Here is a 44,874-nt window from a genome sequence, read left to right on the forward strand (position 1 = left end):
TAATGGTGTTTGTAGGGAGTATATATGCAGTATTTAAGGCAATATCAATAATAATAGCAGCTATGGATGCATGGAAACATATAAGTAGTGTATTAGGTGGTGCATTGAAGATGTCTACATTAACTTGGATTGTATTAGCTATAGCTGCAGTGGTAGCGGCTGGATATGCACTTTATAGAAATTGGGACTTGATAAAAGAAAAAGCTTTTGATTTATGGGAAGGTATAAAGAGCGCATTTTCATCAGTTTCAGATTTTTTTAGTTCTGTATGGGAAGGGATTAAGGATGGATTTTTATTAGTAGTAGATTTTTTCAGTTCTATGTGGGAAAATATTAAGTCAGGATTTAAAGAGTTGATTAACTTTATTATAAAAGGCATTAATAAATGGATTGAAATTCAGCTTATGCCATTTAATCTTTTAATAAAAGCTGCAAATAAAATACCAGGAGTAAACATACCTACGGTAAAATTTGAGATTCCTACAATTCCTGCATATGCAAAAGGAACTTCTTATTCATCTGCTGGATATGCAAGGATACACGAGAAAGGCGGAGAAATAAGAAAACTATCTTCAGGAGAAATGATAATACCTGCTGATAAAAGCGATAGATTATTGAAAAATAAATCTATAGGACAAGATATAAAAGTAGAAGTTAAGATACTAGGAAATGTAATAGGAAATAGACAGTTTATTAATGAAGTAGGCAATGAAGTATATAGAAAAGTATCATTAGCTTATCAAAATGTTTAGGAGGTGGTAGAAAATGGGAAGTAATATAGTATTTAGTGCAAACAATAATGAAGAAGTGATGGTATTACCTGTAGTACCAGAAATAGAGGTGAATAAACCTCAAAATAATGAACAATTTGAAACTTTGAATAATGGAACTATAAATTTAATAGGTGATGAAGGTCTTAGAACATTTTCTATTGCTTCCATATTTCCATCACAAAAGTATTCATGGTTAAAACATGGAAGTGTGGCAGAGCCTTTTAAATATGTAGATTTCTTTAATAAATGGAGAGCAAAGAAAGTACCATTAAGAGTAGTAACAAGCCGACCAGACGGTAGAGAATGGTTTAATATGCCTTGTGTTATTGATAGCTTTACTTTTAAGCAACTAAGGAATGGAGATATAGAATATACATTAGACATGGCAGAATATAGGTTTATTGGGGGTGTATAAATTGGACAATTATACACTCTTTCTTATTAAAGATGATGGAAAACAAAGTAATATAACTAACCTATGTGGCAACTTATCATGGAGGGACAGTATAGATACATTAGGCATGGAACTGAACTTTGATGTGGTTAGAAATATAGAGGATAGATATATGAAAGGTTATGATTTAATTAAAGTAGGGGATAAAATAGTCTTACTTAACAATAATAATGAGATATTCAGAGGAATTATAGTGGATTTGGGCACAGAAAGATATTCTAAATCTATTACAGCCTTTGATTATGCCTTCTATTTAAATCAATCAAAGACCATAATTCAATTTAATAAGGTGAAAGCAAACGAAGCTATTAAACAACTATGTGGTAAATTTAGTGTACCTATAGGTAATATAACTAATATATCTACAGTAATTACTAAGATTTATAAAGATGATACTGTGGCAGACATCGTTAGAGATATATTAGAACAATCTACAAACGAATTAGGAATAAAATATAGGTTGGAAATGAGAGCAGGAAAACTATATATAGAAAAATATACTGATTTAATTATAAAACCTATATTTAAACCTGCCAGTAACCTAGCATCTTTCAATCCTCTTAGTACTATGATCAGCATTAGTAAATCTGAATCCATAGCAGACATGAAAAATAGTATATTAATTTCGAGTAATGACGAAAAAAGCAGTCGAGTAGCTGCTGTAGCTAAGGATGATAAAAATATAGCTCAATTTGGTCTATTGCAGGAAGTTGAAAGTGTAGATGATAAAGATATAGTAAAAGCCAAAGTAATTGCTCAAAACAAACTTAAAGAATTGAATAGAATTGGTGAGGATACATCTATAGAATTATTAGGTGATGATAATGTAAGGGCAGGTAGAATATTAGAAGTGAATAATGATATGTTTAAGTTACAAGGACAATATTTAGTGAAAGATTGTACTCATGCATATCAAAATAGGATTCACAAGATGAGTCTAACTATAGAGAAGGTGGTATAAATGTGGGATATTGGATTAGCTAATATGTTCAAAGAAAGAGATAATATAGATAAAATAGGAAATTGCATTGGTAAAGTTGTAGATATAGAACCTATAAAAATATCTATTTTAAATGGTGATGTGATTTTACAAGAAGAACAATTATATATATGTAATAATTTACTAGATACCTATACTAGAAAATATAAAGAAGAAGGAAATATAAAATTTAGAGATATTAATTGCGGTACAACTAATAATGTTAATGATGGAGGTCAAGGAGCAAGTTCCCATAATCACATAATAGAAAATATATCTATAAAAACGGAATATAATTCTGAGGGGACTATAGTATTTACAGATACATTAAAAGTTGGGGATGAAATATTAATAGTTCCATCAGAGTCTGAACAGATTTTTTTTATAGTAGACAAAGTTCAAAAGGTAGGTGGTTAAATTGTTACCTCAACTAAATTTAGATAATTTTGTACAGGAAGTAGAAGTGAAAGAAAATAAAAAACAAGGTAAGGCTTTTTTGTTTGATTTTAAACAAGGAGACTTCCTAATTAAAGATGGTAGGTTGATAGAAGTAGATGGAGTCGAAGCTATAAAAGTATGGATTGAAAAAATCTTAAGAACAGAGAAGTTTAAGTTTAAAATATATGAAGAAGATGGGATTGATGAATATGGTATAACCATAAAGAGATTGATACAAGGTAAGAAAGTACCTCAGTTCTTCTTACAATCTGAACTTAGAAGAGAAATAGAAGAAACTTTACAGAAACATATTGAGATTGATAGAATAGATAACTTTAGAACAGCTCAAGACCAGACAACTTTAATTATCTATTTTACTGTTATATTAAAAAGTGGGGAAATCTTCAATCAGGAGGTGAGTTTCTAATTGGAAAATTCTAAAGAAATACACGATAGGATGTTAAAAAATATAAGCGATAAATATGATAAGACCAAAGGGTCTTTTTTTTATGATTCTACTAAACCGGCTGCAATTGAATTTGAACGAAAAAATAAAGAAATAAAAGAAGTTGCAGATAAACTAGATGTAGAAAACTTAGAAGGTTATGAATTAGAGAGATTTATATATCAAAGAATAGGAATACAAAGGAAGCAAGCTACAAAGGCAACTATAACAGTAACGATTGTAGGGCAAGAAGGTGCTAAAATATCCAAAGGTGATTTAGTTGGAGCTGATACAGTAAACTTTATATCATTAGATGACAAGACTATAGATAATACAGGGCAGATGATAGTAAATGTTCAATGTGAAGAATTTGGTTCTATAGGAAATGTACCAGTTGGAGCTATAAAATACTTCCCTATATCAATAGCAGGATTAACAAGTGTAATTAATGCTGAACCAGTTAAAAATGGTTATGATGCTGAAAGTGACAAGAGTCTTATTGATAGATATTATGAGAGAATAAGAACACCTGCTACAAGTGGAAATAAGTATCACTATCAAAATTGGGCAAAAGAAGTTACTGGAGTAGGTGATGCTAGAGTGTTTCCATTATGGCAAGGGGATAATACAGTGAAAGTAATAATAATAGATAGCAATAAGCAACCTGCTGGCAAAGAATTAATCGATAAAGTACAGGAGTATATTGATCCTCAAATAACTGGACTAGGTGAGGGACAGGCGCCTATAGGTGCTTTTTGTACTGTAGTATCTGCTATAAGTAAAGATATTAATATATCAGTTGTAGTTACTAGAGATGAAAATTATTCATTAGAACAGATTAAGTTAAAAGTTGAAGAAAATATACGAGATTATCTAAAATCCATTGCATTTAAAGAGGATATAGTTAGCTATGCGAAAATAGGAGCAATAATATTAAATTGTGATGGTGTGTTAGATTATACAAATCTCAAGATTAATAACAATACTTCTAATATAAATGTAAAAGATGAAGAAATAGCATCATTAAATGAGGTGGTAATAAGTGAGTAGATTATTAGAATTATTACCTTTATATGAGAAAACCTCAAAGGTATTTCAGGAAATCATGAAAGCCGAACAGATTGAATTTGATAAATTAGAACTAAACATAGAAGATTTAGGAAATCAATTAAGTATTGATACTGCTACATGGGGATTAGCTATTTATGAAAAAGAACTAGGAATCAAAACCAATCTAAATAAACCTTTAGAAGAAAGAAGAAGTATAATAAAGTCCAAATGGAGAGGTATTGGAAAAGTTGATTCTAAAATGATTAAAGCTATAGTTGAATCTTATACAAGAAGTAAAGTAGATGTAGTATTTGATGGAAGAATTAAAATAAAATTTACTAATGAAGGAACTATGACTTTAAATATTGGAGATATGTTTAAGGGAATAGAAGAAGTTAAACCTGCACATTTGGATTATGATGTTGCTTTGAATTACAAGCAAAAAGGAAGCCAAGTCTATATAGCAAGTATTGTTTTGAGTGGCGAAGAAATAACGGTATATCCATATTCCATAAAAGAAATCGAGAGTAGAGGCAAAGTTTATATAGCAACAGGAATAAATATAGGGCTAGAAGATATTTATGTTTATCCAAGAAAGGGAGTGATCTAATGGCAGAACAATTTTATACAATACTAACTCAATTAGGTAAAGCTAAAATAGCAAATGCAAGTATGTTAGGTAATAAAGTAAATTTTACAGATTTTGCATTAGGAGATGGTGGAGGTAAATACTACAATCCTACTGAAAATCAAATTGAATTAAAAAATGAGGTTTGGAGAGGGAAAATTGGACAAATAGTCGTAGACGAGAAAAATTCAAACTGGATAATAATGGAAACAATTATTCCTGCTGATCAAGGCGGATTTATGATTAGAGAAGCTGGTATATTTGATGATGAAGGTAGTCTATTGGCAGTAGGAAAATATCCTGAAACATACAAACCATTAATAACAGATGGTGGTGCAAAAGATTTATATATAAGAATGATTTTAGAAGTAGCAAACACTTCTATAGTGAATTTAAAAGTAGATCCTACTGTGATATTAGCAACTAAGAAAGACATAGATGAAGTTAAAAAAGAAGTCGCGGAAAATACTAATAGAATTACTAATTTAATTGATGATTTAGATAAACATAAAACCAAGAATATAACATCTCACAATGTAGCTAGAGGTATTTATACTTTTGCAGGTAATGGAAAAGAAGTTACTATTCCTCATGGATTAAAAGTAAAGCCTATATCTGCTTATGCATTTCCTGCAATTAATCCAGAAGGATATTTGGGGGAGATATGGATTAGAATAGATGAAACGAATTTATATGTAGGAAATTCAGGTAGTTTTACTGGAGCTATGTCATGGATTGCTATAGGGTAAAAGGAGGAGGTTTATAATGGATAAGAAAACTTACTTGCCTACTTCGGCAAGTTTTTTAGTAACTGAAGATTGTAATTTAAGATGTATTTATTGTTTTGAAAAGCATAATAAGAATAAGATGACGAAAGAAGTTGCACGAAAGGGATTAGAGTATTTATGTCAAAATGCACTAAAAAATGGTGATGATGGATTTCATGCTATGATATTTGGTGGAGAGCCTCTTTTAATGCCTGATATCGTAGAAGAGATACTTAGCTATGGTCTAGAGCTGGCTAAAAGAGCAGGGATATATTTTACTGCGAGTATGGTTACAAATGCAACTATACTTACAACTGATATAAAAAGAATATTAAATACTTATAAAAATAAGGTGAATTTAAGTGTTCAATTATCTATAGATGGTATTAAGAAGGTTCATGACCAATATAGAATAACTAGAGATGGTAAACCTACATTCGATATTATAGAGAAAAATATTCCTGAATGGAAGGCCTTATTTGCTGATAACATGGATAGATTAAGTGTTCATGGATGTAGTAATCACGATACCTTACCTTATTTATATGAGAACTATATTTTTTTCAGACAAGAATGGGACATACCTCGAATTTGGTTTATGCCTATTCATACTGAGAAGTGGACTGAGAAGGATATCAATATATATGAAGACCAATTAAGTAGGATTGCTGAATATATTTTAGAACACTGTAAAAATGATAATAAAATAGATGAAGTTTTAAACTATGCGCCTATAGATAAATGCCTCCGTAAAGATATGTTTAGTAATGCACCATGTGGTGCGGGAAAGCATTTTATTACTATAACTGCAACGGGGGAACTATTTCCATGTCATCATCTTTACTTTAATGACCTTAAGAAAAGAAGTAAAATAGGGGATTTGGATATTGGAATAGATGAAGCAAAAAGAAGAATTTGGGTAGATTATGATAATTCTGATTTGTCTTGTAATAAATTAGATCCAAAATGTGATGCATATCAATGCTATAGATGTATTGCAGAAGCGTATGTACAAAATGGAAGCATCCTTAGTATTGTTGATTGTGGCGGACCAAGATGTAAGATGTCTAAAATAGAAAGAAAAATACAATTGAGAATAAGGAAGGAGTTAAATAAAATGGGATTGCTAAATTCTAACATGGAAATTAACTGTGTAAAAGGTAATAACTCTGATAACCCAGATTGTTTGTGTGACAGTAGAGGTATTAGTAATAATCCAAGTAAAAAATCATATCGTGCATCAAAAACTGAAGTTAATATATGTAATTGTGAAAGCAATGATTATACAGAAATATTTGCTACTGCATTAAAAATTTTAATAGATAAAGTTGATAAGATAGATAAAGGTCAAGAATATCTGTTGGAAAAGTTGTTAAAGTAAGGTGGTGGTTAGATTGGAACTAAGTTTAAGAGAATTGAAAGAATATTTAATTGCTAAGGAAGGATATGAAGTAACCCCACAACATCGTCATTTAAGTGATTTAAAAGACTTATTAGATAGTATGTATCATGTAAGGGATAAAAATACATGCGAAACCCATATGGAGAATTCTTATACAGCGACTTTGTCACTAGGAGATATATATAAAGCAGGAGAGAAATTAAATCCTTGTAGTTGCAATGCTGAACAATTGCGGGCTTGTGATTGTTATTCAAGAACATATACATGTAGTTGTAATGGCAATACCCCAACTTGTAGTTGCAATACCAGATCTCCACTGTTATGTGATTGTCAATCTCGAACATATGTTGATGCTTGTACTTGCGAAAGCAGGATTTCGGAAACATGTGATTGTAACGGTAGATATCACAAGAGTGGCTGCCGCGGCGGGGAGGGTGATGACGATTGTACTGGTTACCAATACTATGGGTGTAGTTGTTATTCTAGAACACTTTCTCCAACATGTAGCTGTGATTCAAGAGTTATTGGTCCCTGTGATTGTGAATTAAGGCAGGCTTCTTGTGGTACTGTTTCTGTGTTAGATTGCATGTGTCAATCAAGAACATCATCATGTGGAAACAGAAATACAACTAGTTGTACCTGTAATGGACGCTGTTCATGTGATTCTGAAAAAAGGTTTGAATAAGGAGGTAAAAATGGAAAGGTATGTTATTCACGTAACTAAAGAATGTAATTGTGATTGTCTATACTGTTATGAAAAAGATAAAACTAGTAAATATACTTGGGGTGAAGTAAAGGAATTAATTGATAATATAATAAAATATAGAACAAATGATGACTTTGGGATAGAATTTCTAGGAGGAGAACCTATACTTGCATGGAAACTAATAAAGAAATCCTATGAATATATGGAAAATGTTTCAGATATTACAGTGACTGATTATGTCATAACTACAAATGCTACTATTATAAATGAAGAAATTGCGGATTATCTTAGTAAAAATCCTAAGTTAAGATTTGCAGCTAGTATGGATGGTCATATGTTTTCAAATCAACTTAGAGTATTTAAAGAGAGCAGGCAAAATACCCATGATAAAGTAGTAGAAAATATTAATTTCCTAAGAGAGTATGGTGTAGAAAGTTCTATTCATATAACAACACATCCATATAATGTAGCGTTTATTGAAAGTAGTATTGACTACTTGTATAAATTAGGTGTGAAGAATATTGATATTGGAACCGTTGAGTCTACAATCGTTATAGATAAAGAATATTGTGATAGATTTATTTCAGAATTAGATTTAGTATCTAGAAAGATAGTTGACGGTGAATATGTTAATTTGCACATTGGACTGTTTGAATGGCTAAAGCCTTATTCAGATGTTAGAAGCTATATTAGAGACCCTATAACGGGTAAAGTCATAGCTGAAAGTTATGGTAGAAGTGGAAATGATATTACCTATAATAATGAATATGAAGTAATTAGATGTACTGAAAAAGATAAAATATCTGAAATGATTTACCATATAAGAAAGACCGTATATTATAATCACCAAAGAAGGTTAAGTGAGGTAAGGGACAAGTTGGTTTAGGTGCGAATATAGAATTATTAAATATTAGAGATATCCTTAAAATTAGGGAAAATATATTAATATAAGATTAACAGTCAATATTGGAAATATAAGAATGAATAGTTAATAAAAATGTAGATTTAGAGTTAGAATATGTGAGATTTTATAAAGAAGTAAAAGAAGTGATTTAATGACAGAATAATTTTATACAATATTAACTCAACTAGGTAAAGCCAAAATAGCAAATATGAGCACAAAGTAAATTTTATAGATTTTGCATTAGGAAATGGTAGAGGCAAATACTACAATCCTACTGAAGAACAAGCAGAATTTAAAAATGAAGTTTTAGGGAGGAAAATTAGACAGATAGGTTTAGATGAAAAAAATTCAAAATGGATAATAATACAAATAATTATTCCTGCTGATCAAGGAGGATTTATGATTAGAGAAGCTGGTATATTTGATAATGAAGGTAACTTATTAGCAGTGGGAAAATATACTGAAATATATAAGCTATTAATAACAAATGTCGGTGTAAAAGGTTTATATATAAGAATGATTTTAGAAATAGTAAATACTTCTGTAGTTAATTTGAAATTAGGCTTATCGTGATATTGTTGATATAGAGTTAGGTGGTGGAGATTTATTGCAAGATAAAATATTAAGTGTAGTCTTCGGAAACTTATTTATCACGGTAACCCGAGGAAATCACACATACCATAGCCTGAGATATCAAAAGAACCTAATATAAAAAAATTACAGCAAATATTTGAACTTCAAGAACATATTCTATGAAATATGAAAGATTGTTAAATCAAGGAGGAATGTAAAATGATTTATAATTAATTAAAAAACCTAATTGATGCAGGAAAGCATGAGAAGGAAGATATGTTGAATAAGTTAGATGTATTCTTTATATTTGATAGAATTATAGCAGAATAGTATCAAGAATTACTAAGGAAACTTAATAAATAATCCAAAAAAGGGCAATAGACTAGATATAGTCTTTTTTATTGCCCTTTTTTAATTTTTTGGAGGTGTAAAAGTGGAAAATAATTTTACAATATGGATAAAAAGGATTTTATTATTAATAGGAGGTGGAATAACTACAATACTAGGAGGCTGGGACATGCTTTTAAAGACATTAGTAGGATTAGTAGTTGCAGATTATATATTAGGTGTCATAGCTGCAGGAATAAATAATGAAGTAAATTCAAGTGTTGGCTATAAAGGGATATTTAAGAAAGCTATGTTATTTATTCCCATTGGAATTTGTTATAGTCTAGATCAACTATTTGGGACAGAAATGCTTAGAAATGTATCTATATGGTTTTATATTGGGAATGAAGGGATATCTATAATTGAAAATTTAGGAAAGGCAGGGGTACCTATACCTAAGTTTTTAGGGGAGATACTGATACAACTAAGAGATACAAGTGATAAGGGGGAAATGATAAAATGAAATTAATAGCAATAGATAATGGTCATGGAATTAATACTCCAGGTAAAAGAACGCCAGTAATGTCGGATGGAAAAGTAATAAAAGAATGGGAATTTAATTATCCTACAGCTAAGAAGTTAGAAGAATTACTTAAAACAAATGGATTTAATATAATATTTGTCAGTGATACAGAGGAAGATACTCCTTTAAAGACTAGAACAGATAAAGCTAATAATGCTAAGGCAGATGCCTATGTATCAATTCATTTTAATGCTTTTAATGCAATATGGGGTAGTCATGGAGGAATAGAAACTTATCATCACCCTAGTTCAATAAAAGGTAAGGAACTAGCAGAATTAATCCAGGAGGAACTAATTAAAGAAACAGGACTAAGGAATAGGGGAGTTAAACCAGGTAATCTTCACGTAGTAAGAGAAACAAAAATGGTATCTATACTAGTGGAGTGTGGATTTATGGATAATATAGAAGAAGCTAAATTAATGCTAGATGAAAACTATCAGATGAAATGTGCTAGAGCTATAGCTAAAGGAATATGTAAGTACTTTGGTGTTGAGTATAAAGAAGAAACACAAAAGGAAGATGAACCCTCTCAATGGGCTAAAGATGATTGGGGGTGGGGAATTAAAAATGGTATTACTGATGGCAAAAATCCTCAAGGTACACCTACGAGGGAACAAGTAGTATCCATGATAAGAAGAAGTAAGGCCTTAGAGTAAAATCTAAGGTCTTTTTTTATTTTTGGAAAAAGAAGGATTTTCAATATTTTTGTCGAAATAGTTATATAAGTGTATATTTGCGAACTTATAAAATTAACAGTAATATTAAAGGAAGGGGATTAATATGATTAATGAAATTGCTAAAGTTATTTCTTTTGTAAATATGAAAGGAGGAGTTTGCAAAACATCTTTAACTATAAATATAGGTAATCAACTGTCAAATCTTGGTTATAATGTTTTGATAGTAGATATGGATCCACAATTCAATGCAACACAGAGCTTGTTATTACATAAAAGTATTTTAATGAATGAATCTATGCGAAACAATATTACAGACAAAAAAGAATATCAAGAATTTGAATTTGAGCAAGAAATAAATTCTGCAGAAAAATATAAAGAGCTATCTCAAAACAGAGAAACAGTACTTCAATTGTTTGGAACATCTAACATAACTGCTAAACTTGAAAATCCAACACTAACGCATAAGATAAAAGAAAAGCTCTATCTTATGCCTGGGGATCTTTCAGTGGCAAAGGAAATTACGGGGGATACGGCTGGAAAACTTAATTGTTTATTAGATCATTTTAGGAAATATGACATGTTAAAAAACTACCATTTTATACTTATAGACTGCCCTCCGACATGGTCAATTTTAACACACGCAAGTCTATATGTTTCGGATTATTATGTAATACCTAGTAAGGTGGACTTATATTCATCTATAGGGATACAATTGCTTGAAGAACAAGTGGACAGTAAGCTGAGAAATAACTCAATTTATAAAGATCACATCTATAAAAAGGTTGTTCAAGGGCACGGAAAGGAAATAGAGAGGCTTGGAGTTGTATTCACTCTTGTGGATACATTACAAGCAGAAAAAAAACGAAAAGAAAAATTGAGAGAGGAGTTTCAGGATATACATTTTTTTGATACTGAATTACCTTATATTCGATCTGTTCCCACTAAGATTGTAATGTATGAAGATGTGGAAGGAAATTCTAATTATACGCAGTTGAATAATGCGATATCAAAAATAACAAGAGAGATTTTAGAAAAAATAAAGTAGAGGAGGTTTCCTTATGAATTATGAAGAGAGAAATGTTGAGGATATTAGAAACGATTTTAAAATAGTTATTAGCAATAAATTAAGTATATCGCAAAGTAGGCTATTGTTTATGGGAATTATTTATGAACTTATTTTAAGAAAAGATATTTTTCCTAGAAATGATGATTTAAAGGGGTTTATTAATAATATATTTGTAAAAAAATTTAATAATAAAACACCATTTAAGGAATATCTTTATAACTCAAGAACTTTATTAGCCTCTAGGTTGCAAAAAAATATAATTTCAGAACTAAACTATACTCAGATAATAGAGGTAGTAAATGAAATACTTACTGTACTTCCTGACTATAAAGAGAAACAAGAAAAAGTAAAAAAAACTAAAAAGAATAATGATACTTATGTGAGTGACTGGATAAATTTGATAAAGAACAAGGAGTAAAAAATGAGCTATTATAAAGATGCTACACTTCAGTTAACAGATGTATTAAAAAAGGATGTAAATAGAGAAATAATTACTTTGTATAACGATGAAATAGAAAAGATTTTTTGTGGTATTTATATAATAAATTATATTTCAAAGAGAATCGAGCTTAAAGAATACTTTAATTCAGATTATTTTAATATTTCCTTTTCATGCCTTATGGAGGCATTCTCTTTAGCTTTGAACAATTATTCAAGGGCATCTTTACTGGTTTTAAGAAGTTGCTTAGAGAACTTTTTGAAGTTTATAATAGAAGTAATTAATGATCCAAGTTTTGAGATTAATGATAGATCATATAGTGCAAATAAATCAACATTAGATAAGGCCATAGAAAAACATTATTTAGGTAAATTGAAAGAAGAAAGTATAAGCTTAAATAGCAAAATGGATAAAAAGTATAGTATGTTGTCCGGATTATCCCACTCTCTTACAGAAGAGAGCAAGAATAATATAATTGATTACTTTTCGGATTTAGATATCATAAATAAAGAAAACATCAAAATAACTTTGATTGAAATTTTAGAAATAATAAATCAAATATTTAGTTTTTGTATTATAATATGCAGAACGAATTTTAATCAATGGGATTCATTAGATCTAAAAAAGATTTTTAGAATGGTGTTTGGGCAAAGCAAAACAAGAAGCTTTTTAAGCTTAGTAAAAATATAAAAATAAATATAATACTTTGTAAGCATATAATAGATATTTTTAAAAGACTTATGAAGATATATTAAAGTAAGGTTTATTAATTAGACAGGATTATAAAATTCGTTATACAAAATTTGACAAATCCCCCTTTACACAGAACAAGCGTTCATGTATAATCTAATAAAGGGGGAATATTTATATGTTAAACGAAAGAGAGTTAGAAGTGTTAAATGTAACAGTAGATTATATAAAACAAAATGGATATGCTCCGAGTGTTAGGGAAATAGGTAAAATAATAGGGCTTAAATCAACTTCTACTGTACATACATATTTAAAGAGTTTAGAATCAAAAGGATTTATTGAAAGAAAAGAAAATTTCCCTAGAGCATTAAGAGTATTAAAGAAGGTAGATAATTAAAAAATATAAATTTTAATTTAGTTAGAAAAGTTATTGGGAATATTCTGAACAAGTATATTAAGTTTAGACGTGATTAAATTCATATATCAATGCAATAGGTATACTGGACAAGTAAAGTGGATTTGAAATTAAAATAAAGACCTATATGTTGAATGAGGGAAAATACAAATAAAATAAAAAGGGACTAATGTGAATGCTCCAAGATAAAAATTAGCCAAAAATTAGCCAATTGGTTTTTGACTGGCTAAAACTATATAGAACTATTATGAACATATAGTGTTGAAATTCCAACGTTTTATGACTGTATAAAACTATATAAAACCCTATTTTTAGTCCCAGAAGGTCGGGGGTTCGACTCCCTTAGGGTACGCCATTAATATCCACGACAAACTCAATATAGATATTTTCGTGGTTAAGGATTACTTTACTAACAGAAGCTTGAATGACTTTTTGCTCATTTAAGCTTTTATTTTTTTATATCTAAATTTTTTGAAGATGTTTTTTATCATGTTTATAAGATTAGATTTAATTTAGGAGAAAATATTTTTATTTTTAGTTCATCAATAACTAATTCTTCTGTACAGACTTATTATATTATTTTAATATAATCTAGGGAGGGAATTCATATGAAAATCAAAAGAATAAAATTTATAGCATTATTAGGAGCCTTAATACCCATATTATCAATGTTAAATGGGTGTGCGTTATTTAGTAATGAAGTTGGAAAAATGAAAGAGGCATTAAGAGGAAGGGCTGCTACAGTACAGACCTATGATGAAGAAAGTAATATTATTGATAGTATTAAGGGTAGTTCAATAAGCATTACTTCGGAAGATAAATTTAATTCCAAAGATGAAGAAGGAAATACCATTAATAAATCCTCTGTAATAAATTTGACTATAGGTGGCAAATCAATGGTTCATGTTTGTAGTAGTTTAATCCTTTATGAAGAAGGTTTAACTGATATATTTAATGAATATAGTAAAACAGTTGATATTCAAAATATTAATAGGTCAACCCCATTTATCAATAGGATGGTAAATGATATGAAAAATTTTACTACGGGAAAAGGTAGAGTAGTATTGATAAGGTCACAATCGGGAAAACCATTAGCTACATTTGTAGGAAATAAGGTTAGTTACTTTGCAACAGGAATAGATAAATCTACAGGGATATTAATAGATGGTAAGTATCTTTTTATATATAGATGTGATTATACAATTTATGATATTGAATTATTAGAATAAATAGTAGATAGATGTTTTAGAAGTCTAAAGATAAATTAAATAAAATCCATAGGAATAACAAAATGATCGACTGTTAGAAATGTATAGGCAATAAATTTTAAAAACTTTTCAAATTTTCCTTGACTTTATCTCAATATCAAGCTATACTATTAATAATTTAAAAATAATGCTTTGATAGAAAGAGTAATTTATTGAGGGTGTTATAGAGAGTCGGCGATGGTGGAAGTCCGATACCAATCAGTAAGTGAAGAACATTCTTGAGCATCTAACCGAAATTGTAAAAGAGTAGGCTTAGACGGGGATAGCCTGATATCGACTATGGAGTATCGATTGTAATACAATCCGTACTTATATTCAAGTGAGCCTATTGCTAACTAAGGTGGTACCGCGGAATTAACCTTTCGTCCTTTATTTGGATGAAAGGTTTTTTTATGATCTAATATATAACAAACATCAAATCTATAGGAGTGTAGGTTCTATCGAACACTGCTGAATTATATCCTATGGGGTATATAGGTGTAGGGAGTAAACAGATTTGAGTTGAGAAACTGGGTAAAAGACCTTGGCAAATAAAGGACACGGTTATTTTTGTTTATTATTATAAATTTTAAAATAGGAGGAGTAAAAATGATAAGATTAAATCCAAGAGAAACTCAAATAGCAATAAAACAAATAAAAGATTATTTTGAAAGAAAGCTATCAGAAAAGTTAAATTTAATTAGAGTGTCGGCGCCCTTATTTGTAACGCCAGAAAGTGGACTAAATGATAATCTTACTGGAGTTGAAAAAGCAGTATCCTTTGAAATGAGAAAATATAATGAAAGGATTGAAATAGTTCAATCTTTAGCAAAATGGAAAAGACTGGCATTGAAGTCCTATGGATTTGGTACTGATGAAGGGCTTTATGCAGATATGAATGCAATACGGCCAGATGAAGTATTAGACAATATACATTCAATATATGTAGACCAATGGGATTGGGAAAAAGTAATAAAAAAGAGTGATAGAACGACTGATTATTTAAAGAATATTGTAAAAGATATCTATGGTGTATTTACGGAAACTGAAAAGTATATAAACAATTTATATCCCGAGATTCTTACAAAAAAATTACCAAAGGATATAAAGTTTATCACTAGCCAAGAATTAGAAGATTTATACCCTAATGAAACACCAGAAAAAAGAGAACATTTCATAGTGGAAAAATATGGAGCAGTATTTGTATCAAAAATTGGTCAGCCATTAGCTTCGGGAAAACCTCATGGAACTAGATCTCCTGACTATGATGATTGGAATTTAAATGGAGATATTATATTCTGGAATCCTACAACAAATGCAGCTTTGGAACTATCCAGTATGGGAATAAGGGTTGATGAAGCAGCTTTGGGGAAACAATTAAAAATAGCAAATGCCGAGGAAAGAAAATCCCTAGAGTATCATAAACAATTGTTAAATGGAGAATTGCCAACTACAGTTGGAGGAGGGATTGGGCAATCTAGAATATGTATGTTTTTTTTAGAGAAAAAGCATATAGGAGAAGTTCAGGCATCTGTATGGACAGAAGAAATATTACAAGAATGTAAAGAAAATAATATATTTTTATTATAAAAATGAATAATAGAAAAACTTAATAACAAGTAGTCATTAATTAAATAGTGGCTACTTGTTTATATAATAAATTAATTAATATTAATTATATTTGTATAAACATAAACTTTCTATTATACTATTTATGGAGGATAAAATATTATTGTATTTAAATGGGGGGATTTAGTGAAAAGATTTATTATAATATCTTTGATACTATTTATAATAGGAAGTATATTAGGAGTTGCATATTATTGGCAACTACAACCTAGTAAAAAAGTAATCTCATATTCTGATGAGCTATACTTAATTGTTGAAGAACAAGAAGTAGACAATGAAGATGCAGTATTATTTTATGAAGATATATTATACTTTTCACTTCCCGTTGTTGATAATTTTATAGATAAAGATATATTTTATGATGATTTAGAAGATATCCTAATAATTACAAATAAAGAAAAAACTCTTAGATATAAACTGGATAGTAATATTGCCACTGTTAACAATAAAGAATTTCTAACTACGAATACTGTAAAAAGAATTAATGAAAAAATATATATCCCCATAGATATAATTTTAAAAAATTATAATGTAGAAATCAATTATTTTGAAGACACAAATGGCGTTGTCCTTGATTATAAAGATATAAACTATTTAAATGGGGAAATAATTTTAGATGGAGCAGTAATAAGAAGCAATTTAGATATAAAGGCACCCATTATAGTAAAAGATATGAGCATAGGGACTATATTAAATGTTTATGCAGAATACGAATCTTGGTACAAGGTAAGAACCATAGATGGAATACCGGGATTTATTGAAAAGAAATATTTAAAGATAAATTATACCAAGGATTTATTTAAAGTAGAAAAACCTATTGAAGACAATCTAAAGGAACTTAATAAAAAATCTATAAATCTTACTTGGGATTATACCTATAGAAAAGTGAAAAACACAGATGGAATAACTTTAATTCCAGGAGTAAATACAATATCTCCTACATGGTTTTCTATTAATGGTGAAGAAGATATATTAGATAAAGGAAATATAGAATATGTAAGAAAATACCATGATTTGGGATATGAAATATGGCCATTAATTAATAATAATTTTGACCCTGATTTAACCCATGAATTATTATCAAAGAGTAGCACGAGAGAAAAATTAATAAAAGATATATTAGAATTATATAAATACTATGGATTTCAAGGAATTAATATTGATTTTGAAAATGTACATTTAAAAACTAAAGATTTACTTACACAATTTGTTAGAGAGTTGTATCCAGTATTTAAAGAGGCAGGAATGAGTGTATCTATAGATGTAACAGGTATATCTACAGCTGAAAATTGGTCTTTATGCTATGATAGAAAAAGACTTTCAGAGGCTGTAGATTATATGATTTTAATGGCATATGATCAACATTGGGCAAGTAGTCCAGTTGCTGGCTCAGTTGCAGAATATTTTTGGGTTGAAAAAAGCATATTAGGAGTACTGGAATATATTCCTAATGATAAATTAATTTTGGGGGTACCATTCTATACAAGGTTATGGGTGGAAAAGGATGGAAAAGTAAGTTCACAAGCATTATCAATGGAAATGGCTAATAAGTTTATATCAGAAAATAATATGGATTTAATTTGGGATGACAACGCTCTTCAATATTATGGACAAATAGAGAAAGATGAAAAGATATACAAAATATGGTTAGAGAATACAAGGTCTTTAGAAATTAAAGCTTCATTAGTTCATAAATATGAATTGGCGGGTATAGCATCTTGGAGAAAAGGATTTGAAACTGCCGATATTTGGGATAGCTTATATAAGGTATTGAACTAATGTGTAAGTATTGAGTGATATTTAGATTATAGGAGTGATTTTATGTTTAGATATAAAAATATACAGATTAATATTATATTAGGAGATATAACGGAAATAGAAGTAGATGCAATAGTAAATGCTGCAAATAACACCCTATTAGGAGGTGGCGGCGTTGATGGAGCAATACATAGAGTAGGTGGAAAAAGAATTTTGGAGCAATGTAAGAAAATTGGAGGATGCCCTACTGGAGAAGCTAGGATAACTAATGCTGGGAACCTTCCAAGCAAATATGTGATACATACAGTAGGACCAATATATAAAAATGGAGAAGAAATAGAAGAAAAACTATTATATAATGCTTATTATAATTCATTGATGCTTGCTAAAGAATACGGTATCAAAACAATCGCTTTTCCATCTATATCAACTGGTGCTTATGGATATCCAATTGAAGATGCCATGAAAACTGCTGTAAAAGCATTTATAGATTTTATAGATAAAGAAGAATTTAGCTTAGATATTACATTTGTTCTTTTTAATAAAGATGATTTTTTATTGTATAATAATTATTTGACGAAAAAATTATCATAATATTGATAAATATTTTATGTTGACTTTATTTTTTAATTATTATACTATAATTAAGACATAGAATTTTATAAAGGGGTGTTTAAAATATTTTCAGATTCTCATAAAATGATTGCATCAAAGATATATGATAATGTATTTGATATATATGGTTTGAAATTAGATAAGCAAAAACTGTTATGGGGTTCAGTATGCCCTGATATACTCCCTCAATACAAGCTTATTAGACACTATAAAGACGAAAGTTTAAATTTTATTGCCAAGGAAATTATGAAGGTTATATTTATCAGTAGATATTTAGAATTTAATAAGATACTTGACCCATTAGCTATTAATATATTAAGTAAAAAAATAGGTGTTATATCCCATTATCTAAGTGATTACGTATGTTTACCACATGCAAATAGATGGACATTTACTGACAGTATGATAAAACATATAAAATATGAATCTCAATTAAATGATTTTGCAACAACACATGATTTTAAAAAGAATATAATAAATACCAATGATTTAGATATATATAATATTCCACAGGCAAAACTAAAAAGGACTATAAAGGAATATATAAATGAAGTAGTAGAGGAGTATTCACTAAAAACCAGTTTTAAAAATGATTTAGATTTTGCATTATCATTAAATTTAAAAATATCATATTTCATTTTAGATACCATTATAGCATACTCCGATGAAATGGCTGGTTATTTTGCTTTAGAATTCTAATTAACTATAAAAAACAAACTTTTTAATCTAAAAAGTTTGTTTTTTATATTATGGAGAATAGAAAGATGTTACTTTATTATTTTATTTATTTTTAACTTTCCATTAATGAGTTTAAAAAATATACCTTATAAAAAATGTGTCTATAGACACATTTTTTTATAAATTAATGAAATTAATATGTTATTCATATTATATTTATAAATAAGATGTTATAATAAGTATTGATTTATTATAATAATATATGAGGTGATTTATACATATGAATAAAAGAATTAAGTTAGCATATTTAACTTTAGGTATAGGTATTGGAATGATTTTTACTAATATTTTATATTCTTTTTATCCTAATATAAAGTATTTAGACCTAGAAGATGAGGTTATAATAGAAAAAGCAAAAGAATTGGGAATGGTAAACTTAAAAGAAAGTATAGAGGTAGAGAATATAAAAGAAGATGTAATAGAAGAAAAGAAAGAAGATGAAGTCATGGAGCCAATAATGGAAATAGAAATTGTAGTAGAAAGTGGCTCAAATCTTACAAGGGTTGCAAAAAATCTTTACAATGCAAATTTAATAAAGGATGTAGATGAGTTTATTTTATTTGTAAAAGGAAAAAAACTAGATAAAAAAATTAGAACTGGAAGATATAAAATAGGATCCAATAGTTCCTATGACGATATTATAGAAACCTTGACTAGAAGACCTAATTAAATATAAAATTTTTTATTTTATATATTAAAATTTTGTAAGAAAGTTATTATATAATTTTAATCTATTATGAAGAGTTATGTAGTATAATAGTCTTTGCTGTCCTTTAAAATTTATAGTTAAAATGTTTAATACATCAAAGGATTGTCAACAATTGATAAAAAGGAGGTATTGATATGGCAATAGCAAACAATGAACTATCTAGTATTTATGATGGATTAATATATAAATTTCTTTATAATAATGATATAAGTTGCATACATATCCTCCTTAATCTATACGATTTAGAAGAAAATATTACAAACATTTGCCCCAAGTACGTATCTATACACAATCTAAAAAAGCATATTAGCAAGTTTTTGAAAAAGAGAAAAGGAAATTATTCTATATCCCTAAACCTTGGACAACTAATTCATGAAGATATTAATAGACTGGAACTATTTATTTATCTAGAAGGTTATAAACATGGTTATTTTAATAATTATTGGGTAAATATTTTAGAGCAAATAGCAGTAAAAAATACGGCTATAGATAAATTATATAAAAGTAAATATTTATATCATTTTGATAATAAAATAAAACAAATATCGGATATTAAGGCATTAATAGGTGGGGAAATTCAAAAAGTTGAGAAGCAAAATAAATATTTATATAATATTATTAAGGATTATTGTCATAAACTATTAAGGACAAAAATTTTCAACTTAAATGAACATTTAGATAAACAATTGACAATAGAATATAATTCAAAACCTTGTAACACTAAAGAAGAAGATAACTTATTAACTTTAGATGAATTAAACAGTATTTACAAAGAAATGGTAAAGATAGTGCTTAAAGATGGTTTAAAACTCTATAAAGAGGCATACTGGTACGGACTAAATGATAGAGTGTTAAAGAGGTATAGATAATATTTAAAGGGGAGATTATAAATGTTTATTAGAAATTATATGCTGCCGAAAGAAAAATTAACTACGGTTGAGTTAGGGGAGAGCTTGGGTAGAGCCCTTGAAAAAATTAATGAGGGAAATTTTTTATCCCTACCAGTTATAGATGGTAAGGAATTTAAGGGTATTCTTATGAAAGAAGCTGTTTATAGAAATTATTTAGAGTCTGGGAAATGTAATAAAGAGGAATATTTAAATAATATTAAAGTAGAAGAGGTATATAATAGTAATTATGAGTCCATTTCTGCAGATGAAAGAATTGAAAAAGCTTCTTATCTTTTAAAAGAACTTAGAACACCGTTTTTGCCAGTTTTTGATTCTAATAGTAAATTTGTAGGAATATTAACTCACTTTGCGATATTTAACGCTTTTTCAGAAATATTTGGAATAGATAAGGGAACGAGAATTGTTGTAAACATGTTTGATTTACCAGGACAGTTAGCAAGACTTACGGACGTAATTAGAAAAGAAAATATAAATATAATAAATTTTGCCATTATGGATCCAAAAGTATTAGACTTAATTCAAGTTATACTTAGGGTGGATACAGATGATGTAGATAAACTGGTTGATAGAATTCAATCAGCAGGATTTAAGATTGGTGAAGTTACCAAATAGTGTATTTTGTATAAAAAATTGTAAAATGGATATAATAACCCTCTAGATAGTAATCTGGAGGGATATTTATGAAAAAAGACAAAGTTTTACCTGTTTTCTTTTTTTCTTTAACCTTATTTTTAGTGAGTTTCATATTTGGTTATCAATTGATGAATAAAAAACTAAATCCGAAGGACATTAGCAAAATAGGTATAAAAGAAAAAGATATATTAGAGCATCCAGAAAAGGAAATACTTGGTGAAGGTAATAGAATTTCTCCAAATACTTTTATAGAAGAGAGAATTCATTATATGGCTTGTGACCATATTATTACAAAAACTAATCTTGTAGAAGATAATATGGTTAATATGACGAAAGAAGAATTTACTGAATATATTCAAGCAAATTATCCTAATAAAAAGGTAATTTCTTTTTCATCTAGTAAAGTAACATTAGGAACTACTAAAAATCATTTATGTGAAAATCATTATATAGTTGGAGAGAAAGATGGTTTAATAGCAATATTTAAGGTTGGTGAAAATGGAGAGAGAATATTAGATAATGTATTAGTAGATTATCCGATTTCATTATTGATGGATATTGATCAAGAAAAAATAATGAATGGTATTGTGGTAGATAACGAAGATGAATTATCTGAAATTCTTGAGAATTTTATTAGTTAACTAAGTTAGATTTTCTAACTTAGTTTTTTGTGTGTAAATATGGTACAATAGTAAATATAGTTATAGAAGGGAGATAAAGGATGATAATTCTAGGAATTGATCCAGGAATTGCAATAGTTGGATATAGTATTGTAGAATGTAGTGGAAATAAATTTAAGGCAATTGATTATGGATGCATAAGAACAGATTCTGATATCTTATTTCCAGATAGAATAAAGATAATATATACTAAGCTTACTGAAATTATAGAAAAATATAACCCTGAAGATTTAGCTGTAGAAGAACTATTTTTCAATAAGAATGTAAAAACAGCTATAAAGGTAGGACAAGCACGAGGAGTAGAAATATTAGCCGCTGTTAATAAAGGGCTAAATATATATGAATATACCCCTTTGCAGATAAAACAATCCGTCGTAGGATATGGGAGAGCAGATAAAAATCAAGTACAAGAAATGGTAAGGATATTATTAAATTTAAAAGAGAAGCCTAAACCAGATGATGTAGCAGATGCTTTAGCAGTAGCTATATGTCATGGCAGTTCTATTAAATTTAAAGAATCTTTTAGAATGAAATAATATATAAAGGGTGAATACTTTGTTTGAGTTTATTATTGGAGATATAGTATCCATAAAGGAAGATTATATAGTATTGCAGAATAATGGAATAGGTTATAAAATATTTACATCTACTAATACAATGTTTCAGATTGAACTAGGGATGAAAAATGCAATGATTTTTACATATTTGAATGTAAGGGAAGATGGAATATTTATTTATGGATTTACATCGGAAGAAGAACTTAATATGTTTAAATTGCTTCAGATGGTTTCCAAAATTGGACCTAAAATAGCATTAGGAATATTATCTACATTAAATTCAAATCAGATTAAATTAGCTATAATGAAAAAGGATTTAGATGCTTTATGCAAGGCACCAGGAATTGGGAAAAAAACTGCTGAAAGAATAGTATTAGAGCTAAAAGATAGGATAGATAAGGATATAATAATTGAAGAAGATAATGTAAGTGATTTGGGTTATGATAACTATATTGAAGCTATAAATGGATTAATGTCTTTAGGATATAAAAGAATAGAAGTTGAGAAGATTATAAGAACTATGGATATATCCAATATGAGTATTGAAGATATAATTAGGGAAACATTAAAGAGATTATCAAAACATTAAGAGGGGTTAATAAATGGAGAATATTAATGATAGAATAGTGGCTGGAAGTCTAAGAAATGAGGATTTAGATAGTGAATTGACATTAAGACCTAAATGGATTACTGAATATATAGGTCAACATAAGGCTAAGGAGAAATTAAATATCTTTATTCAAGCAGCTAAAGGAAGAAATGAATCTTTAGACCATGTACTATTATATGGACCCCCTGGACTTGGAAAAACAACTCTAGCAAATATTATTGCAAATGAAATGGGAGTTAATATAAGAGTCACATCAGGGCCTGCTATTGAAAGACCTGGGGATTTGGCTAGTATCTTAACCAATCTTTCAGAAGGGGATGTTTTATTTATCGATGAGATACATAGAATTAATAGGACTGTGGAAGAAATACTATATCCAGCAATGGAAGACTTTGCATTGGATATAATAATTGGAAAGGGCCCTTCTGCTAGATCTGTAAGGCTTGATTTATCCAAATTTACACTTATTGGTGCAACTACTAGGGCAGGACTATTAACATCACCCCTTAGAGATAGATTTGGTGTATTGTTAAACTTGGAGTTATATGACGATGAAAGTTTGAAACAGATTGTAATTAGATCTGCTGATATATTAGATATAGAAATTGAAGATAAAGGAGCTTTAGAAATAGCAAGAAGATCTAGGGGAACACCTAGAATTGCAAATAGATTACTTAAAAGAGTCAGAGACTATGCACAGGTTGTAGAAAAAGGTATAATTACTTGGGAGGTGGCAAGAAAGGGTTTAGAAGTTCTTGAAATTGATGAGTTAGGTCTAGATAGTGTAGATAGAAAACTAATTCTTACTTTAATAGAAAACTTTAATGGAGGCCCAGTTGGTGTAGATACTCCGTCTGCAGCAACAGGAGAAGAAAGAAATACAATAGAAGATGTATATGAGCCGTATCTTTTACAAATAGGTTTTCTAAATAGAACTCCTAGAGGAAGAATGGTTTCTAAAAAGGCATATGAACATTTTGAAATTCCATATACTGAAGATTAAAAATACAATTAGGGGGAGAAAGGATATATGAAAAAGAATATATCTAAACTTTTAATATTAATAATATTATTAACTTTATTACCTGTTAAAAAGTCTTATGCTAAAGCTATTAATAGTCAGTATCTAAATATTAGGCTAACAAAACCAATAAAGCAGAAAAATGTAGTTAATTTTGGAAGCAATAATGGATTTTTATTATTTTCTATTAATAATAAGGATGATATTTTATTAGATATAGAAGATACAAACATAAAAGCTGTATTGAGTGAGAATGGTATAAATTTAGTTAATTCTCGAGACGATATTATATTTACTTTGCCAAAGGATGGTAGTATTTTAATTTCATCAAATACATTTAATAGTTCAATAATTACAGTTGAAAAAGATAGATATAGGGATTATATTAGATTATTGAGTAGAAATAACGAGATTTATGTTATCAATTATGTAGGGCTTGAGAACTATTTATATGGAGTAGTTCCTGCTGAAATGCCAGCTACTTTTCATATGGAGGCATTAAAGGCACAGGCAGTGGCCTCTAGAAGTTTTGCAATTTCTAATATAAACAAGCATTCTTCTGAGGGGTTTAATTTATGTGATACTACTCATTGCCAAGTATATTCTGGAGTTGAATATGAAAGACCTTCAACTAATTTGGCTGTAGATGAAACTAGAGATGTATTTGCATATTATAATGGAAAGGTAATAGAAGCAATATTTCATTCAACAAGCAGTGGTTTTACTGAGGATAGTGTAAATGTATGGGGGGGAGATTTCCCATATTTAAAATCAGTAGAGGATAATTTTTCAACAGAGTCGCCTTATAGTAAATGGAGTTTTAGTATTAGTCTTAATGAATTAAATAATAATCTAATTTCATCTGGAATAGATATAGGAAATTTACAAGGAATGGAGATTATTGACTCTACTTCAACAGGAAAAGTAAATAAAGTAAAGGTCATTGGAACTAAGGGAGAAAAAATTATAAATGGTACTCAATTTAGGAATATAGTTGGAGCTGCAAAATTTAAAAGTTCTTGGTTTGATATAAAAAGTGGTAATATGAGTACATCTAATAATCAAGTTTATATTATGGATGGAGCTATGCTTAAGCCCCAAACTATGGACATTAATAAAGCCTATATAATTGATGGAAAGAATCAAAATAAGGTAACTAGGGGAACTGTAAGCAGGGCAATTGGGAAAGATAAGGTAGAATCCTTAGGACAATTTTATCCTATAAATTCTTCCGAAATATTAATCGAAGGAAAAGGATTTGGTCATGGAGTAGGTATGAGTCAATTTGGAGCAAAGAAAATGGCTGAGTTAGGATATGATTTTGAGGAAATCCTTAAATATTACTATACTGGAATAGATGTATTAACAAATAATTAATCAATTATCATAATAGAGAAGGATGGTCTAATGAAAAGAGAAGATTTTAGTTATTTTTTACCAGAAAAGTTAATAGCCCAACACCCTTTAAAGAACAGGGAAGAATCTAGGCTGTTAGTATTGGATAAAGAAACTGGCGAAATAGAGCATAGAAAATTTAAGAATATTATTGAGTATTTAAACAAAGGAGATTGCTTAGTTTTAAATGATACAAAAGTAATACCTGCTAGACTCTTTGGAAATAGAATAGGAAAAGAGGAAAGTATAGAAATTTTGCTTCTTAAAAGAATGGAAGACAATTTATGGGAAACTTTAGTGAAACCTGGGAAAAAGGCTAGACCTGGGCATATAATAGAATTTGGCGGCGGAGTTTTAAAGGGTGAAGTTTTATCAATAGGAGAAGATGGTACTAGAATCATAAAATTTGAATATAAAGGAATATTTGAGGAGGTTTTAGATAGTTTAGGTGAGATGCCATTGCCTCCATATATTACAGAGATACTAGAAGATAAAGATAGGTATCAAACTGTTTACTCAAAGCATAAAGGTTCAGCTGCTGCACCAACGGCTGGTCTTCATTTTACTAATGAACTATTAAATGAAATTAGAGATAAAGGTGTCAATATAGCCTGTATAACCTTACATGTAGGGCTTGGAACCTTTAGACCTGTTAAAGTAGACAATATCTTAGAGCATCATATGCATTCCGAATATTATAATATACCAGAAGAAGCAGCAAATATAATTAATAAGTCTAGAGAGAATGGGGGAAAAATAATATCTGTAGGAACTACATCTACTAGAACCTTGGAGACTGTAGCTGATGAAAATGGAAAAATTATACCAAAATCAGGTTGGACTGATATATTTATTTATCCTGGATATAGATTTAAAATTATAGATAGATTGATTACAAACTTTCATCTGCCAGAATCAACTTTGCTTATGTTGGTTAGTACATTAGCTACTCAAGAAAAAATATTAGGTGCATATAAAATAGCAGTGGAAGAAGAATATAGATTTTTTAGTTTTGGCGATGCCATGTTTATAAAATAACAGGAGGTAATTATGGCAATAAGATTTGAATTATTAAAAGAATCAAAGGATTGCAAAGCAAGGCTTGGGAAATTATATACTCCTCATGGAGTCATAGAAACACCAATATTTATGCCTGTAGGAACTAGAGCTACGGTTAAAGCTATGACACCAGAGGAAGTAAAAGGCTTAGGTGCGCAAATAATTTTAAGTAATACTTACCATTTATATTTAAGACCAGGTCATAAACTGATAGAAGAAGCAGGAGGACTGCATAAATTTATGAATTGGGAAGGACCTATTTTAACGGATAGTGGAGGCTTTCAGGTTTTTAGTCTAGGAGATCTGAGGAAAATAAAAGAGGAAGGAGTAGAATTTAGATCTCATATTGATGGTTCTAAACATTTCATAAGCCCAGAAAAATCTATAGAAATTCAAAATTCTTTGGGTTCCGATATTATGATGTGTTTTGATGAATGTACTCCTTATCCAGCTACCTATGAGTATGCAAAACATTCTATGGAAAGGACTACTAGATGGGCTAAAAGATGTAAAGATTATCATAAAAATTGGGATGAGCAAGGATTATTTGGAATAGTTCAAGGAGGAATGTATAAGGATTTAAGGGAACAAAGTGCCAAGGAGTTGGTAGAATTAGATTTTCCAGGATATGCAATAGGTGGACTTAGTGTAGGAGAACCTAAGGAATTAATGTGTGAGCTTTTGGATTTTACTACACCTTTATTACCTAAAGACAAACCTAGGTATAATATGGGGGTAGGGACTCCAGACTATCTATTTGAATCTGTAATTAGAGGAATAGACATGGCAGATTGTGTACTTCCTACTAGGATTGCAAGGAACGGAACAGCTCTTACATCACAAGGAAAGATAGTCATAAGAAATGCAAAATATGCGAAGGATTTTACTCCATTAGATTCAGAGTGTGATTGTTATGCTTGTACAAATTATTCAAGGGCATATATTAGACATTTATTTAATGTAGATGAAATTCTAGGAGCAAGGCTTACTACAATTCATAATTTATACTTTTTAATAAAATTAATGGAAAACATTAGAAAAGCTATAAAAGAAGATAGAATTCTTGAATATAAAGATGAGTTTTATAAAAAATATGGTTATAATGATAAAAACTAGATGAATTATTTAAAAAATACTGTATAATAGATTATAGAAAGGGAGGGGTTTATACATGCCACAACAGTTACAAGGACTAATAATACCTATAGGTTTTTTAGTCGTATTTTATATTTTTGCCATTAGACCACAAAAGAAAAGAGAACAGCAAGTAAGAGAAATGAGAGATAATTTAAGAGTTGGTGATGAAATAATTACCATTGGTGGAATTAATGGAAAGGTTATAAAAGTAAAAGAAGACTTTATAACCATAGAAGTAGGTTCTTCTAAGACTAAATTAGATATGGCTAGATGGTCAGTTGGCTCAGTAGTTAATAAAAATGAATCAAAAAAATCTAAAGATGAAGAAGTAGATACTAAAGAAGAGGATAAATAGAAAAAAAGCTTCCTAATTTAATAAGGAAGCTTTTTTATGTAATAAATATCACTTTCCTTAAATAAATTAAAATAAGGATAAGGAGGGAGATATATGAAAACAAAAAATTTAGACAGAGGTATTCATTTATTAAGGGGGTTGCTTCTAGCCTATATAATTACATGTATTTTAATATTGTTTTTTTCACTACTATTAACCTATTCATCGCTTAAAGAAAATAAAATGCCTTTAATGAATACAGTAATTATGATGCTAAGTATAATAGTAGGCAGTATTTATGTATCGAAGGGAATCAAGGAAAAAGGTTGGATTAATGGGGGGATAGTAGGAATAGTATATTATTTAATATTAATTATACTTAATCTTATCTTTTTAAAATCTTTAGCATTGGATATATTTTCAATTTCAAAATTGGCACTGGCGTGTATTACAGGAATAATAGGTGGTGTTATTGGGATAAACATATCTTAAAAGAAAAAAAGCTTTAAATTCAAAAAAAAATATGATATAATAAATAGCAGAAAATAGACGCCAAGGGGGGATTTAAAATGAAATATATAAAGACAATATCTGGCAGCAATTTGAAAGATACTATAGCTAAAGGTGGCTGTGGAGAATGTCAAACTTCATGCCAATCAGCTTGTAAAACATCCTGTACTGTAGGAAATCAAAAATGCGAAAATAAATAAAAAAGTAAAGGGTGGTGGTTTATCCACTACTTTTTATTTGTATAAAATTGTTAATTGGGAGGAAGTTTAATGAATAGGGCATCAAAGATGCATAAGTTTCATTTAAATAATAAGTATATTATCTTAGATGTAAATACTGGTGCAGTACATGTAGTTGATAAAATTGTATATGAAATAATAGATTATTATGGAGAAAAGTCCATAGATGAAATAAAGAATATATTTAAAAGTACCTATGGTGAAAAAGCAGTTGAAGATGTTTACAATGAAATAGATGAATTAGCTAAAGAGGGGCTTTTATTTTCTGAAGGTGTAGATATTTCCAATTTCAAATATAATGAGGAAAATATTGTTAAAGCAATGTGTTTACATGTGGCACATGATTGTAATTTAAAATGTAACTACTGTTTTGCATCTCAAGGAGATTTTAAAGGGGAAAGGTCATTAATGTCTTTAGAAGTGGGAAAACAGGCATTGGACTATCTTGTTAAACACTCTGGTTCTAGAAGAAATCTAGAGGTAGACTTTTTTGGTGGAGAACCTCTTATGAATTTTGATTTAGTCAAGGAACTGGTAGATTATGGACGAAGTTTAGAAAAGGAATATAATAAGAACTTTAGATTTACTATTACTACAAACGGAGTTTTACTTGATGATGAAAAGATTGATTATATTAATGACAATATGTCAAATGTTGTTCTTAGTTTAGACGGAAGAAAAGAAGTCAATGATAATATGAGAAAGACAATCTCTGGAGAAGGCAGTTATGATATTATTCTACCTAAGTTTAAAAAAATGGTGGAAAAAAGAGGAGATAAGGACTACTATATCAGAGGTACTTTTACTAGCAATAATATTGATTTTTCCAAAGATGCATTAGATTTTTATAATAATGGATTTAAAAAGATTTCCATAGAGCCGGTAGTAACTTCAGAGGAGATGGATTATGCTCTAAGGGAAGAACATTTGCAATTAGTTTTAGATGAATATGAGAAGTTTTCTAAAGAATATATTAATATAAAGAAGATGGACAAAGAGTTTTATTTTTTCCATTTTATGATAGATTTAAAGCAGGGACCTTGTATAATTAAGCGAGCTGTTGGTTGTGGGGCAGGGTCAGAATATATGGCAGTTACTCCTGAGGGAGATTTATATCCTTGCCACCAATTTGTAGGGGAGGAAGGATTTAAACTAGGTACTGTTTTTGATGGAGTTGAAAATACAGGTTTAAGAGAAAAATTTAAGAAAGCTAATGTATATAACAAGGAAGAATGCAGAGAATGCTGGGCAAGATTTTACTGTAGTGGAGGATGCCATGCAAACTCATACCATGCTCATAAAGATCTCAGTAAAGCATATAAACTAGGCTGTGAGATGGAAAAGAAAAGAATAGAATGTGCCATATCTATATTGGCAAACTTAGATGATTAGGAGGGGTAAGATGAAAGCTAAAAATACTATATTATTTATATTAGTATTAGCTCTAGTAGGAGGCAGCACATTTTTAGCATTAAGTGGCGCTAAGATTGGTAAATATGAGATTCCAAAGGCAAAGGATTCAATTGAATTGGGATTGGAATTGGCTGGAGGAGTTTATGTAGTACTAGAGGCTCAAACTGACGCCAAGGGTGCTGAACTTCAAAAAATTATGGAACAATCAAAAGCTATTATCAATGAGAGGGTAAATGGTCTTGGTGTATCAGAACCTAATATTTCAATTGAAGGTGGTAATAGGATAAGAATTGAACTAGCAGGTATAAATGATCCACAAAAGGCTATTGAACTAATAGGTAAAACAGCACAGTTGCAATTTGTTGATCCAAAGAGGAATATTGTATTGACAGGTAAAAATGTTGCTGGTTCAGAAGTTCAATATCATACAGATAAATTAAATCAACAAGAAATTGTTGTAAGTCTAGAACTGGACAAAGAAGGTACTGAAAGATTTGCTGAAGCTACTGGAAGACTTACATTAGAGCCAAAGAGAGAAGATAGAATTATCTATATAATTTTAGATGATCAGGTAATATCATATCCTGCAGTAAAAAGTGCAGCAGAAGGTGGAACAGCAATTACAGATGGTAAGGCTGTTATAACAGGAGGATTTACTTTAGAAGAGGCTAGCCAATTGGCAACTTTAATTAGAGCTGGAGCTTTACCAGTAGAGATGAAAGAATTACAAACATCTGTAATTGGACCAACTTTAGGATTAGAGGCATATGAAAAAAGTATCAAAGCCGGAGCAATTGCACTTCTTATAATTATGGCATTTATGATGCTTGTATATAGAATTCCTGGTTTTATCGCTTCTATTGGACTTATTATATATACATTGATAACTATATTTACAATGTCATCCTTAGGGGTTAAACTAACACTTCCAGGCATTGCAGGTTTAATTTTATCTATAGGTATGGCAGTAGATGCTAATGTTATAATCTTTGAAAGAATAAAAGAAGAAATAAGAATAGGTAAAAGTGTTAGAACTGCTGTAGATGCAGGATTTAAGAGAGCGCTTACATCTGTAATAGACTCTAATATAACTACTTTAATAGCTGGAACTGTATTATATTATTTTGGTACAGGTCCTATTAAGGGATTTGGTGTAACTTTAATAATTGGTATAGTGGCTTCCATGATAACATCAGTTATTATTTCGAAATATTTATTAAAATCAATAGTATCAATTACAGGTGGTAAGAATAGCAAGCTTTATGGAGCTTAATAGAGGGGTGAGAAAATGGATATTATAAAAAATAGAAAGATATTTGCAATATTTTCATTAGTTATAATCCTAGCAGGACTTTTTATGTTTTTTACTAAGGGTTTAAACTATGGAATTGATTTCACTGGTGGTACATTAATTCAAATAAATGCAGGAAAATTTATACCAGCAGATGAAATTAGAGAAATAACAGATGAATATGATAAAAATGTAAGTATTTTACATGCAGGTTTAGAAAAAGATGAATTAATAATAAAAAGCACTTTAGACCTTCCTAATGATACAATTACAAATATAATAAATAAGTTTATAGAAAAATATGATATAAATGAAAATAATTTTCAATCTGAAAAATTTGGTCCTTTTATGGGAAAAGAAATAAGGGAAAAAGCTATGCTATCCACATTAATAGCCACTGTATTAATGCTTGGATATATAACATGGAGATTTGAATTCAATTTTGGTGTAGCAGCTATAATTGCTTTAATTCATGATATATTCATTATGTTAGCTGTTTATTCCATACTTAGAATTCCAGTAAATAGTTCATTTATTGCTGCAATTTTAACTATTTTAGGATACTCTATAAATGATACAATAGTAATCTTTGATAGAATAAGAGAAAATGCAAGATTATATCCAAAAGAATCAGCAGAAAATCTAATAAATAATAGTATAAAACAATCTCTAAAGAGAACAATAAACACATCTTTCACTACTTTAGTTGCAATTCTTATTTTATATATAGTAGGAGTTGAAGCTATTAAGGTACTTGCATTGCCACTTATGATTGGTGTCTTAGCTGGTACTTATTCATCAATGTTTATTGCATCTCCAATCTGGTATGAACTTAAAAATAGAAAAATAAAAACTGCTAAATAGGCAGTTTTTGTTTTATGTCATAAGAAGTTTTTGTCAAAAAATAAGAAATATATAAGAATAACTAGAATTAAATGTAATAAAATGATAAAATTTAGATACTAATTAGCGTATCTAAATTTTATTTCTATTGGAGTGAAGTAATTGGAGAAATGGTTTATAAAAAACAAAGCAACTGATTATAAAAAAATTGCAAGGGATTTTAAAATATCTGAATTTTTATCTAAACTTTTAGTTAATAGAGATATAATTGATTACAGATTAATAGATAGCTTTATATATCCAGATTTAAATAAATTACATAGTCCGGATTTTATGAAAGATTTATCAAAAGGAGCATCTATTATTAGAGATGATATTATTAATAAGAGAAAAATAAGAATAGTTGGAGATTACGATGTAGATGGAGTAATTTCAATTTATTTATTATATAGAGGTATTAAAAAATGTGGAGGAAATGTTGATTATGTTGTACCAAATAGGATTGATGATGGTTATGGTATAAATATTGAAATTGTTAAAGAAGCAAAACGAGATAATATAGATACTATAATAACCTGTGATAATGGTATAGCAGCAATAGAGCAAATAAAATTTGCAAAAGACTTTGGGTTAACTGTAATAGTTACAGATCATCATGATATACCTTTTATAATAGATGAAAATGGAGAAAAAAAATATTTGCATACTGGTGCAGATGCAGTAATAAATCCAAAACAAGAGGACTGTAAATATCCATTTAAAGGTCTTTGTGGAGCAGCAGTAGTATTTAAATTAATACAAAAATTATATTCTATGTTTAATTTGCCGCCAGAGGAGATTTATTGTTTTTTAGAATATCTTGCTATTGCAACAGTCTGTGATGTAGTAGATTTAGTTGATGAAAACAGAATTATAGTAAAGAAAGGTTTAGAACTTTTAAATCGGACTAGAAACATTGGTTTAAAGGCTTTGATAAAAGAAACAGGTATAGAGGGTAAGGAAATTGGAGTCTATCATCTAGGGTTTATTATTGGACCTAATATTAATGCTTCTGGAAGATTGGATTCAGCTATAAAGGCTATAGAATTGCTCTTGGCTGATGATTTAGATAATGCAAGTACTTTGGCAAAAGAACTTCGGGAGTTAAATGATGAGAGAAAAGAAATGACTAAAAATGGAGTAGAAAAAATAGTCAATATTATAGAGTCTTCTGAATTAAAGATGGATAAAGTATTTGTAATCTATGAACCAGAAATACATGAAAGTATTGCAGGAATCATAGCAGGAAGAATTAAGGAAAAATATAATAAGCCTACAATAGTATTAACTCAAGGAAAGGATGGAGTAAAAGGTTCTGGTAGATCTATAGAAGGATATAATATGTTTGAAGAACTATCACAATGTAAAGAATTATTATTGAGATTTGGTGGACATCCTATGGCAGCAGGTTTATCTCTAGAAGAGGAAAATATAATTAAATTACGAAAATCTTTAAATAAAAATACAATATTAACAGATGAAGATTTAATACCTAGAGTATATATAGATATGCAAATTCCTTTAGAATATATAAACTTTAAGTTAATTGATGAAATAAAACTTTTAGAACCATTTGGAAAAGGGAATACTAAGCCTATATTTGGTGAAAAAAGACTAAAAATTAATCGTGGCTTTATATTAGGTGTAAATAGAAATGTTTTAAAACTAATATTAGAAGATCAAAATAAAAAGACACTGGAAGGAATATTTTTTGGAGATATTGAGGCCTTTGAAAATGCAATAGAAAGCATTTACGGAAAAGATGAACTTAATAAAATCTATAGTGGAATAGATAATAATATAAAAATTGATATTCTATACTATCCTTCAATTAATGAATATAATGGTAATACTAATTTGCAAATTATAATCCAAAATTATAGGGTAGCAAAGAATATCACATCTTAACCTATTTGTTATAAGAAATGGATAATGGGTAATTATAAATAATCAAACTTATAGACACATTCATTATATATGAAGAGGGTGAATCAAATGTTAGAAAACTTACTATTAAAAATAGAACAATATAATTCACAAGCAGATTTAAGCCTTATAGTAAAGGCATATAATTTTGCTCAACTAGCTCATGAAGGACAGGTAAGAAATTCAGGTGAAAAGTTTTTTATTCACCCCTTCAATGTTGCCATTATATTAGCAGATTTAAATATGGATACAGATACTATAGTAGCGGGCTTACTTCATGATGTTATAGAAGATACAGAAATAACCTATGAGAATATTGTAGAAGAATTTGGAGTTGAAATAGCCAATTTAGTAGAAGGAGTAACAAAATTAAAGAAACTTCAATATAAAACCAAACAGGAAAACCAAGCAGAAAATTTAAGAAAAATGGTTTTAGCTATGGCTAATGATATAAGAGTTATTATAGTTAAATTGGCTGATAGACTTCATAATATGAGAACATTAGAATATATGAGAGATGAAAAGAGAAAAGAAAAAGCTCTAGAAACTTTAGAGATTTATGCTCCCTTAGCACATAGATTAGGAATTTCCAAAATAAAATGGGAACTAGAAGATTTATCCTTAAGATATCTTGACCCTGATAATTATTATGATTTAGTTGATAAGGTTTCTAAGCGAAGGCAGGAAAGGGAAGCATATGTAAAAAACATAATAGAAACATTGAGTAAAAAATTAGATGAAGTCAAAATAAAATATGATGTTAGCGGCAGACCAAAGAATTTTTATAGTATATATAAAAAAATGGTTCATCAAGGAAAGGCTTTTGAGCAAATATTTGATTTAACTGCTATAAGGGTTATAGTAGATAATATTAAGGATTGTTATGAAGTGCTTGGTATAGTCCATAACTTATGGAAACCTTTACCAGGAAGATTTAAGGATTATATAGCAATGCCCAAGCCTAATATGTATCAATCCATTCATACTACAGTAATTGGTATGAAGGGAGAGATATTTGAAGTTCAAATACGTACTTGGGAGATGCATAGAACAGCAGAATATGGAATAGCTGCCCATTGGAAATACAAAGAGGGGAGTACAAAATCTGATAGCTTTGATGATAAACTTACATGGTTAAGACAATTACTTGAATGGCAATCAGATTTAAATGACCCTAAGGATTTTATGGAAACATTAAAGATAGACTTTTTTACAGATGAAGTATTTGTATTTTCTCCAAAGGGAGATGTAATAAACCTTCCTGATGGTTCTACGCCTATTGATTTTGCTTATAGAGTTCATACTGAGGTAGGAAATAAATGTGTAGGTGCTAAAGTAGATGGAAGAATTGTTCCTTTAAATTATAGACTAAAAAATGGAAATATTGTTGAAATAATTACATCTGCAAATAGCAATGGACCTAGTAGAGATTGGATTAAGATAGTAAAAAGTACTCAAGCAAAAACTAAAATTAGACAATGGTTTAAGGCTAAGGAAAAAGATTTAAATATTATAAGAGGAAAAGAATCATTAGAAAAAGAAGTTAAAAGATTAGGGTATAAAACATCTGAAATTTTAAAAGATGAATGGCTGAAAAACATAGCATCTAAAGTTAGTGTAAATTCTATTGATGATTTGTATGCATCTATTGGTTATGGTAATATAACATTAAATCAAGTTATTTCAAAATTAAAAGTACAATATAATGATTATTATAAGATAACAGATGAAAAAGCTTTTATAGAAAGTAAAATACAGCAACCTACTCAAGGGAAGATAAGTAAACCTACTCAAGGTATTAAGATAAAAGGTATAGATAATATTAAAATAAGATTTTCCAAATGCTGCAATCCCGTTCCAGGAGATGAAGTAGTAGGTTATATAACTAGGGGAAGGGGAGTTTCAGTTCATAGAGCAGATTGTCCAAATATAATAATGTCAGAGGATGCAGAGAGATTTATAGAAGTAGAATGGGATTTCCAGAAGAAAGCATCTTATCCTGCTGAAATACAGATAAAGGCATCAGATAGATCAGGACTTTTGGCAGAGATCACTCAAAAAATAACAGATTCTGATTTAGGAGTAATATCATTAAACGCTAGAACATCCAAGGATAAAATAGTATTTATAAATGTGACCCTTGAGATTAAAAATATTGAAGAGTTAAGGGATTTAATGAAAAAGGTAAAAAGAATAAAAAATGTAATGGATGTATATAGAGTTACAGCTTAAGGAGAGATATAGATGAGAGCAGTTGTACAAAGAGTTTCAGAAGCTGCAGTTAAAGTAGATAATAAAGTAGTTGGTGAAATAGGAAAGGGATTATTAGTATTTCTTGGCATAGGTGAAGGAGATACAGAAAAGGACTTAGAATATTTAGTAGATAAGGTTTTAGGACTTCGTATATTTCAAGATGAGAATGATAAAATGAATTTATCTCTATTGGATATTAATGGAGAGTTATTGGTTATTTCCCAGTTCACTCTTTATGGAGATGTAAGAAAAGGTAAAAGACCTAGTTTTACTGATTCAGCACATCCCGATATAGCCGAGAGAATGTATCTAGAATTTATTGATAAATGTAAGACTAAGGAAATAAAAACAGAAAAAGGCATTTTTGGTGCTGATATGAAAGTAAGTCTTATAAATGATGGGCCTGTAACCATATTATTAGATAGCAAAAAAACATTTTAGGAGGTAAAGTTTTGAAGATAATAAGAATACCAGCAGGTGTATACGCAGCTAATTGTTATATTATATATTCTGAGGTTACAAGAGATGGTATAGTTGTAGACCCAGGTGGAGATGTGGATGATATACTTTCATCAATAAGAGAAAATGGACTTAAAATTAAATATATAGTACTTACTCATGGTCATGGGGATCACATAGGAGGAGTAATACAATTAAATAAAGTCCTATCTGTTCCAGTGATGATACATGAAGACGATAGAGAAATTCTAGTTGATGGAAATAAAAATCTTTCCACAATAATGGCTATGGGAACAGTAGAAATAGAACCTGATATACTTCTAAAAGATGGAGATATTATAGAATTTGGTGATGAAAAAGCCCAGGTTCTTCACACTCCTGGGCATACTCTAGGAGGTATATGTATAAAAATAGGAGATAGTATAATAACGGGAGATACTTTATTTACAGGTTCTATAGGTAGGACGGATTTACTAGGGGGAGATTATGACTCTATAATAAACTCAATAAAAGATAAACTAATGATTTATCCAGATGATATTAAAGTATTTCCAGGACATGGAGCTCCATCTACAATAGGTAGAGAGAGGACTTCAAATCCATTTTTACGCTAAGATAAATAAGGTGATTCTGTGATAAAGCTATTGTTAATAAATCACGAAATTAAATATGAATTAGTTGAATTAATTAGAGTGTTTTTCCCAGGACAAGAGATTATATCTATTGATACACAAAATGATTATATAGGTGAAGGAATTCTTATAATTAACTCTTTATATGATGAGAATGGAAGAAAATATACCACTACAAGATTATATATAGATGATGTTTTAGTTAAACAATCAACGGAAAAAATTGATCTTATAGAAGTATATGGAGACTCCATAGATAAATATATAAGAATTGGAATTAAAAAATCCTTATATAATACGTTAATTTTTCTAAATGAAGCTGAAATTCCGTGGGGAATTTTAACAGGTATAAGGCCAGTTAAAATTGTCCATGAGCTATTGGATAGAAATATAGATGATAATGAGATAATTAGAGTGTTAACACAAGAATATAAACTATATATTGATAAGGCCCAGTTGATATTAAGTATTGGAAAGAAGCAAAGAAAGTATATTAAGCCCTTAGATAAGGATAAGTATAGTTTATACATAAGTATACCTTTTTGTCCTACTAGATGTTTATACTGCTCGTTTCCAGCCTTACCTATAGGCAGATATGGAAATCATATTAAAGAATATATTTCAAAATTAATATATGAAATTAATAGTATATCTAAAATGATGAAAGGGAAAAATATAAATACAGTATATATAGGTGGAGGTACTCCAACTGCAATCCTGCCAACAGAGCTTGAGAAGGTAATTCATGCTATTTATAATAATTTTGGAGAAAAAGATATAAAAGAATTTACAGTAGAAGCTGGCAGACCAGATACCATTACAGAAGATTATCTGAGAATGTTAAATAAAAATAACATAGGAAGAATAAGTATTAATCCACAAACCATGAATGATACTACTTTGAAATTAATAGGTAGGAAGCATAAAACAGAAGATATTATTAGAACTTTTAAATTAGCTAAGGAAATTGGGTTTGATATAATAAATATGGACTTAATTATAGGACTTCCTGGGGAAGACATTTTTCATGTTAAAAAAACATTAGAAGAAATTAAAAAATTAGATCCAGAGAACCTAACAATCCATACACTTTCAGTAAAAAGGGGATCAAAGTTTAGAGACACCATGGACCAATATTCATTGCAACCTCAGAATGTTTTAAGTGCAATGTTTAATAAAACCATGGAATATTCAAAAGAGATGGGGCTAGAACCCTATTATCTTTATAGACAAAAACAGATACTTGGAAACCTTGAGAACATAGGATATTGCAAACCAAAAATGGAATGTATATATAATATTGCCATGATGGAAGAAAAAGAAACTATAATGGCAGCAGGAATGGGCTCAGTATCTAAGATTTTCTTTCCAGAAGAAAATAGAATAGAAAGAGTTCCTAATTTTAAAGATTTAAAAGAATATATTGAAAGAATAGATGAACTGATTGAAAATAAAAAAGTTATATTAGAAAGTAGTTAATAGGAAGGGGGTTTAAGGATTATGTTATGGTGGACAGATGAATTAGAAACAGGAATAGATTCCATAGACAAGCAGCATAAAAGTATATTTGATAAGGCCAGTGAGATTTTTAGCTTAGGGGTTAATTCAGATATTAAAGAAGTTGAGAAAATATTTATATTTTTGATGGGATATGCAAACAATCATTTTTATGAAGAAGAAATATTGATGATGGAAGATTCTTATAAAGACTTTATTGAACATAGAAGACAACATAATTACTTTATCGAGAAGATTTATAGAATATATCAAAATACAATAGAGGGACAGGTATCAGAAGAAAACTTAAACGATTTAAAAGTATTAATCATAGAGTGGCTTGCGAATCATATAAATATTGAAGATAAGAAATATATTAAATTAATGAAGGGTATTCAATAATACTCCTTGACATCGGTTATTTTATATTCTATAATTAATAAAAATAAATATAATACATTGAAAAGGAATAGTAGTTAAATTAATTAGTTATAGAGAGTCAGTAAAAGGTGGAAAACTGACACTAATATTTAATGAAGACACCTTGGAGTAGATAATCTATAAGATTAATTCGCAGAAATGCGTTAAATTTTTGAGTGAGGAAATACCTAATTAGGGTGGTACCGCGAGATAACCTCTCGTCCCTGTATATCAGAGATGAGGGGTTTATATTTTTTTGAGGAGGTAATATAATGGTAGAAAAAATGGAAAATTTAAGAAGAACTATTATGTGCGGAGAATTAAGACCGGAGCATGATGGTCAAGAAGTAGTGTTGATGGGGTGGGTACAAAGAGAGAGAAATCTAGGTTCACTTATATTTATTGACTTAAGAGATACAACTGGAATTTCTCAAATAGTATTTGATAATACAGTATCCAGTGAGATATTCGAAAAAGCAGAGAAAATCAGATCAGAATTTGTATTGGCAGTAAGAGGAAAAGTAAGGATTAGACAATCTATTAATAAAGAAATACCAACTGGAGAAGTAGAGGTATTAGTAGAAGAACTTAAGATTTTAGACGAATCTGAAACTCCGCCTATTTATATTAAGGATGATGATAATGTTTCAGAAAGTATGAGATTAAAATATAGATATCTAGATTTAAGAAAACCATCTATGCAAGAAAAATTGAAATTAAGGGCAAAAACAGCTAAAGTAGTAAGAGATTTCTTATATGAAAATAATTTTATCGAAACTGAAACCCCTATGTTAACGAAACCAACACCTGAAGGTGCTAGAGACTATTTAGTTCCCAGTAGAGTAAATCCGGGTGAGTTTTATGCATTGCCACAATCACCACAGCTAATGAAGCAACTTCTTATGGTTTCAGGAATGGATAGATATTATCAAATAGTAAAATGTTTTAGAGATGAAGATTTAAGAGCTAATAGACAGCCAGAATTTACTCAAATAGATATAGAAATGTCCTTTGTAGACGTAGAAGATATTATTTCAATAAATGAAAAACTTTTATATAAAATATTTAAGGAAATAAAAGGAATAGAGATAAAATTACCAATAGATAGGATGACTTATGCTGAAGCTATGGAGAGATTTGGAGTGGATAAACCTGATTTAAGATTTGGGTTTGAATTAAAAGATATTTCAGATTTAGTTAAAAACTGTGGTTTTAAAGTATTTAGTGGAGCTGTAGAAAACCAAGGTTCCGTACGAGGAATAAATATTAAAGGATATGGAGATAAATTTACTAGAAAGGATATAACTTCTCTAGAAGAATATGCAAAGACTTATGGTGCTAAAGGATTAGCTTGGATAAAGATTACAGAAGAAGGAATAACCTCCCCTATTGCAAAATTTTTCAGTGAGGAAGAATTTACGAGTATTTTAGAAAGAATGGATGGACAAAAAGGAGATTTAATCCTATTTGTAGCTGATAAGAACTCAGTTGTATATGATAGTTTAGGAAATCTAAGAAATGAAGTAGCGAAAAGATTAAATATAATCCATCCAAATGATATGAAATTAGTTTGGATTACTGAATTTCCGTTGTTTGAATTTGATGAAGAAGAAAATAGATATGTTGCTAAGCATCATCCATTTACACATCCTATGAATGAAGATATAGAATTACTTTTAACTCAGCCTGAAAAAGTTAGAGCTAAGGCTTATGATATAGTTATTAATGGAGATGAAATGGGTGGAGGAAGTATCAGAATCAATAATTCTGATTTACAAAAGAAAATGTTTAGTGCATTAGGATTTACAGAGGAAGAAGCTTGGGATAAATTTGGATTCCTTTTAGAAGCTTTTAAATACGGGACTCCTCCACATGGTGGAATTGCCTATGGTTTTGATAGGCTTATAATGCTTCTATCAAATACATCAAATATTCGTGATGTTATTGCTTTCCCTAAGACTCAATCAGCTACTTGTTTAATGACAAATGCACCTACTATTGTTTCAGATAAACAGCTAGAAGAAGTTCATGTAAAGCTTAATATTGAATAGTCAAGTTTTGGAAGGAGAATGAAATGAATAGTCCATTTATGAGATCAGAACTATTGCTGGGTAAAGAAGGAATGAAAAGATTATCCAAGGCAACAGTAGCTGTATTTGGAGTTGGAGGTGTAGGCTCCTTTACAGTAGAAGCATTAGCAAGGACAGGAATAGGTAACATATCATTAATAGATTATGATATAATAGACATAACCAATATCAATAGGCAAATACATGCTAATATAAAAACAGTAGGGCTATCAAAAGTAGAAGCTATGAGAGATAGAATCTTGGATATAAACCCAGATTTAAATATAAAAATATTTAAAGAAAAATATAATGAAAATACTAAAGAAATACTTCTTTCTCATAAATATGATTATATCGTAGATGCTATTGATATGATCTCCTCTAAAATTGATTTAATTGTAGAGTGTAAAAAAAGAGGAGTACCTATTATTAGTTCTATGGGTGCTGGCAATAAACTAAATCCTACTATGTTTAAGATAGGGGATATCTACTCTACAAAGGTATGTCCCCTAGCTAAGGTCATGCGACATGAGTTACGAAAGAGAGATATCAAAGACCTTAAAGTAGTATGGTCTGAGGAAATTCCTAGGAATGTAAACCTAGAAAATGACAATCTTAGAAAGGCAGTACCTGGTAGCATTAGTTTTGTTCCTTCAGTAGTTGGATTAATTATAGCATCTGAAGTAATAAAGGATATTGCGTTTTAGGAGGTGTAAATATGGAGCAGGTTGGATTTGTAAGAAAAGTAAATGGAAACAATGCTGAAGTAGAAGTGAGAAGAATTTCAGCATGCGGAGATAACTGTAAAAGTTGTGGTGGAAGTTGTAGTGTACCTAATCATGTTGTTATACTTCCAAATAACGTAAATGCTAAAGCTGGAGATTTTGTTGAGATAAAAGGAGAAGCTAAAAACATACTGAAATATACTATGATTATATATATGGTTCCTGTTACCATGTTAATTATAGGGATATTAATAGGTATGAAGATTTTGAAAAACTTAGATGTAATTAGTTATGAACCTTTTAGTTTTTTAATTGGTTTAGTATTTATGGCAATAGGATATTTTATAGTTAAGATTATTGATAAAAGATTTGGTAAAAAGGATAAAGGTATAATACAGATGACAAGAATTATTTAGATAAAGGGGTGCGATTGTTGGGAGATAAAACTGCTATTATTAAAAGGCTGAGAAGGGTTGAAGGACAAATAAAGGGAATACAAAAGATGGTTGATGAAGAAAAATTCTGTGGAGATATATTAATTCAAGTAGCTGCAGCAAGGGCAGCTTTAAACAGTGTAGGTGGCTTAGTACTTGAAAATTATATGAAAAATTGTTTAAAAGATTATTTACAAGGTGAAAGTGAAGAAGCTGCTTTAGATAAATTAGTTGATGTAATGCTAAAATATACAAAGCAAAATTAATCCTTTTGTTTAACCCTTTTAATTGATTTGGAAAAACCTGAGGAAATTATTATTCCTATGGCTATAGTAATTGCTACAAAAAAAGTTTCTACACCCTTGTTTGCAGCCAAATTAAAATCATTCTCTATTATAGCAAGCATTGTATAATACATGCCAGCACCAGGAACTAAGGGAACTATTCCTGAAGTGATATAAATGGTCGCTGGCTTTTTACATAGCCTTGCCAAGAGTTCACCCAATAGACCTACTGTTATAGCTCCAAAAAATGTTCCTATAATATTGCTATGAAGTAGATTAGCAGTTATATAATATATGGTCCAACCCATAGAACCAGCAATGCCTGCATATATTAAATTTTCTTTTGGAGAACTAAACAACACAGAAAATCCAATTGTAGACATAAAAGATAATATTAATTGTTTAATGATATTCAATTAAAATACCCCCTTCGCATAAAAATTGAGAATAATACCAACACCAAGAGCTATGGCTATTGCAGAAAATACTGCTTCCATACCCCTGGATAATCCTGACAGAAAATCTCCAGACATAGTATCTCTAGTGGCATTGGTAATAGGTACTCCAGGTACTAAACACATTATAGAGCCTATAATTACCTTGTCAAGATTTCCGCCTATACCAATTTTAACGAAAATATGGGAAAAAGCTGCTGCAAGGATTGCACCGAATAAATTATTAATAAAGAAAGTAAGATTAAATTTTGATATTAGATTAATAATAGTTAAAACAATAAAACTAACTGTAAAACTAGCAATAAAATCTAAAAAAGAACCTCCAAGAAGAACACAAAAAAATGCTGCTGCCAAGGAACCAAAAAAGGTTTTGGTTAAGTTTGTATAGCTATTTACCTTATTTATTCTTTTTAACTCCTTAAGTCCATCATCCATGGACATTTGGGAACTAACAAAATTACGAGAAAATTCATTGACCAAAGTAATTTTATTTAAATCTATTGAAGTTGTTTTAACCCTCTTAATATAGGAAATCAATTCACCTTTATATTCTAATGATATAAAGATTCCAGTTGGCACTATATAAGCATCTACATATTTAATATCTTTTCTTGATTTACAGATTCTAACTACAGTATCTTCAACCCTATATATCTCAGCACCACTTCTAAGCATTATATCTCCTGCTAGAGTAGCTAAAACTAATAATTTTTTAATACTTTTTCTATTATTGATTTCAGAATTATCCATATTCTCACCTCTTAAATTATATTCTTGTAAAAATGACAAAAACTCTATATAATGTAAATGATTAGTTTTTCACCTTTGAAATTAGTTATACTATATTATAGCATAATATGACTATAATTAATTACAAAAAATAAAAGATGAGGGGAGTAGAAGAAGATGGATTTTTCAAATTTAACTAAGCATGATCCTGAAGTGATGAACATTATTGAAATGGAATTTAATAGGCAGAAGAAACATATTGAACTTATAGCTTCAGAAAACTTTGTAACCCCACAAGTAATGGAAG

General features: G+C 29.3%; 49 protein-coding genes, 3 pseudogenes and 2 other annotated features. Of the genes and pseudogenes, 50 read left to right on the plus strand and 2 right to left on the minus strand.

What is annotated here, in order from left to right:
- The 49 genes and pseudogenes from RT714_RS08115 to RT714_RS08355 form a co-directional block, all read left to right on the plus strand.
- Nucleotides 1-752, plus strand: a pseudogene (locus RT714_RS08115) (hypothetical protein); the annotation flags it as partial.
- Between the two features lie 13 nt (nucleotides 753-765).
- Entirely contained in the window at nucleotides 766-1,188 is a 423-nt protein-coding gene (locus RT714_RS08120) for a hypothetical protein (protein WP_313757075.1), read from the plus strand.
- Nucleotide 1,189: 1 nt separating this feature from the next.
- Nucleotides 1,190-2,188 (plus strand): hypothetical protein, encoded by a 999-nt coding sequence (locus tag RT714_RS08125; RefSeq protein WP_313757076.1) that lies wholly within the window; start codon nucleotides 1,190-1,192, stop codon nucleotides 2,186-2,188.
- Entirely contained in the window at nucleotides 2,189-2,623 is a 435-nt protein-coding gene (locus RT714_RS08130; protein WP_313757077.1) for a DUF2577 family protein, read from the plus strand.
- 1 nt (nucleotide 2,624) lies between these two features.
- Entirely contained in the window at nucleotides 2,625-3,071 is a 447-nt protein-coding gene (locus RT714_RS08135) for a DUF2634 domain-containing protein (protein WP_313757078.1), read from the plus strand.
- Nucleotides 3,072-4,139: a baseplate J/gp47 family protein gene (locus tag RT714_RS08140; protein ID WP_313757079.1), complete on the plus strand. Its 1,068-nt coding sequence runs from the start codon at nucleotides 3,072-3,074 to the stop codon at nucleotides 4,137-4,139.
- Nucleotides 4,132-4,749, plus strand: coding sequence for a putative phage tail protein (locus RT714_RS08145; RefSeq protein WP_313757080.1), 618 nt, complete (start codon nucleotides 4,132-4,134; stop codon nucleotides 4,747-4,749). Before RT714_RS08140 ends, RT714_RS08145 begins: the two co-directional genes overlap by 8 nt.
- A complete protein-coding gene (locus RT714_RS08150) occupies nucleotides 4,749-5,516 on the plus strand; it encodes a phage tail protein (protein ID WP_313757081.1) in 768 nt (255 codons plus the stop codon). Before RT714_RS08145 ends, RT714_RS08150 begins: the two co-directional genes overlap by 1 nt.
- A gap of 16 nt (nucleotides 5,517-5,532) precedes the next feature.
- Nucleotides 5,533-6,915 (plus strand): radical SAM protein, encoded by a 1,383-nt coding sequence (locus tag RT714_RS08155; RefSeq protein ID WP_313757082.1) that lies wholly within the window; start codon nucleotides 5,533-5,535, stop codon nucleotides 6,913-6,915.
- Between the two features lie 13 nt (nucleotides 6,916-6,928).
- Nucleotides 6,929-7,621 (plus strand): hypothetical protein, encoded by a 693-nt coding sequence (locus RT714_RS08160; RefSeq protein WP_313757083.1) that lies wholly within the window; start codon nucleotides 6,929-6,931, stop codon nucleotides 7,619-7,621.
- A gap of 10 nt (nucleotides 7,622-7,631) precedes the next feature.
- Nucleotides 7,632-8,528, plus strand: a complete 897-nt coding sequence (locus RT714_RS08165) for a radical SAM protein (protein WP_313757084.1) — start codon at nucleotides 7,632-7,634, stop codon at nucleotides 8,526-8,528.
- Nucleotides 8,529-8,768: 240 nt separating this feature from the next.
- A pseudogene (locus RT714_RS08170) lies at nucleotides 8,769-9,119 on the plus strand (phage tail protein); the annotation flags it as partial.
- A 433-nt stretch (nucleotides 9,120-9,552) separates the two neighbouring features.
- Nucleotides 9,553-9,969, plus strand: coding sequence for a phage holin family protein (locus RT714_RS08175; protein WP_313757085.1), 417 nt, complete (start codon nucleotides 9,553-9,555; stop codon nucleotides 9,967-9,969).
- Nucleotides 9,966-10,685, plus strand: coding sequence for an N-acetylmuramoyl-L-alanine amidase (locus tag RT714_RS08180; RefSeq protein WP_313757086.1), 720 nt, complete (start codon nucleotides 9,966-9,968; stop codon nucleotides 10,683-10,685). The genes RT714_RS08175 and RT714_RS08180 overlap by 4 nt, the downstream gene beginning before the upstream one ends.
- Before the next feature lie 124 nt (nucleotides 10,686-10,809).
- Nucleotides 10,810-11,751 carry an AAA family ATPase gene (locus tag RT714_RS08185; RefSeq protein WP_313757087.1) on the plus strand — a complete coding sequence of 314 codons (942 nt, stop codon included), beginning with the start codon at nucleotides 10,810-10,812 and terminating at the stop codon, nucleotides 11,749-11,751.
- 13 nt (nucleotides 11,752-11,764) lie between these two features.
- Entirely contained in the window at nucleotides 11,765-12,190 is a 426-nt protein-coding gene (locus tag RT714_RS08190; RefSeq protein ID WP_313757088.1) for a hypothetical protein, read from the plus strand.
- Between the two features lie 3 nt (nucleotides 12,191-12,193).
- Nucleotides 12,194-12,901 carry a hypothetical protein gene (locus RT714_RS08195; RefSeq protein WP_313757089.1) on the plus strand — a complete coding sequence of 236 codons (708 nt, stop codon included), beginning with the start codon at nucleotides 12,194-12,196 and terminating at the stop codon, nucleotides 12,899-12,901.
- 178 nt (nucleotides 12,902-13,079) lie between these two features.
- Nucleotides 13,080-13,298 carry a winged helix-turn-helix transcriptional regulator gene (locus RT714_RS08200; protein WP_313757090.1) on the plus strand — a complete coding sequence of 73 codons (219 nt, stop codon included), beginning with the start codon at nucleotides 13,080-13,082 and terminating at the stop codon, nucleotides 13,296-13,298.
- 626 nt (nucleotides 13,299-13,924) lie between these two features.
- Nucleotides 13,925-14,545, plus strand: a complete 621-nt coding sequence (locus RT714_RS08205) for a DUF5052 family protein (RefSeq protein WP_313757091.1) — start codon at nucleotides 13,925-13,927, stop codon at nucleotides 14,543-14,545.
- A gap of 162 nt (nucleotides 14,546-14,707) precedes the next feature.
- Nucleotides 14,708-14,957, plus strand: a binding site (T-box leader).
- 215 nt (nucleotides 14,958-15,172) lie between these two features.
- Nucleotides 15,173-16,153: an aspartate--ammonia ligase gene (gene asnA / locus RT714_RS08210; RefSeq protein ID WP_313757092.1), complete on the plus strand. Its 981-nt coding sequence runs from the start codon at nucleotides 15,173-15,175 to the stop codon at nucleotides 16,151-16,153.
- Nucleotides 16,154-16,318: 165 nt separating this feature from the next.
- Nucleotides 16,319-17,971: a glycosyl hydrolase family 18 protein gene (locus RT714_RS08215; RefSeq protein ID WP_313757093.1), complete on the plus strand. Its 1,653-nt coding sequence runs from the start codon at nucleotides 16,319-16,321 to the stop codon at nucleotides 17,969-17,971.
- 42 nt (nucleotides 17,972-18,013) lie between these two features.
- A complete protein-coding gene (locus RT714_RS08220; RefSeq protein WP_313757094.1) occupies nucleotides 18,014-18,544 on the plus strand; it encodes an O-acetyl-ADP-ribose deacetylase in 531 nt (176 codons plus the stop codon).
- Nucleotides 18,545-18,649: 105 nt separating this feature from the next.
- Complete coding sequence (locus RT714_RS08225; RefSeq protein ID WP_313757095.1) at nucleotides 18,650-19,264, plus strand: zinc dependent phospholipase C family protein; 615 nt, start codon at nucleotides 18,650-18,652, stop codon at nucleotides 19,262-19,264.
- A 259-nt stretch (nucleotides 19,265-19,523) separates the two neighbouring features.
- Nucleotides 19,524-19,973, plus strand: a complete 450-nt coding sequence (locus tag RT714_RS08230; RefSeq protein WP_313757096.1) for an endolytic transglycosylase MltG — start codon at nucleotides 19,524-19,526, stop codon at nucleotides 19,971-19,973.
- A gap of 173 nt (nucleotides 19,974-20,146) precedes the next feature.
- Entirely contained in the window at nucleotides 20,147-20,881 is a 735-nt protein-coding gene (locus RT714_RS08235) for a hypothetical protein (RefSeq protein WP_313757097.1), read from the plus strand.
- Nucleotides 20,882-20,902: 21 nt separating this feature from the next.
- Nucleotides 20,903-21,535 (plus strand): CBS domain-containing protein, encoded by a 633-nt coding sequence (locus RT714_RS08240; RefSeq protein ID WP_313757098.1) that lies wholly within the window; start codon nucleotides 20,903-20,905, stop codon nucleotides 21,533-21,535.
- Between the two features lie 68 nt (nucleotides 21,536-21,603).
- Nucleotides 21,604-22,197: a hypothetical protein gene (locus RT714_RS08245; RefSeq protein WP_313757099.1), complete on the plus strand. Its 594-nt coding sequence runs from the start codon at nucleotides 21,604-21,606 to the stop codon at nucleotides 22,195-22,197.
- 80 nt (nucleotides 22,198-22,277) lie between these two features.
- The gene (gene ruvC, locus RT714_RS08250; protein ID WP_313757100.1) at nucleotides 22,278-22,772 is read left to right on the plus strand and encodes a crossover junction endodeoxyribonuclease RuvC; all 495 of its coding nucleotides are present in this window, start codon (nucleotides 22,278-22,280) and stop codon (nucleotides 22,770-22,772) included.
- Between the two features lie 19 nt (nucleotides 22,773-22,791).
- On the plus strand, nucleotides 22,792-23,382 hold the full coding sequence (ruvA, locus tag RT714_RS08255; RefSeq protein ID WP_313757101.1) for a Holliday junction branch migration protein RuvA: 591 nt from the start codon (nucleotides 22,792-22,794) through the stop codon (nucleotides 23,380-23,382).
- A gap of 13 nt (nucleotides 23,383-23,395) precedes the next feature.
- Nucleotides 23,396-24,406, plus strand: a complete 1,011-nt coding sequence (ruvB, locus tag RT714_RS08260; protein ID WP_313757102.1) for a Holliday junction branch migration DNA helicase RuvB — start codon at nucleotides 23,396-23,398, stop codon at nucleotides 24,404-24,406.
- 27 nt (nucleotides 24,407-24,433) lie between these two features.
- Nucleotides 24,434-25,801: a SpoIID/LytB domain-containing protein gene (locus RT714_RS08265; protein ID WP_313757103.1), complete on the plus strand. Its 1,368-nt coding sequence runs from the start codon at nucleotides 24,434-24,436 to the stop codon at nucleotides 25,799-25,801.
- A 30-nt stretch (nucleotides 25,802-25,831) separates the two neighbouring features.
- Nucleotides 25,832-26,857 (plus strand): tRNA preQ1(34) S-adenosylmethionine ribosyltransferase-isomerase QueA, encoded by a 1,026-nt coding sequence (gene queA / locus RT714_RS08270; protein WP_313757104.1) that lies wholly within the window; start codon nucleotides 25,832-25,834, stop codon nucleotides 26,855-26,857.
- A 12-nt stretch (nucleotides 26,858-26,869) separates the two neighbouring features.
- Nucleotides 26,870-27,994, plus strand: a complete 1,125-nt coding sequence (tgt, locus tag RT714_RS08275) for a tRNA guanosine(34) transglycosylase Tgt (RefSeq protein ID WP_313757105.1) — start codon at nucleotides 26,870-26,872, stop codon at nucleotides 27,992-27,994.
- A 55-nt stretch (nucleotides 27,995-28,049) separates the two neighbouring features.
- Nucleotides 28,050-28,370, plus strand: coding sequence for a preprotein translocase subunit YajC (yajC, locus tag RT714_RS08280; protein WP_313757106.1), 321 nt, complete (start codon nucleotides 28,050-28,052; stop codon nucleotides 28,368-28,370).
- A 93-nt stretch (nucleotides 28,371-28,463) separates the two neighbouring features.
- Nucleotides 28,464-28,841 carry a TIGR04086 family membrane protein gene (locus RT714_RS08285; RefSeq protein WP_313757107.1) on the plus strand — a complete coding sequence of 126 codons (378 nt, stop codon included), beginning with the start codon at nucleotides 28,464-28,466 and terminating at the stop codon, nucleotides 28,839-28,841.
- Nucleotides 28,842-28,918: 77 nt separating this feature from the next.
- Nucleotides 28,919-29,059 (plus strand): six-cysteine ranthipeptide SCIFF, encoded by a 141-nt coding sequence (gene scfA, locus RT714_RS08290; protein WP_072977839.1) that lies wholly within the window; start codon nucleotides 28,919-28,921, stop codon nucleotides 29,057-29,059.
- Between the two features lie 69 nt (nucleotides 29,060-29,128).
- Nucleotides 29,129-30,490, plus strand: a complete 1,362-nt coding sequence (scfB, locus tag RT714_RS08295; protein WP_313757108.1) for a thioether cross-link-forming SCIFF peptide maturase — start codon at nucleotides 29,129-29,131, stop codon at nucleotides 30,488-30,490.
- 10 nt (nucleotides 30,491-30,500) lie between these two features.
- Complete coding sequence (gene secD / locus RT714_RS08300; protein WP_313757109.1) at nucleotides 30,501-31,784, plus strand: protein translocase subunit SecD; 1,284 nt, start codon at nucleotides 30,501-30,503, stop codon at nucleotides 31,782-31,784.
- Between the two features lie 15 nt (nucleotides 31,785-31,799).
- Nucleotides 31,800-32,666 (plus strand): protein translocase subunit SecF, encoded by an 867-nt coding sequence (gene secF, locus RT714_RS08305; protein ID WP_313757110.1) that lies wholly within the window; start codon nucleotides 31,800-31,802, stop codon nucleotides 32,664-32,666.
- A 141-nt stretch (nucleotides 32,667-32,807) separates the two neighbouring features.
- Nucleotides 32,808-34,592, plus strand: coding sequence for a single-stranded-DNA-specific exonuclease RecJ (gene recJ / locus RT714_RS08310; protein ID WP_313757111.1), 1,785 nt, complete (start codon nucleotides 32,808-32,810; stop codon nucleotides 34,590-34,592).
- Between the two features lie 87 nt (nucleotides 34,593-34,679).
- Nucleotides 34,680-36,842, plus strand: a complete 2,163-nt coding sequence (locus RT714_RS08315) for a bifunctional (p)ppGpp synthetase/guanosine-3',5'-bis(diphosphate) 3'-pyrophosphohydrolase (protein WP_313757112.1) — start codon at nucleotides 34,680-34,682, stop codon at nucleotides 36,840-36,842.
- Between the two features lie 12 nt (nucleotides 36,843-36,854).
- A complete protein-coding gene (gene dtd / locus RT714_RS08320; protein ID WP_313757113.1) occupies nucleotides 36,855-37,304 on the plus strand; it encodes a D-aminoacyl-tRNA deacylase in 450 nt (149 codons plus the stop codon).
- An 11-nt stretch (nucleotides 37,305-37,315) separates the two neighbouring features.
- A complete protein-coding gene (locus RT714_RS08325; RefSeq protein ID WP_313757114.1) occupies nucleotides 37,316-37,936 on the plus strand; it encodes an MBL fold metallo-hydrolase in 621 nt (206 codons plus the stop codon).
- Between the two features lie 30 nt (nucleotides 37,937-37,966).
- Complete coding sequence (hemZ, locus tag RT714_RS08330; protein WP_313757115.1) at nucleotides 37,967-39,433, plus strand: coproporphyrinogen dehydrogenase HemZ; 1,467 nt, start codon at nucleotides 37,967-37,969, stop codon at nucleotides 39,431-39,433.
- Nucleotides 39,434-39,454: 21 nt separating this feature from the next.
- Nucleotides 39,455-39,853, plus strand: a complete 399-nt coding sequence (locus tag RT714_RS08335; RefSeq protein ID WP_313757116.1) for a bacteriohemerythrin — start codon at nucleotides 39,455-39,457, stop codon at nucleotides 39,851-39,853.
- 48 nt (nucleotides 39,854-39,901) lie between these two features.
- Nucleotides 39,902-40,100 (plus strand) — a binding site (T-box leader).
- Between the two features lie 43 nt (nucleotides 40,101-40,143).
- A complete protein-coding gene (aspS, locus tag RT714_RS08340; protein WP_313757117.1) occupies nucleotides 40,144-41,922 on the plus strand; it encodes an aspartate--tRNA ligase in 1,779 nt (592 codons plus the stop codon).
- 23 nt (nucleotides 41,923-41,945) lie between these two features.
- Nucleotides 41,946-42,647, plus strand: a complete 702-nt coding sequence (locus RT714_RS08345) for a tRNA threonylcarbamoyladenosine dehydratase (RefSeq protein WP_313757118.1) — start codon at nucleotides 41,946-41,948, stop codon at nucleotides 42,645-42,647.
- 11 nt (nucleotides 42,648-42,658) lie between these two features.
- Nucleotides 42,659-43,081 (plus strand): SoxR reducing system RseC family protein, encoded by a 423-nt coding sequence (locus RT714_RS08350; protein ID WP_313757119.1) that lies wholly within the window; start codon nucleotides 42,659-42,661, stop codon nucleotides 43,079-43,081.
- 17 nt (nucleotides 43,082-43,098) lie between these two features.
- Complete coding sequence (locus RT714_RS08355; RefSeq protein ID WP_084725501.1) at nucleotides 43,099-43,365, plus strand: metal-sensitive transcriptional regulator; 267 nt, start codon at nucleotides 43,099-43,101, stop codon at nucleotides 43,363-43,365.
- On the opposite strand, the gene RT714_RS08360 is transcribed toward RT714_RS08355, so the two are convergent.
- Nucleotides 43,362-43,799: a threonine/serine exporter family protein gene (locus RT714_RS08360; RefSeq protein WP_313757120.1), complete on the minus strand. Its 438-nt coding sequence runs from the start codon at nucleotides 43,797-43,799 to the stop codon at nucleotides 43,362-43,364. The two genes, RT714_RS08355 and RT714_RS08360, sit on opposite strands and share 4 nt — an antisense overlap.
- Nucleotides 43,800-44,588: a threonine/serine exporter family protein gene (locus RT714_RS08365; RefSeq protein ID WP_313757121.1), complete on the minus strand. Its 789-nt coding sequence runs from the start codon at nucleotides 44,586-44,588 to the stop codon at nucleotides 43,800-43,802.
- 156 nt (nucleotides 44,589-44,744) lie between these two features.
- On the opposite strand from RT714_RS08365, the pseudogene RT714_RS08370 reads away from it, so the two are divergent.
- A pseudogene (locus RT714_RS08370) lies at nucleotides 44,745-44,874 on the plus strand (serine hydroxymethyltransferase); the annotation flags it as partial.

This window comes from Tissierella sp. (assembly GCF_032104385.1).
In the GTDB taxonomy this organism is placed as follows: domain Bacteria; phylum Bacillota; class Clostridia; order Tissierellales; family Tissierellaceae; genus Tissierella.

Bases quoted from the DNA above. Each gene is read 5' to 3' on its own strand.
- RT714_RS08235 (WP_313757097.1), top strand. From the start codon at position 20,147: ATGGCAATAGCAAACAATGAACTATCTAGTATTTATGATGGATTAATA.
- secF (WP_313757110.1), top strand. From the start codon at position 31,800: ATGGATATTATAAAAAATAGAAAGATATTTGCAATATTTTCATTAGTT.
- RT714_RS08335 (WP_313757116.1), top strand. From the start codon at position 39,455: ATGTTATGGTGGACAGATGAATTAGAAACAGGAATAGATTCCATAGAC.
- ruvB (WP_313757102.1), top strand. From the start codon at position 23,396: ATGGAGAATATTAATGATAGAATAGTGGCTGGAAGTCTAAGAAATGAG.
- RT714_RS08185 (WP_313757087.1), top strand. From the start codon at position 10,810: ATGATTAATGAAATTGCTAAAGTTATTTCTTTTGTAAATATGAAAGGA.
- RT714_RS08285 (WP_313757107.1), top strand. From the start codon at position 28,464: ATGAAAACAAAAAATTTAGACAGAGGTATTCATTTATTAAGGGGGTTG.
- RT714_RS08155 (WP_313757082.1), top strand. From the start codon at position 5,533: ATGGATAAGAAAACTTACTTGCCTACTTCGGCAAGTTTTTTAGTAACT.
- RT714_RS08245 (WP_313757099.1), top strand. From the start codon at position 21,604: ATGAAAAAAGACAAAGTTTTACCTGTTTTCTTTTTTTCTTTAACCTTA.
- RT714_RS08205 (WP_313757091.1), top strand. From the start codon at position 13,925: ATGAAAATCAAAAGAATAAAATTTATAGCATTATTAGGAGCCTTAATA.
- scfB (WP_313757108.1), top strand. From the start codon at position 29,129: ATGAATAGGGCATCAAAGATGCATAAGTTTCATTTAAATAATAAGTAT.
- RT714_RS08200 (WP_313757090.1), top strand. From the start codon at position 13,080: ATGTTAAACGAAAGAGAGTTAGAAGTGTTAAATGTAACAGTAGATTAT.
- RT714_RS08345 (WP_313757118.1), top strand. From the start codon at position 41,946: ATGAATAGTCCATTTATGAGATCAGAACTATTGCTGGGTAAAGAAGGA.
- RT714_RS08315 (WP_313757112.1), top strand. From the start codon at position 34,680: ATGTTAGAAAACTTACTATTAAAAATAGAACAATATAATTCACAAGCA.
- RT714_RS08225 (WP_313757095.1), top strand. From the start codon at position 18,650: ATGATTGCATCAAAGATATATGATAATGTATTTGATATATATGGTTTG.
- dtd (WP_313757113.1), top strand. From the start codon at position 36,855: ATGAGAGCAGTTGTACAAAGAGTTTCAGAAGCTGCAGTTAAAGTAGAT.
- RT714_RS08265 (WP_313757103.1), top strand. From the start codon at position 24,434: ATGAAAAAGAATATATCTAAACTTTTAATATTAATAATATTATTAACT.
- aspS (WP_313757117.1), top strand. From the start codon at position 40,144: ATGGTAGAAAAAATGGAAAATTTAAGAAGAACTATTATGTGCGGAGAA.
- tgt (WP_313757105.1), top strand. From the start codon at position 26,870: ATGGCAATAAGATTTGAATTATTAAAAGAATCAAAGGATTGCAAAGCA.
- RT714_RS08190 (WP_313757088.1), top strand. From the start codon at position 11,765: ATGAATTATGAAGAGAGAAATGTTGAGGATATTAGAAACGATTTTAAA.
- secD (WP_313757109.1), top strand. From the start codon at position 30,501: ATGAAAGCTAAAAATACTATATTATTTATATTAGTATTAGCTCTAGTA.
- yajC (WP_313757106.1), top strand. From the start codon at position 28,050: ATGCCACAACAGTTACAAGGACTAATAATACCTATAGGTTTTTTAGTC.
- RT714_RS08150 (WP_313757081.1), top strand. From the start codon at position 4,749: ATGGCAGAACAATTTTATACAATACTAACTCAATTAGGTAAAGCTAAA.
- asnA (WP_313757092.1), top strand. From the start codon at position 15,173: ATGATAAGATTAAATCCAAGAGAAACTCAAATAGCAATAAAACAAATA.
- RT714_RS08165 (WP_313757084.1), top strand. From the start codon at position 7,632: ATGGAAAGGTATGTTATTCACGTAACTAAAGAATGTAATTGTGATTGT.
- RT714_RS08240 (WP_313757098.1), top strand. From the start codon at position 20,903: ATGTTTATTAGAAATTATATGCTGCCGAAAGAAAAATTAACTACGGTT.
- ruvC (WP_313757100.1), top strand. From the start codon at position 22,278: ATGATAATTCTAGGAATTGATCCAGGAATTGCAATAGTTGGATATAGT.
- RT714_RS08120 (WP_313757075.1), top strand. From the start codon at position 766: ATGGGAAGTAATATAGTATTTAGTGCAAACAATAATGAAGAAGTGATG.
- RT714_RS08230 (WP_313757096.1), top strand. From the start codon at position 19,524: ATGAATAAAAGAATTAAGTTAGCATATTTAACTTTAGGTATAGGTATT.
- RT714_RS08350 (WP_313757119.1), top strand. From the start codon at position 42,659: ATGGAGCAGGTTGGATTTGTAAGAAAAGTAAATGGAAACAATGCTGAA.
- scfA (WP_072977839.1), top strand. From the start codon at position 28,919: ATGAAATATATAAAGACAATATCTGGCAGCAATTTGAAAGATACTATA.
- RT714_RS08130 (WP_313757077.1), top strand. From the start codon at position 2,189: ATGTGGGATATTGGATTAGCTAATATGTTCAAAGAAAGAGATAATATA.
- RT714_RS08365 (WP_313757121.1), bottom strand. From the start codon at position 44,588: ATGGATAATTCTGAAATCAATAATAGAAAAAGTATTAAAAAATTATTA.
- RT714_RS08195 (WP_313757089.1), top strand. From the start codon at position 12,194: ATGAGCTATTATAAAGATGCTACACTTCAGTTAACAGATGTATTAAAA.
- RT714_RS08180 (WP_313757086.1), top strand. From the start codon at position 9,966: ATGAAATTAATAGCAATAGATAATGGTCATGGAATTAATACTCCAGGT.
- queA (WP_313757104.1), top strand. From the start codon at position 25,832: ATGAAAAGAGAAGATTTTAGTTATTTTTTACCAGAAAAGTTAATAGCC.
- RT714_RS08220 (WP_313757094.1), top strand. From the start codon at position 18,014: ATGTTTAGATATAAAAATATACAGATTAATATTATATTAGGAGATATA.